Source organism: Lysobacter humi (ex Lee et al. 2017) (assembly GCF_054781815.1).
On the sequence record NZ_BAAGTR010000012.1, the window covers coordinates 223,337 to 280,627 of the forward strand.

Genomic DNA, 57,291 nt, shown 5'->3' on the forward strand with positions numbered 1-57,291 from the left:
GCATCGGCGAGCTTCGCCATGTGACGCGCATCGAGGCCGGCGCGCAGCGCGAGGTCCGTCGCGTCGACGAACGGGCGCTGCGCCCGCGCCGTGGCGATCCGCCGTGCCGCCGCCTCGTCGAAGCCCTTCACCATGCACAGGCCGAGCCGCACTGCGGGCTGCGGGCCGGGCCCCTCGAAGCGCGGCGGGCGTGCCCTGCCCTGCATCGGCTCCAGCGTGCAGTCCCAGTCGCTGTAGCGGACGTCGACCGGCCGCACGTCGACGCCGTGGCGGCGTACGTCCTGCACGATCTGGCTGGCGCCATAGAAGCCCATCGGTTGCGAGTTCAGCAGCGCCGCCGCGAACGCCGCCGGATGCCGGCACTTGAGGTAACTGCTCTGGTAGGCGAGCAGCGCGAAGCTCGCCGCATGCGATTCCGGAAAGCCGTAACTGCCGAAGCCCTTGAGCTGGTTGAACAGGTTCTCGGCGAACTCGAGCGTGCAGCCGCCGGCGACGAGGCCGTCCAGCAGACGACGCCGATGCGGCTCCATGTCGCCGTCGTGGCGCCAGGCCGCCATCGAGCGGCGCAGCGCGTCGGCGTCCGCGGCCGAATAGCCGCCGACGCTCATCGCGATCTCCATCACCTGCTCCTGGAACAGCGGCACGCCGAGCGTGCGCTCGAGCACGGCCTGCACGCCGGCCGTCGGATAGACGACGGCCTCCTCGCCGCAGCGGCGGCGCAGGTAGGGATGCACCATCTCGCCCTGGATCGGGCCCGGCCGCACGATCGCGACCTGGATCACGAGATCGTAATACCGCGCGGGCTTCAGGCGCGGCAGCATCGACATCTGCGCGCGCGATTCGATCTGGAAGACGCCGATCGTGTCGGCGCGCTGGATCATCGCGTAGGTGGGCGCATCGCCGTGCGGGATATCCTGCTGCGCGAGCTCGATGCCCTGCGTGCGCAGCAGGTCGAAGGTCCTGCGGATGCAGGTGAGCATGCCGAGCGCTAGGCAGTCGACCTTCATGATCGACAGGTATTCGAGATCGTCCTTGTCCCACTGGACCACGGTGCGGTCGTCCATCGCCGCGTTCTCCACCGGCACCAGCGTGGTGAGCGGACGCTGCGAGATCACGAAGCCGCCCGGGTGCTGCGACAGGTGCCGCGGAAAGCCGATCAGCAGCTTCGACAGCTCGACGAGCCGGCGCATGAGTGGGGATTGCGGATCGAAACCGCGCTCGGCGAGGAAGTCGTCGCCGGGTGCATCGCTGCTCCAGCGATCGAGCCCGCGGGTGATCTCCTCGACCTGGTCGACCGGCAGGCCGAGCGCCATCGCCACGTCGCGCACCGCACTGCGCGCGCGGTAGTGGATCACCACCGCGACGAGCGCGGCGCGATCGCGGCCGTAGTGCGAGAAGACGTGCTGCAGTACTTCCTCGCGGCGCTCGTGCTCGAAGTCGACGTCGATGTCGGGCGGCTCCTTGCGCGTCTCGGAGACGAAGCGCTCGAACAGCATGTGCGCCTCGCCCGGATGCAGCTCCGTGATGTCGAGCGCGTAGCAGACGACCGAATTGGCCGACGAGCCGCGGCCCTGGCAGAGGATCCCGCGCGACTTCGCGAACCGCACGATGTCGTGCACAGTGAGGAAGAACGGCGCATAGCCGAGCTGGCTGATGATCGCGAGCTCGCGGTCGATCATCGCGCGCACCTGGTCGAGTGCGATGTCGCGATGCGTCTCGGTGATGCGCCGCGTGGCCCACCGGCGCTCGATGCCGGCATGGGCGAGCTGCCGCAGGCGGACATCGGGCGGCAGGCCGTGCAGGGCCTCGTGCGGGTACTCGTACCTGAGCTCCTCCTTGAGGTCGAAGGCCGTGCAGCGCTCCGCGATCCGCACACTCTCGGCAAGCAGTGCGCCGGGATAGATCGCCGCGAGTGCGCGCCGCATCCGCAGGTGGCGCTCCCCGTTGGGGAACAGTGCATGGCCGGCCTGCGCGAGCGGCACGCGCAGGCGGATCGCGGTGAGCGTGTCCTGCAGGCCGCGGCGGCCGCGCGCGTGCATGTGCACGTCGCCGCTGGCCACGGCGGGCAGGCCGAGCGTGTCCGCCAGCGCCAGCAGCTCGTGCAGGCGGCCGTCGTCGTCGGGTCCGCGATGCAGCTCGACCGCGAGCCAGGTGCGCCCGGGAAACCGCGAGGCCAACCACTGCCCCTGCCCGGCATCGGGGTCGACGTCCGGCACCCACAGCGCGAGCAGGCCGTCGAGCGGGCGGTCGAAATCCTCGCGCAGGCTGCGATAGCCGCCCTTGGTGGCGCGGCGGCGTGCGCGCGTGATCAGGTCGCAGAGCGCGACGTAGCCCGCGAGGCTTTCGACCAGCAGCACGCACTTCGGGCCGCCCTCGATGCGGATCTCGCTGCCGACGACGAGCGGCACGCCGGCCGCCTTCGACGCACGCAGCGCGCGCACGATGCCGGCGAGCGTGCATTCATCGGTGATCGCCAGGGCCTCGTAGCCCTGCGACCTGGCGCGGACGAACAGTTCCTGCGCATACGACGCGCCCCGCAGGAAACTGAAGTTCGACAGGCAATGCAGCTCGGCATAGGCCGGCAGGACGTCAGGGTGTGCGGGCGCCGCTGCATCGTCGCGCGCCCGCGGAGCGGGTGCGGATACCCGCACCGGAAACGGGACGATGCTCATGGCCGCGTGGCGGACGACGCGCTTACCCGCATGCCGCCCCGATGGGTGCGCTGCCCTGCTGCGATGGAGGAGTCGTCGTGCGACCGACCTGCATCATGCGATCGGGCGCTTCGCATTCGGCGCACGGCCGATCGCATCGAGCAGTGATGCAGCCGGCCCGCGGAGCGTGCCGGCCTGTCCGCGCGCCGCCCCGTCGGCCCAGTAGAGGCCGCCCGCGCTGCCATCAGCCTGGCGCCACGGGATGCGACAGGCTCCGTAGGGCATGCCGCGCTCACGCGAACCACCCGTGCAGCATCACCGCCTCGCCCACGCCGGGCGGCGCGCCGCCGGCCTCGCAGTAGACCCATGCGCGCTGGCCGTCGCGCGTCTCGACGAGGTAGTAGTCGCGACGCACGTCATGGCCGTCCCACCAGCCGGCCTCGATGCGCTCGGGGCCGGCGAGCACGCGCACGCGGCGGTCGCGCCACGGGATCGCATGGCGCAGCAGCCAGCCCGGGCGCGGCAACGGCGGCAGCGGCATGGGGCGATCGGCGCCATCGGTCAGCGTGAATTCGGGGCGATGCTCGGCGCGCCAGCCCAGGCCCTGCACCGCGGTGTCGCCGAGCCGCGCACGCAGGCGCTCGCGCAGCTGCGGCCATGGCATCGCCTGCTGCGCACGGGTGTCGAAGAGATCGGCGGCGGCGGGCACGAAGGCCGGCAGGTCCTCGGCGACCAGGCGCATCGCACGCACGGGCGCCGGTACCTGCGCCTGCTCGAGGCGCCCGCGCGCGAGCTCGAACAGCATCGCCGCTTCGCGCTCGGCGGCGAGCAGGCCCACGCGCACATCCGTCGGCGGCGCGAACTCGTGCTCCAGGCGCAGCACGAAGCCGAGCACCCCGCCGTCGCGCGCGAGCAGGAAGGCGGCGAAGTCGCTGGTCAACCGGCGCAGCGGGAACAGCAGGCGCGTGCTCGATTCGACTTCCTGGTCGAACTCGATGCAGGCCTCGAAGCGGTCCGGCGGGCGGTAGAGCGGCAGCGGGGACTCGACCTCGCCATAGAGCCGATCGAGATGGTGCAGCACGTGCGGCGGGAAGCGCCGCGTGAGCGTGGCGCGCGGGAGCGCACGGATCTGTCGCAGGTCGCGCAGGCCCATGCGCCAAAGCGCCTCGGCCACCTCGCGCGGAAAGCCGGCCCGTTCGACGGGAATGCGCCCCAGCGCGTCGTGCAGCGCATGCGGCTCGATCGCGAGGCCGTCCTGCACGTGCGCGAGCGCATGCGCGGCATGCGGCTGCGGCGCGATCACCAGCCGATGCCGGATCCCGAGCTCGCGCAGGCCCTCGCGCAGCAGGCGCTCCAGCCGCGGCCACGGGCCGAACAGGCGCAGGCTGCGCGCGACCTCCAGCACCACCGCATGCGGCAGCGCGAGGCTCACCTGCGAGCTGTAGCCATAGGCCCAGGCGGCGACCAGCTCGCGCGCCTGCTCGGATGCCGCGGGATCGAACGGCTCGGCCGCGAAGCGCGCGCCGATCGCCTGCGCCTGCGCGAACGGCATGCCCGGCCGCAGGCCGAGTGCACGTGCCGACGGGCTGACCGCATGCAGCACGCGCCGCTGCACCGGCCCACCGAGCAGCGCGAACGGCGCATCGGGGTCGGGGCGTCGGCGCAGAGCGGCGTCGAGCGCGATCTGCGGCAGGAAGAGGCAGGCCCATTGCATCGCCTATCTCCACGGGAACGCGATGGGCCGCGGCGGGGCCAGTGCCCCGCGGCACTTGATGACGCGCAGCTGCCGCAGCGCACCGGGCTCGATCACCACGCGCAGCGCGGCCGGCGACGGATTGCGCGCGGCCGCCACGGGACGGATCGCGAAGGCATGCGTGCCGCCGGTCTCCGCCGCCACCTGCAGGCGCCGCAGCAGGCGGTCGTCGGTCGTGCGCGGCCAGCACAGCACCGCCGCGCACGTACCCGAGCGCATGCACTGCTCGGCCGCCCACAGTGCGTCCTTCAGGCTCGCCTCGATCACCTGCAGCATCGGCAGGTGCACGCCGGCGGCCTGCCACGCCGGCGCATACGGCAGGTACGGCGGCGCCACGAGCACGATGCGTCCGTCGCCCTCGCTCAGTCGCGCGAGCGCGGGCCAGAGCAGGTGCAGTTCGCCGACGCCATCGGCCGGCACCAGCAGCTCGGTCAGCGCCTGCGGCCAGCCGCCGGAAGGCAATGCCGCATCGAGCTCGTCCAGGCCGGTGGGACACGCCGGCTCCGGCGCGCTCGCCGGCATCGCGCGACCGCGCCAGACCTCGCGCGACGCCAGCACCTCGTCGAGCCGTACGACCGTGGCCACGTCATCGCTCCGGAGCGCACAGGCGCGGTCGAGGAATGGCGGGCAAGGAGTTCATTAGTAGTAATACTACTAACAAACATTTCCTGCGGAAGTGGTGAAACGACGAGCGGACGTCTCACCAGATGCGGAGACGTTTCGTGACAAGCGCTTGCGTCATCAAGCTCGTGCGAAATCGAATGCGAGGACGTCCGCGATCCGTGTCGTACCGAGCATCGCCATCAGCAGGCGGTCCACGCCGAGCGCGACGCCCGCGCACGCCGGGAAGCCCGCATCGAGCGCATCGAGCAGATGCCCGTCCATCGGCACCTCGCGATCTCCGCGCGATGCGCGAACCCCGCGATCCCGCTCGAAGCGCCCACGCTGCTCGCGCGCATCGGCGAGCTCGTGATAGCCGTTCGCGAGCTCCAGCGGACCGAGGTACAGCTCGAAACGCTCGGCCACCGGCGGATCGCCCTGCCGCACGCGCGCGAGCGCGCACTGCGAGGCCGGGTAATCGTGGACGACGGTCATCGCATCGGCTGCGAACGACGGCTGGATGCGATGCGTCATCAGCAGGTCGAGCCAGTCGTCGCGCGTCAGGCCCTCGGGGTCGATGTGCACGTCGCCCAGTGCGGACTGCAGCTCGTCGACCGGCGCACGATGGGCATCGACCCCGAGCACCTCTGCATAGAGGTCGGCGTACGTGACCTCGCGCATGGTCGCCCGACGACCGACCAGCGCGAGGCATTCGCCCACGAGCGCCGTCACCTCGCGTGCGAGCAGGCGGTGGTCGATGCCGAGCCGGTACCACTCGAGCATCGTGAACTCGGGATTGTGCCGCCCACCCGCCTCGCCGTCGCGGAAGACGCGGCCGAGCTCGTAGCAATCGCCCACGCCGTCTGCAAGCAGGCGCTTGAGCGGGAATTCGGGCGACGTGCGCAGCCAGCGCGTACGCGGCGCACCGTCGGTGCGGCCGCTGAACTCGAGCGAGAACGAGGCGATGTTCGGATCCGTGTTGCCGGCGCGCGAGAGCACGGGCGTCTCGACTTCGAGTACGCCGCGGTCGGCGAAGAAATTCCGGATCGTCGCGTTGACGCGTGCGCGCAGGCGCAGGGCCTCGAGCGTGGCGGACGGGCGCCAGTCGATCACCCCGCCCTGCTGGGCGCCGCTCATGCGTGCACGTCCGGGCTGCGCATCGCACCCCGCTGCGTGGCGCATCGCGACGCCGCATCCGCACGCTCGCCCTGCATCAGCACCCGCAGCGCAGGCTCAGCCCGCATGCGCATCCAGGAACGCGACCAGCCGCGCCTCGTCCCAGATCTCGATGCCGAGCTGCTGCGCCTTCTCGAGCTTCGATCCCGCCGCTTCGCCCGCGACCACGAAGCCCGTCTTCTTCGAGACGCTGCCCGCCACCTTCGCGCCCAGCGCTTCGAGGCGCTCGCCCGCCTGCTCGCGCGTCATCGACGACAGCGAGCCGGTGAGCACGACGGTGCGGCCGTCGAGCGGCAGGGCGGCGAGCGTCGCGGCATCCGGAATGCGCGAAAGCAGGTCGCGCTGCGCCTGCAACGACGCCTGCAGCAGCGCGGCATGTCCGTCGTCGCTACGCCAGTCGACGAACGATGACGCCACGGCCGACGGAACGCCTGCGGCCTCCAGCGATGCTGCATCGATCCCGACGAGCGTGTCCGCCCCGGTCGCCGCGGCGACCTGCTCCGCGCGGATGCGCGTCACCTTCGGAATCTCCAGGTCGACGAGCAGCGTCGCGACGTCCAGCCCTTCTCGCGCGCGCGGTGATGGCGTGCCGGCCTCCTCGGGTGCGACGCCGCGCTCGAGCAGCACGTCGATCACCCGCTGGTTCCCCGGCTGGTCGAAGAAGTGCCCAAGCGCGCGCGCCACTTCGCCGCCCACGTCCGGCACACGCTTGAACAGCGGCCACGGCAGGCGGCGTACGGTCTCCAGCGAGCCGAACCAGCCCGCAAGCGCCTTCGCCGTGCTCTCGCCCACGTGCTCGATGCCGAGCGCGAACAGGAAGCGCTCGAGCGTGGTGCGACGGCTGCGGTCGATCGAGGTGAGCAGGTTCTCCGCCCAGCGCGTGGCGACCTTGCCCTTGCCCTTCGGCGTGGCAGCCTCTTCCGGCATATCGGCTTCGCGCGCGTCCACGCGGCGCTTCATCTCCAGCAGGTGGTCGAGCGTGAGTGCGTAGAGGTCGCCGAGCTCGCGCACGTAGCCCAGGTCGCAGAGGTCCTCGATCAGACGATCGCCCAGGCCCTCGATGTCCATCGCGCGGCGCGAGGCGAAATGGCGCACGGCCTCCTTGCGCTGCGCCGGGCAGGCGAGCTCGCCCGAGCAGCGCCAGACGGCCTCGCCCTCCTCCCGCACGATCTCCGAGCCGCAGACGGGGCATGCCGCCGGCATCGTCCACGGCACCGCGCCCGCGGGCCGCTTCTCGGCGACGACGCGCACGATCTCGGGGATCACATCGCCGGCGCGGCGCACGATCACGGTATCGCCGATGCGTACGTCGAGGCGCGCGATCTGGTCGGCATTGTGGAGCGTCGCGTTCGTCACGGTGACACCGGCGACCTGCACCGGCTGCAGCCGGGCGACCGGGGTGGCCGCGCCGGTGCGGCCGATCTGGATGTCGATGCCGTCGAGCACCGTCATCTGTTCCTGCGCGGGGAACTTGTGTGCGATGGCCCAGCGCGGCGCGCGCGAGACGAAGCCCATCTCGCGCTGCGCGGCATAGTCGTCGAGCTTGTAGACGACGCCGTCGATGTCGAAGGGCAGATGCGCGCGGCGCGCACCGATGCCACGGTAGTAGCCCAGCAGGCCGTCGAGCCCGCGGACGACGGCATTCTCGGCACTGACCGGAAAGCCCCAGTCGCGCAGGCAGGCCAGCGTGGCCGAATGCGTGGCCGGCAGGTCCCCGCCCTCCACCGCGCCGACACCGTAGGCGAAGAACGACAGCGGCCGCTGCGCGGTGATGCGTGGATCGAGCTGGCGCAGCGAGCCGGCCGCGCCGTTGCGCGGATTGGCGAGCACCTTCGCGCCGTCGGCGAGCGCCCGGGCGTTGTAGGCCTCGAAGGCGGCGATCGGCATGAAGACCTCGCCGCGCACTTCGAGCACGCGCGGCCAGTTTTCGCCCCGCAGTTGCAGCGGCAGGCTGCGGATCGTTCGCACGTTCGCGGTGACGTCCTCGCCCGTGGCACCGTCGCCGCGCGTCGCGGCCACCGCGAGGCGGCCGTCCTCGTAGCGCAGGCTCACGGCCAGACCGTCGAGCTTGGGCTCGACGGAGAATGCGGGCTCCCGCGCGTCGAGCACGTCGACGATGCGGCGCACGAAGTCGGCGACCTCGTCGTCCTCGAAGGCGTTCGCGAGCGACAGCATCGGCACCGCATGCCGGACCGGCGCGAACGCCGAGGCCGGCGTCGCACCGACGCGCTGCGTGGGCGAGGTCTCGCTCGCGAGCTCGGGATGCGCCGCTTCAAGCGCCTCGAGCTCGCGCAGCAGGCGGTCGTACTCGGCGTCCGGAATCGACGGATCGTCGAGCACGTAGTAGCGGTGGTTCGCGTCCTCGACGAGGCGACGCAGTTCCTCGATGCGCGCAGCAGGTTCGGCCATGGCCGGTCAGCGTGCGCCCGTGGAGCGCTCGGCGAGCCAGCCGTGGATCGTCTCCGGAACGTCGCGCTGTGCACGTCCGGAGACATAGATGCCGATGTGGCCGCCGCGGAAGGAGTACTCGGTGTAGTCCTTCGTACCGACGAGTCCGCCGAGCGGGCGCGAGGCATCCGGCGGCACGAGGTGGTCCTGCGTGGCGTAGACGTTGAGCACGGGCATCGTGATGTGGCGCAGGTCGACGGTGTTCCCGCCGATGCGCACGCTGCCGTTAACCAGCCCGTTGTCCTGGTAGAACTGCTTGATGAACTCGCGGAAGGCTTCACCCGCGAGGTCCGGCGAATCGAAGATCCACGTCTCCATGCGCAGGAAGTCCTCGAGCGCGCGCTTATCGTCGAGGATGTCGACCAGCCCGACGTACTTCTGCACCAGCAGGCGCCAGGGCTTGAGCGTCAGGTAGCACCAGTTCATGACGTCCGCCGGCACGTTGCCCAGCGTGTCCACCATCAGGTCGACGTCGAGCGAGCGCGCCCAGCCGGCGAGCATGTTGTCCGGCGTGTGGAAATCGACCGGCGTCACCATAGTGACCAGGCCGTTGATCTTCTCGGGATGCAGCGCCGAATAGCACAGCGAGAACGCGCCGCCCTGGCAGATGCCGAGCAGGTTGATGGCATCGACGCCATGCGCGGCGCGCAGGTGGTCGACCGCGCCATCGAGGAAGCGGTCGATGTAGTCCTCGAGCGTGAGGTAGCGGTCCGAGCGGTCGGTATAGCCCCAGTCGATCAGGTAGACGTCCTGCCCGCGCTCGAGCAGGCCGCGCACGATCGACTTGTCGCTCTGCAGGTCGACCATGTACGGCCGGTTGACCAGCGCGTAGCAGATCAGCAGCGGCGGTCGGCCCGACACCGGCGCGCCGTCGCGGCGGAAGCGATACAGCGCGACCTTGCCATCGCGCCAGACCTCCTCCTTCTCCGTCGCGCCGTAGGCGACGGGATCGAGCGTGCGCAGCGTCTCCATGCCCGCCTGCATCTTCGAGCGGACCTGCATGGCCTCGCGCATCAGCGCGTCCATGGCGAAATTGACCGGGGAACCGGGAATCGTACTCATCCGCGTGCACCCTTCCTGCGGCTGGCGCCCTTGACCGGCGCGGGAGGCATGGGAGCCGAGGGAGGCTTGCGCGCCGGCTTCGGCGCGGCAGGCGCCGCGGTCTCATTTGCGGTCGCGGTCGCCGTCGCGGTCGTCGCAGGCCGGGTGGCGCCCGCAGCGCGCTCGACGTCGCGACGCAGGCGGCGAAGCTCGCGCTCGAGCTGCGCGATGCGCTTGTGCGCCGCGTCGACCTCCTCGCGGCCGGGGATGCCCCACTGCGCGCACATCAGCTCGACTTCCTTCTGCAGGCCGGCACGCACGCGCATCTGCGCATTGACGTAGTCGCCGAACGCCTTCTGGAAGCGCTCGCCGAGTGCAATATCGGCATAGGCGTCCTCCGCGGCGTCGATCCAGAGATCGAACAGCGCACGCGCGGACTCGACGGCCTTCCCCTCTTCCGCGCGCTTGGCCAGCAGCGATTCGAAGCGCTTGAACGCATCCTGCCCGGCTTCGCCGACGATCGCCTGGAAGGCCTGCGCGGCCTCCTGGAACTCGGCACCCGTGCGTGCGAGCGACTGCAAGCGCTCCTGGTGCTCGCGCGTGTAGCCGAAAGCCGGCATGTCGAGCGGGCCGCGGCTGCCCGGCGCAAAGCCGGTGAACGCCGGGGGCATGAAGGCCGCGCTGCCCGAGGCACCGAACGGGTTGTCACCGATCACCGCACGCCAGGCGCGCGCGACCTCCGCCGGCGCGGCGTCGCGGCCAACGAACTGCGAGGCGAGCTGGTGAATCTGGCCGAGCCACTGCGAGGCGAGCGCGGTGGGATCGGGCGACTGCGGCGCAGGCTGTGCGGCGGCCTGCCACCACGCGAACGGATCCGTCGCGGCGGGCCGTGGCGGCGGCGGCGCGAACGCCGCGAAAAACGGGTTCGCGGACGGGTCGAAGCCCGGCGTCGCGAACGGCGGGAAACCGAAGCCGGCGGCTCCGAACGGATGGGTCGGCATGCTGTCCTCCAGGTCGGCGCGATGATACCAACCACGCCGTAAAGCCCTAGGGCTTGGGGATGCGCAGCGTCTTGCTGATCATCAGCGAGCCGGACAGCGCGAACAGCAGCACCAGCGGATGCAGCTGCCACGGGCCGAGCTGCACCACGCCGAGCCATACGCGCTCGCCGATGGCGCCCTGCAGCGCCGCTACCGCGAGCACGACGACGAGCAGCAGGCTCGTCGGGATCGGCGTGCCCTCGAAGTACGGCACCTTGTCGCTGTCGCCCGCGAGCTGCTCGGCGGTGACGTTGTAGCGCGCCAGGCGGCTCACGCCGCAGACCACGAAATAGCTGAGCACGACCCAGTCCCAGCCGCCCTGCAGCCCGCAGGCGTACGCCAATGCGGCGGGGGCCACGCCGAAGGAGATCACATCGGCGAGCGAGTCGAGCTCGCGGCCCAACGTGGAGGCGGACTTCCGCCAGCGGGCTACGCGCCCGTCGAGCGCGTCGAAGATGAAGGCCAGCGGGATCAGCGCCATGCCGACGAGCAGGTCGCGCACCACCCCGTCCTGCAGGAAGCGCATCGCCGCAAAGACCGCGCCCGTGCCGCAGAAGGCGTTGGCGAGCGTGAACCAGTCCGCAAGATGGAAGTCGCGGATCATCGAGAAGTGACGCTTCATTCCGGCTCCGTCCGCAGCGATTTGCGGCAGCGTGCCAAACAAACCGTGAAGCAGGCAACACGGGTTCATGTATCGCACGCCTGAGCGCTGCACCGATGCCCCCGTCAGTGATGCTCGCCCCGTTTTGACGTGCCCCGGATCCCTAGAGTCGCCGGTCTGGAGGGGGGATCCAGAGGACATCATGAAACGTTCGATGCAGAGGATGCGCCTGGCGCGCGTCTCGCCCCGCACTGCGCGCTGGACCCCGTCCGGCAACGCCTCCCGCACCGCCCTCCTCGCGCGCTATGGCGCCATGGGCGGCCTGCGCCCGCAACCGTTCGTCCGCACCGCGGATGACGACGTCGTCACGACCGGAATGGCCGGCACCGCGCGCGTAAGCGCGGCGCAGCGCGTCACCCTCGCGCCGCCGCCGTTCGCGGTGCGCATGCTGCGCAACCTCAGCTTCGGCCCCACGCCCGCGGCGATCGCGGAGTTCAATGCGCTCGGGGCGAGCGACGCCGAGCGCCTCGCGAACTGGGTGGAGTGGCAGCTCGACTGGAGGAACGTGGACGACAGCGCGTTCGACGCGCGCGTCGCCGGCCTCGACTACACCACGCTCGCCAAGACCGTCCCGCAGCTCTGGGCGGACCACATCGCGCCGAATCCCGACTGGCTCGTGCGCCTGCGTCCGGGCTTCGAGATCCAGCGCCTGCAATGGCTGCGCGCGACGTACTCGCGCCGGCAACTACGCGAGATGGTGGTCGCCTTCTGGCACAACCATTTCAACGTGCTGGGGACGCACTGGTCTTCGGGCCCGCTCTTCGTGCATTACGACCGCGACGTCATCCGCCCGCACGCGACCGGCAATTTCCGCGCGATGCTCGAAGCAGTCGCGTCGAGCCCGTCGATGCTGTTCTACCTCAACAACAACACCAATACGCGCACCGGCCCGAACGAGAACTGGGCGCGCGAACTGATGGAGCTGCACACGCTCGGCGCGGCCAACTACCACGGCTTCGTCGATCCGGCGACGGTGCCGCGGGATCCCCGCGACGCGACCTACCCGGCCGGCTATACCGACATCGACGTCTACGAGGTCGCGCGCGCCTTCACCGGCTGGGCGCTGCGGGAAGGCCACTGGCAGTTCCCGAACGAGTACGACGGGACGTTCGTCTACCGCCCCACCTGGCACGACACGGGAGTCAAGACCGTGCTCGGCAAGGCGCTGCCGGCCGATCAGGCGCCCATGAAGGACGGCCGGGACGTGCTCGATCGGCTCGCCAGCCATCCGGCGACCGCGCACTTCATCTGCGGCAAGCTCATCCGCCGGTTCATCGGCGACACGCCGCCGCCCGCGCTCGTCGCGAGCGCGGCGGCGATCTTCCGGCAGAACTGGCAGGCGCCGGACCAGATCGAGCGCGTGCTGCGGCACGTGCTCACGTCGACCGCGATGTACAACGCCTGGGGCGGCAAGATCCGCCGCCCCTTCGACGCGATCGTGGGGGCAATGCGTGCCGCGGGCTCGACCTGGTCGCTGCGCATGGGTGCGGACGGAGACACCTCCAGCCACTTCACCTGGCTGGCCCGGCTTACCGGGCACGAGCCGTTCAACTGGTCGCCGCCCAACGGCTATCCGGATGTCGCTACCTACTGGTCGGGCACCGGTGCGTTCGCGATGACCTGGAAGATGCTCAACTGGATGACCGAAGCCAGCGATGGCGGCACGCCGATGCTGCCGATCCTCGCGCTCAGTCGCAGCGAGGTGTCGCGCTGGACGGCGAACGCACTCGTCGACCACTGGTGCGGCCGGCTGCTCGGCTACCTGCCCACCGCCGAACGCCGCCAGACCCTTGCGAAGTTCCTCGCCCAGAACGGCGATCCCGGCACCTACGTGATCGAGGACACCGACAGCTGGAACGGCGGCGACCTCAAAAGGCACTACAACCACCAACGGCTGCGGAGCATGGTCACGCTGATCCTGCTGTCGCCCGAATTCATGAGTCGCTGAGGGGCACATGCATACGCCACGAATCACGCGCCGCCAGTTCCTCAAGGGTTGCGGCGCGGCGGCCGCCGTCGGCGCCGTCGGTCCCCGCCTCGTCTTCGGTCCCGAAGCACACGCACAGAGCGCGACGCCGGGCGACACCGTCGTCATGCTGTTCCTGCGCGGGGGCATGGACGGCCTCAACCTCGTCGTGCCGATCGCGGGTGCGGACCGCGTCGCATACGAGCAGGCGCGCCCGAATCTCGCGATCGCCGCGAGCGGCGCCTACGGCGCGCCGCCCCTCACGCTCGCGGGCGAGGTGGCGTCGGGTTTCGGCCTGCACCCCTCGGCATCGGGGCTCCGCGACCTGTGGATCGCCGGACGCCTTGCGATCGTGCACGCCTGCGGCGTGCTCGGCTCGGCCTCGCGCAGCCATTTCGACGCGCAGCTCGCGATCGAGCGCGGCCTCGCGCAGGGAACGACGTCCGGCTGGCTGGGTCGCGCGATCGATACCGACACGACGCTCGCGGGCAGCGTGCTTCCCGCGCTCGCGGCAGGCGCCACGCAGCCGAGCTCGCTCGCGGGCTCGCCCTTGCCGATCGCGATGGACAATCCGGTCGATTTCACGCTCAACCACGGGGCCTGGGCCTGGCAGAAGACCGTCGCCGACTCGCCGGCAGGGCACGTCGGGCTCAACGAGACGCTCAACACGCTGTGGGGCGGCCCGACGGCGCTCGAGGCCGCGGGCGCTCGTGCCGACGGTGCGCTGCGGACGATCGCACGTCAGCCGTATTCCGCCGTGCCGGCCGGCTGGCCGACGTCGACAGTCGCGCGCCAGCTGTGGACGATCGCGCAGTCCATCAAGTTCGGCATGGGCCTGCGCTATGCGACGGTGGATCTGGGTGGCTGGGACACGCACGACGGCCAGGGCACCGCGGGTGCGGGTTACCACTACTACCAGAACAAGATCGCCGAACTGTCGGCCGCACTCGCCGCTTTCCAGGGCGAACTGGAGGCCAACGGGCTCGCCGGTCGCGTCACAACGGTCGTGCAGTCCGAGTTCGGTCGACGCATCAAGCAGAACTCGTCGGGCGGCACCGATCACGGCTATGGCAATCCGATGATCGTGATGGGCGGATCGGTCAACGGCCGACGCTTCTACGGCACGTGGCCGGGGCTCTCCGCGGCCACCATCGCGGCAGCGAATGGCGACCTGCCCGTCACCACCGACTACCGGCGCGTGATGTCGGAAATCCTCGTGCGCCGGCTGCGGCATCCGTCGATCACGACCGTCTTCCCGCAACTTGCCTATGCACCGCTCGGCTTGCTGCAGGGGAGCGATGCGATCACCGGTGCATCGCAGCCGATGATGGCGGCGGATCGCGCGAACGCGTCGCCGGCCCCGATGCAGACGGCCGAGGATCTGCGGCTCGAGCACCAGCTTCGCGCACGCGGCACCTTCGCCGATCGCATCGTCGAGCACCATCCCTGACGCCACCGGCAACGTTCGCGGTGCCGCTCGTCAGCAGCGGTACCACGGCGTGACCGGGGTCGCATTTCGACAGGGAAACCGGTGCCTATAGTCGCCGCCGGGGATCCACGGACGGTGACATGAAACGAACTGCACGATACGCGGCTTCGCGCGCGCTCTCGCCGGCGGAGCTGATCCGGCGCCGCTACGGCGCGGCCCTTTCCTCGCGCGCCAACCATCAAGTGCCTGCCGCGACGGCGCTGGCCACCGACGCGGTGGAGGCGCCGCCGGAGGTGTCGGGCACGCTCCCTCCGAGAGGCAGCGTGCCCGCGCCGCCCCGCGTGGTGGTTCCTCCGCCCGTCCCGGCGATCGCACCGCCGCGATTCGCGGTGCGCATGCTGCGCAGCCTGAGCTTCGGCCCGACGCCGGCGTCGATCGCGGAGTTCGAAGCGCTGTCCGTGAAGTCGCGCTCGCAGCTCGCCAACTGGGTCGAATGGCAGCTCGACTGGACGTCGATCGACGACAGTGCTCTCGACGCACGCTTCGCCGCCGCCGGCTACACCACCCTCGACAAGCCGCTCACGCAGCTCTGGGCCGACCATGTCGTGGCCAACCCGGCGTACGGAATCCGCATGCTGCCGGCCACCGAGGTGCAGCGCGCCACGTGGATGCGTGCGGTCCACTCGCGGCGGCAGCTGCGCGAGATGGTGGTCGCGTTCTGGCATGCGCATTTCAACGTCACCGCGAGCGATTTCTCGGCCGGGCCGGTCTTCGCGCACTACGATCGCGACGTGATCCGGCAGCACGCGATGGGCAATTTCCGCGCGATGCTCGAGGCGGTCGCGACGAGCCCGTCGATGCTGTACTACCTCGACAACTACATCAATTCGCGGTCCGGCCCGAACGAGAACTGGGCCCGCGAACTACTCGAGCTGCACACGCTCGGCGCGGGCAACTACTACGGCTTCACCGACCCGTTCCAGGTACCGCGCGATCCGGTCGATCCCGCGTATCCCGCCGGCTACACGGACATCGACGTCTACGAGACGGCATCCGCATTCACCGGCTGGACGCTCCGCAACGGCCACTGGGAACATCCGGCCGAAAACGACGGTACGTTCGTCTACCGGCAGTCGTGGCACGATGCCGGCCCGAAGTTCGTCCTCGGCCGCCTGCTCAATCCCGAGCAGCCGGACATGAAGGACGGCCGCGACATCCTCGATCGGCTGGCGAGCCATCCGGGCACCGCGCGCTTCATCTGCACGAAGCTCGCGCGGCGTTTCGTTAGCGATACCCCGCATCCGGGCCTTGTCGCGGGCGCCGCGGAGATCTTCCGCAAGTACTGGCAGGACCCGCGGCAGATCGAGCACGTGCTGCGCTACATGCTGACGTCGGACCACATGCAGTTCTCGTGGGGCCAGAAGGTGCGTCGCCCGTTCGACCTCGCCGTCGCGGCACTGCGCGCCGGCGGCAGCACGTGGTTCATGACGCCCGACGGTGCCCGGGCCAATGACTTCGTCTGGCGCTTCGGCAGCACCGGGCACGAGCCGTTCGCCTGGGCCGCGCCGAACGGGTATCCCGACGTGGCCGCCGCCTGGTCGGGCTCGAGCAACATTGCCATGACGTGGAAGTTCCTCAATTGGCTGGCTGAGACGAACGACAACGGCCTCGCGCTGTTGCCGATCCTCGAGCTGAGCCGGGCGAACGTTCCGGTCTGGACGGCGAACGCGCTGGTCGACTACTGGTGCCGTCGCCTGATCGGCGACCTTCCCACGGAGAGCCAGCGCCAGGTCCTCGTGCGCTTCATGGCGCAGAACGGCGATCCCGCGACCTACGTCATCGCCGACACCGACGCATGGGCCGGCACCGACCTCAAGCGCCATTACAACCGCGCGCGACTGAGGAGCATGGTCTCGCTGATCCTGCTGTCGCCCGAATTCATGAGCCGGTGAGGACGCCCCCATGAACACGCCCCGCATTACCCGGCGCCAGTTCCTCAAGGGCTGCTGCGTCGCCGCCTCCACCGCCGCGGCGGGACCGCGTCTCGTCTTCGGCGACGACGCACACGCCGCACCGAACGGCTACGACACGCTCGTCTTCATATTCCTCCGCGGTGGCATCGACGGCCTGAACCTGGTGCTCCCGGTCGACGGCAACGATCGCGGCCACTACGAGCAGGCACGCCCTACGCTCGCGATCCCCGCCAGCGGCACGTACGGCGCCCTCCCGCTCGCCACCAGCGGCACGGCAACCGGCTTCGGCCTGCATCCGTCCGCGACGGGGCTGCGTGACCTCTGGGCCTCGCGGAAGCTCGCCGTCGTCCATGCCTGCGGGCTGCTCACGGCAGTCACCCGCAGCCACTTCGACGCCCAGTTGCTGATCGACCAGGGTCTCTCGCGCGGCGGCTGGATGGCGCGTGCCATCGAGAGCCATCCGGGTGGCCTCAACGCGACGATGTCGGCGCTGGCGGCCGGGAGCCGCCAGCCGGCGAGCCTCAATGGCGCGACGCAGGCGATCACGATGGACACGCCCGCCGACTTCTCGCTCAACGCCGGCGCCTACGCATGGCAGCGCACGCGCTCCGATTCACCGGCCGGCCTCGTCGGGCTCAACGAGACCCTGCCGCAGCTCTGGGGCGGCACGACGGCGATGGAGCAGTCGGGCAAGCGCGCGCACCAGGCGCTGTCGGTGATCGCCTCGCAGCCCTATGGCGCGACGCCGGCCGGCTGGCCGACCGGCGCGTTCGCCCGCCAGTTGTGGACCGTGGCGCAGTCGATCAAGTTCGACCTCGGCCTGCGGTACGCCGCGATCGATCTCGGCGGCTGGGACACGCACGACGGTCAGGGGTCGGCCGGCGCCGGCTACCACTACTACCAGAACAAGATCGCGGAACTGTCGGCTGCACTGGCCGCCTTCCATGCCGAGCTCGACGTCGGCGGACAGGCGTCTCGCGTGACGGTCGTCGTGCAGTCCGAGTTCGGCCGGCGAGTGCGGGAGAACGCGGCGCGCGGCACGGACCACGGCTACGGCAACCCCGTGCTCGTGCTCGGTGGCGCGGTGAACGGTGGACGCTTCTACGGGCAGTGGCCGGGCCTCGCACCGGAAACGCTGTCGGCGACCTACGGCGACGTTCCGGTCACCACCGACTTCCGTCGCGTCCTGTCGGAGATCCTGGTGCGACGCATGGGCAATCCGAACCTGTCGACGGTGTTCCCGCAGTACGCCGGCTACGCGCCCATGGGGATCGTGCAGGGCATCGACGCACCGACGACGGGCGTGACGCCGATCGAGCCGACGTCGCCAGTGGTCATACCGGCCGACACGCAACAGACATCGGCGGACCTTGCCGTCGAGAGGCAGCTGCGCGCGCGCGGCGGTTCGCTCCGGGATCAGGTGCTGCGCCGCAATCTGTAGCGCGTCCACACGCGGACTGGAGCACGAGCGAGCTGGCGAATGCCTGCTCGTTCCGTGGTCGGGTGATGGGGCACGCCATCGGCCCGCGAGCGTCGAGAGGGCGTCGCAACGGCTGCGATCCGGGCCGCGCGTCCTGATCGAAAGACAGCGCGCCGCTTGTCGCCGCGTCCGCTCGCCATCCATCGCGCACCTAGGCCGAACCCAAATCCCGGCCACACAAACCACAAAAGAAGAGCGGGCCGAAGCCCGCTCTTCTCATTCCAGCGTCAGCCGACCGCTTACTCCGCGGCCACGCCCTCGCCTTCCTCGACGGCCTTCATCGACAGGCGGATACGGCCCTGCTTGTCGACCTCCAGCACCTTGACCTTGACCACATCGCCTTCCTTGAGCTTGTCGGACACCTTCTCGACGCGCTCGTTGGAGATCTGCGAGACGTGCACCAGACCGTCCTTGCCCGGCAGGATGGTCACGAACGCGCCAAAGTCCATGATCTTGGCGACCTTGCCCTCGTAGATGCGGCCCGGCTCGACGTCCGAGACGATCTGGTCGATGCGCGCCTTCGCGGCCTGCGCCGCGGCGGCGTTGACCGAGGCGATGACGATCGTGCCGTCGTCCTGGATGTCGATCTGCGTGCCGGTCTCCTTGGTGATCGACTGGATGGTCGCGCCACCCTTGCCGATGACTTCGCGGATCTTGTCCGGGTGGATCTTCATCGTGAGCAGGCGCGGCGCGTACTCGGACAGCTCGGTACGCGGCGACGTCAGCGCATGCGCCATCTCGCCGAGGATGTGCAGACGGCCCTGCTTCGCCTGCGCGAGCGCGACCTTCATGATCTCTTCGGTGATGCCCTGGATCTTGATGTCCATCTGCAGGGCGGTGATGCCCTCCGACGTACCGGCCACCTTGAAGTCCATGTCGCCGAGGTGATCCTCGTCACCGAGGATGTCGGACAGGACGACGAACTGCTCGCCCTCCTTCACCAGGCCCATCGCGATGCCGGCGACCGGCGCCTTGATCGGCACGCCGGCGTCCATCAGCGCGAGCGACGAGCCGCAGACCGAGGCCATCGACGACGAGCCGTTCGACTCGGTGATCTCCGACACGACGCGGATCGTGTACGGGAACTCCTCCATCGTCGGCATCACCGCGAGCACGCCGCGCTTGGCGAGGCGGCCGTGGCCGATCTCGCGACGCTTCGGGCCCATCATGCGGCCGGCTTCGCCGACCGAGTACGGCGGGAAGTTGTAGTGGAACAGGAAGTGTTCCTTGTACTCGCCCGAGACGGCATCGATGATCTGGCCGTCGCGCGCGGTGCCGAGGGTGGCGACCACGATCGCCTGCGTCTCGCCACGGGTGAACAGCGAGGAGCCGTGCGTACGCGGCAGCACGCCGACGCGCGAGGCGATCGGACGCACGGTGTCGAGCGCGCGGCCGTCGATGCGGACCTTCGTGTCGATGACCGAGCCGCGCATCGTCTGGTACTCAAGCTCACCGAACTCCTTCACGAGCTCGGCGGTCGACCAGCCGTTCGCCTCGATCTGGCCGGCGAGGGCTTCGATCACGTCCTTGCGCAGCGCGCCGATCGCGCTGCGGCGCTCGGCCTTGACGCGGATCTGGTAGGCCTGGGCGAGACGGTCGCCGATCGCGCTGCGGAGGGCGGCGATCATCGACTCGTTCTTCGCCGGCGCCTGCCAGTCCCACTTCGGGTTGCCGACTTCGGCGACGAGCTCGTTGATCGCGTTGATCGCGATCTGCATCTGCTGGTGGCCGAACATCACGGCGCCGAGCATCACGTCCTCGGACAGCACCTTGGCTTCGGACTCCACCATCAGCACCGCGTCCTTCGTACCGGCGACGACGAGCTCGAGCGCGGATTCCTTCAGCTGCGAGGCCGTCGGGTTCAGCACGTACTGGCCGCCGATGTAGCCGACCTTCGCGGCGCCGATCGGGCCCTGGAACGGGGCACCGGTGAGTGCGGTGGCCGCGGATGCGCCGAGGAGCGCCGGGATGTCACCGTCGATCTCGGGATTGAGCGACATCACCGTGGCGATGATCTGGACTTCGTTCTTGAACTCTTCCGGGAAGAGCGGACGGATCGGCCGGTCGATGAGGCGCGAGGTCAGCGTCTCCTTCTCCGTGGCGCGGCCTTCGCGCTTGAAGAAGCCGCCCGGGATGCGACCACCGGCGTAGAAACGCTCCATGTAGTCGACGGTGAGCGGGAAGAAGTCCTGGCCTTCACGTGCCGTCTTGGCCGCGACGGCCGAAACGAGCACCACGGTGTCGCCCATCGTCACGATGACGGCACCGCCCGCCTGGCGTGCGACTTCGCCGGTTTCGAGGGTGACCTGATGCGCGCCGTACTGGAAGGTCTTGGTAATTTTCGCCACGTTGTGTGATCCCTTGTGTCTCTAGATGCGTTCGCCCGGAGCCCCTGCCCCGGCCGGTGTAAACGTTGACTCCAAAAACAAACCGCGGCGCATCGCTGCGCCGCGGTCGGTGTGCGTCTTAGCGACGCAGGCCCAGCTTCTCGATCAGGGCCTTGTAGCGCTCGACGTCCTTGCGCTTCAGGTAGTCCAGCAGGCTGCGACGGCGGTTGACCATCTGCAGCAGGCCACGACGCGAGTGGTGGTCGTGCTTGTGCTGCTTGAAGTGCTCGGTGAGCTGCTCGATGCGGGCGGTCAGGAGGGCGACCTGGACTTCCGGGGAGCCGGTATCGCCCGTGCCGCGCGCGTGTTCGCCGATGACTTTTGCGGTGTCGATGGACATCTTTTTTCCTTGAGACGCGGAACCCGCAGGAACGTGGCGGCCGGTAACGATTCCGGCCGACGCACCGCATGGTCCGTCGGATGAGAGTGGGTATTGCCCGAAAAGGCGCGCGTATTGTAGCCGCGCGGGGGCCGGCCCAACAAGGCGAAGAGTCGCCGTCTGGCGGCGGGTGCTAAGCGGCGGCCCAGCTGAAAAGCCGCTGCGGCCGCAGCAGCTCGCCTTCACGCGAGGCGAGCCCGAGCAGGCGGCCGTCCTCGGCCTTCGCCACGATCGTCACGCCGCCGCGCAGGCCGTCACCTAGCGTGTCCAGCGGCACGGCCTGCCCGTGCCCGAAGCGGCGGGCCATTTCGGGCGGGAGCGTCGTGGACGGGAAGCCGGCGAGCCCCACCTCGATCGGCAGGATCCGCGCGTCGAGCGCGTCCGGCCGCTCCGAAAGCTCGTGCAGCGCGTCGAGCCCGAGCATGTCGGGGCTGCGGAACGGGTCGACCCACAGCCGGCGGAGCCGCGTGACGTGCGCGCCGCAACCGAGCGCCTCGCCGAGGTCGCGCACCAGGCTCCGGACGTAGGTGCCCGAGCCGCATTCGACGTGCAGCTCGATGTCGGTACCGTCGTAGGCGACCGCACGCAGGTCGTGCACCTCCACCTCGCGCTCCGGCGCTTGCACAGCCTCGCCCCGCCGGGCGCGAGCGTAGAGCGGCTCGCCGCCCTGCTTGAGGGCCGAATAGATGGGCGCGCGCTGGGTGATCCGCCCGCGCAGCGGCGCGAGGGCGGCCTCCAGCATGGCGGCATCGACTGCAGGAACCGGCCGCTCGCGCAGCGGCAGCCCGTCCGCGTCATCGGTATCGGTGGTGAGGCCGAGCCGCGCGGTGGTCGCATAGGCCTTCCGCGCGCCGAGCAGCAGCCCCGCGATCTTCGTGGCCTCGCCGAAGCAGATGGGCAGCAGGCCGGTCGCGAGCGGATCGAGGCTACCGGTATGACCGGCCTTCTCGGCCCGCAGCAGATGGCGGACGCGCTGCAGCGCCTGGTTCGAGCTCAGCCCGGCGGGCTTGTCGAGCAGCAGGATGCCGTCCAGGCGGCGGAAGCGGGTCTTCTCGCGCACGGCGTGGCCGGCAGGCTCACGCCTCGCCGTCGGTTCCGCCCGTCGCGTCGGCCTCGTCGCCGTCGGCCGGGCGGTCGCGCTGGAGCAGCTGCTCGATGCGCTCGCCGCGGTCGAGCGATGCGTCGTACGCGAAATGCAGCTCCGGCACGTGCCGCAGCTTCATCGCGCGGGCGAGCTCGTAACGGATGTCCTTGGCGGCCTCGCGCAGGCCCTTGACCGCCTCCGGCCCGCGCTCGCCCTGCAGCGCCGTCACGAAGACCTTCGCATGCGCCATGTCGCGCGTGATCTCGACGTCGGACACGCTGACGGACGGCAGCCCGAGGTCACGGACGGCCTGGTGCACGAGCGTGCCCAGCTCACGGCGGAGCTGGGCGGCGACGCGGTCGGTGCGATGGAAGGACTTGGACGGCATGGCTCAGAGCGTGCGCTGCACTTCGATGCGCTCGAAGCACTCGATCTTGTCGCCCGCCTTGACGTCGTTGTACGCCTTGACACCGATGCCGCACTCGGTGCCGTTGCGCACCTCGTCGACGTTCTCCTTGAAGCGACGCAGCGACTCCAGCTCGCCCTCGAAGATCACCGTGTCCTGGCGCAGCACGCGGATCGGCTTGCCGCGGCGGATGACGCCCTCGATGACGATCGAGCCCGCAACCGCGCCGAACTTCGAGGAGCGGAACACGTCGCGCACCTCGGCGGTGCCGATGATCTCCTCGCGGATCTCCTTGCCGAGCACGCCCGAGGCGATCTGCTTCACCTGGTCGATGACGTCATAGATGATCGAGAAGTAGCGCAGGTCGATGCCCTGGTTCTCGATGACCTTGCGCGCCGTCGCATCCGCACGGACGTTGAAGCCGATGATCGTGGCCTTCGACGTGCCGGCGAGCTGCGCGTCGGACTCGGTGATGCCGCCGACGCCGCCGCCGATCACGTTGATGCGGATCTGCTCGTTCGAGAGGCTGGTCAGCGCATCGCGCAGCGCCTGCACGGAGCCCTGCACGTCCGCCTTCACCACGAGGTTGAGCGTCTGCTGGCTGGCGCCCTCGCCCATCTGCGCGAGGATGTCCTCCATGCGGTTACCGCCCTGCGCGACCAGCCGCGACTCGCGGCGCTTGGTGTCGCGCTGCTGGGCGACATCCTTCGCCAGGCGCTCGTCCGCGACGACGACGAAGTCGTCGCCCGCATCCGGCACGCCCGACAGGCCGAGCACCTGCACCGGGATCGACGGGCCTGCCGAATCGACCTGGCGGCCGTTCTCGTCGAACAGCGCACGCACGCGGCCGTACTGCACGCCGCAGACGACGTAGTCGCCCTTGGCGAGCGCGCCCTGCTGGACGAGCACCGTGGCGACCGGGCCGCGGCCCTTGTCGAGCGCGGACTCGATGACCACGCCCGTGGCGCGGCCTTCCGGCACCGCGCGCAGCTCGAGCACCTCGGCCTGCAGCAGGAGCGAGTCGAGCAGGTCGTCGATGCCCTGGCCGGTCTTGGCCGAGAGCTCGACCATCTGCACGTCGCCGCCGAATTCCTCGGCGACGAGATCGTGCGCGAGCAGCTCGTTCTTGACGCGGCTCGGGTCGGCGTCCGACTTGTCGATCTTGTTGATCGCGACCACCACCGGCACGCCTGCGGCCTTCGCATGCTGGATCGCCTCGACCGTCTGCGGCATGACGCCGTCGTCGGCCGCGACCACGAGCACCACGATGTCGGTCAGCTTCGCGCCGCGCGCGCGCATCGCCGAGAACGCGGAGTGGCCCGGGGTATCGAGGAAACTGATGACGCCCTTCGGCGTCTCGACGTGGTACGCGCCGATATGCTGCGTGATTCCACCGGCCTCGCCCGAAGCGACGCGCGTGCGGCGGATGTGGTCGAGCAGCGACGTCTTGCCGTGGTCGACGTGGCCCATGATCGTGACGACCGGCGGACGCACCGCCTTCTCGCCCTGCCCTTCCTCGACGTGCGCGAGGAGCAGGTCCTCGGCGGTCGTCGCGTCGGCGCGCGTCGCGGTGTGGCCGAGCTCCTCGGTCACCAGCGCCGCGGTGTCGTGGTCGATCGTCTGATTGATGGTCGCCATCACGCCCATCTTGAAGAGCGCCTTGACGACGTCACCGCCCTTGAGCGCGAGCTTCTGCGCGAGGTCGGCGACGGTGATCGTCTCGCCAATCGCGACTTCGCGCTTGACCGGCGCGGTCGGGCGCATGAAGCCCGACCCCGTGCGGCTCTGGTCGGGCTGGCGACGGCCGGCCGGCTTCGGCTTGCCACGGCCGCCCGCGCCACGGCGCGCGCGATCGGCGGCGCTGAGGTGCATCTGGCCGGCGAAGCGGCTGGTGCGATCGTCGTCCTCGACCGTGGTCTGCATGACGTGCGAGCCACGGGTCTTGTGGGCCGGCGCATGCGCGGGTGCGCGGGCAGGCTCGGCGGCGCGCGGCGCGGGACGCCCATGGCCGTGCGCCGGCTTGCGCGCCTCGACCTCGGGCTCCGCTGCGGCCTTGGCGATCGCCTCGGCCTCGAGGCGAGCGCGCTCGGCAGCCGCCGCTTCCTCGCGTGCGCGCTGGATCTCCTCGGCACGCTTGCGATCCGATTCGGCGAGGCGCTGCTGCTCGTCGAGGTTGCGCTGGCGCGATTCCTCGAGCTTGCGCAGGATCTCCGCACGCTCGTCGGTCACGCCGCTCGTGCCGCCGTCGGCGTCCCGCACCAGCGTGACCTTCTTGCGGACGACGACGTCGACCGTCTGCTTCGCCTTGCCGCCGCCGACCGTGATCTCCTGCTTGCGGCTTCGGTTCAGCGTGATCTTCTTCGGTGCCTCGACCTCGGCCGCCGTGTCGGCCTTGCCGTGCGAGCGCTTGAGGAAGCCCAGCAGCTTCACTTTCTCGATGCTGGTCACGACCTGGTCGGGGCCGCTGAACTTCATGCCGGCTTCGGCAAGCTGTTCGAGCAGCTTTTCGACCGGCGTGTTGACCAGCTCGGCAAGCTTGCGAATCGTGGTTTGCTGCGACATTCGGAATCCGTGGTTTCGTGGCGCCGGCCGTGGCCCGCGCGGGATGGTGCGATTCTAGACCCCGGGGCCGTCAGGCCTCGCGTTCCAGCCGGGCGATCTCTTCCGCGCGGGCGGCCAGGATCAGCGCGGCCGCGCGCTCCTCGTCCAGCCCCTCGATGCCGAACTCGACGACCTCGTCGGCGCCGAGCTCCGAGAGCTCCTCGCTGGTGCGGATGCCGGCCGCGGCGAGCGCATGCGCCGTCGCCTCGTCCATGCCCTCGAGCGCGAGCAGGTCGTCGGACGGCTGCTGCCCTTCCAGCGACTCCTCCTCGGCGAGCGCGTCGTTGAGCAGCGAGTCGCGGGCACGCGAGCGGAGTTCCTCGACGATATCCTCGTCGAAGCCCTCGATCGCGAGCAGCTCGCCGACCGGCACGTAGGCGATTTCCTCGACGGTGTTGAAGCCTTCCGACACGAGGATGCCGGCGATCTCCTCGTCGACCTCCAGCTTGTCCTGGAACAGCTGGCGCGACGCGGCCTGCTCGGCCTCGCTCTTGGCCTGCACCTGGTCGGCGGTCATCACGTTGAGCTGCCAGCCCGTGAGGCGGCTGGCGAGCCGCACGTTCTGGCCACCCTTGCCGATCGCCTGCGCGAGGCGCTCCTCGGCGACCGCGAGGTCCATCGAGTGCTTGTCCTCGTCGACCACGATCGACTGCACCTCGGCCGGCGCCATCGCATTGATGACGAACTGCGCGGGGTTGTCCGACCACAGGATGATGTCGACGCGCTCGCCGTTGAGCTCGTTGCTCACGGCCTGCACGCGCGAGCCGCGCATGCCGATGCAGGCGCCGATCGGATCCGTGCGGTTGTCGTGTGCGAGCACCGCGATCTTGGCGCGGTCGCCCGGATCACGCGCGCAGGCGCGGATCGACACGAGGCCCTGGCTCACTTCAGGCACCTCGAGCTTGAACAGCTCCATCATGAATTCGGGCGCGGCGCGGCTGATGAAGATCTGCGGGCCGCGCGGCTCGGGGCGCACGTCGAACAGGAAACCGCGGATGCGGTCGCCGGTGCGGACCACGTCGCGCGGAATGCCCTTGTCCTTCGGAATGATCGCCTCGGCGTTGCCGCCGAGATCGACGTAGATGTTGCCGCGCTCCACGCGCTTGACGACGCCCGTGATCAGCTCGCCGACGCGATCCTTCCATGCGTCGATGACCTGCTGGCGCTCCGCCTCGCGCACCTTCTGCACGATGACCTGCTTCGCGGCCTGCGCGGCGATACGCCCGAACTCCGGGTTCTCGATCTGCTCCTCGATGAAGTCGCCGACCTCGACGCCGTCGACCTCGTCGATCGCGTCCATCAGGCGGATCTGGCGGTCGGGCGACTCCATCACGACGTCGTCGGCGACCACTTCCATGCGGCGGAAGGTCTCGTAGCTGCCGTCCTTGCGGTCGATCGCGACGCGCACGAGGACGTCCTCGTCCTGATAGCGCTTCTTCGCGGCGGACGCGAGCGCCGCCTCGATCGCCTCGAAGATCACGTCGCGCGGCACGCCCTTCTCGTTGGCGACCGCATCGACGACCAGCAACAGTTCCTTGCTCATTTCTGATTACTCCGCACGGGACGGCCGCCCGGCCGCCGGCTTAGGGTTGGACTGCTTTCCGGGCGCCTTGCCGGCCTTGCCGGGGCGACCCTTGGAATCCTTGGAAGGCGCATAGCCGAGGGCGACCCAATCGGGGACCAGGCGCGCCTTCTCGATGTTCTCGGCCGAAACGGCCATCTCCAGGGGTTGGCCGCCGAGGCCCTCGATCTCGAAGCGGACGCTGCCGCCTTCCACCGCGACGATGCGCCCCTGCAGGCGACGACGGCCGTCCTGCGGCAGCTTGAGCGTCACCTTCGCGGTTTCGCCGACGTAGCGCGCGAAGTGCTCGACGGTGAAGAGCGGACGATCGACGCCCGGCGACGACACCTCGAGCGTGTAGTTGCCGCTGATCGGATCCTCGACGTCGAGCAGCGCGGAAACCTCGCGGCTCACCGACTCGCAATCCTCGATCCCCACATGGCGGCCCTCTTCGCTGCCGGCCGGCACGTCGATGTACAGGCGCAGGACCGCGCCGCCGGGAGACGGCAGGTACTCGGTGCCGAGCAGCTCCAGACCCAGCGACTCGACGGTCGGGCCCAGCAGCCTCGCGATTTCGGTGGCTTTGTCGGCCATGCGTATCCACTCCATCCGGTCGATCGGCGAAACGTCGCCCCGGAAAACGACAAGGGGCCCATTGGGCCCCTTGTCCGGTACTGCTGGATGTCGGTCGATCGCGTGGAGCCGCGACCGTCGAGCCCAAGCATTCATTCGATCGCGATGCCGCCGACTATCGAATCAATGTGGTAGCGGGGGCAGGATTTGAACCTGCGACCTTCGGGTTATGAGCCCGACGAGCTGCCAGACTGCTCCACCCCGCATCAGGCCGAGAATTGTATGCCGGAGTTCACAGCAGCGCAAGCCTGAATACGCTGCCTCACGATCATTTTCAGCGCGGGATCAGGCGAAGGCCTGCTGGCACCACGCCATGATGGGGCTCCACGCGAGGCCGAGGGCCAGGAGTGCGAGTGCGTTGACGCCGAAGACCATCAGCATCGGGCGGCTCGCCGCAACGGCAGGCACGTCACCGTCCGGCTTGTCGAAGTACATCGCCTTGACGATGCGCAGGTAGTAGAACGCGCCCACCACGGCGAACACGACGCCGACCAGCGCGAGCCACAGCATTCCGCCGTCCACCGCCGCGCGGAGAACCGCGAGCTTCGCCCAGAAGCCGAGGAACGGCGGCAGGCCCGCCAGCGATGCCATGACGCACAGGACGAGGCCGGCGAGCCACGGGCTGCGCGCATTGAGACCGCGGTAATCGTCGACGCGGTCGGCCTCGAAGCCACGGGAGGACAGCACCACGATCGTGCCGAACGCCGCCACCGCCATCAGCGCATAGCTGATCGCATAGAACATCGCGGCCGCGAGGCCCTGGCTACCGCCGCCTGCGAGACCCATGAACAGGAAGCCGACGTGCGAGACCGTTGAATACGCGAGCATGCGCTTGAAGTTGCCCTGCAGCATCGCCGCGAGGTTGCCGATGGCGAGCGAAGCCACCGCGATTGCCGCGACCAGCAGGCGCCACTGGTCGCTCAGGTCGCCGGCGGCCACTTCGAACAGGCGATAGGCCATGCCGAAGCTCGCGAGCTTCGGTGCGGAACCGACGAACAGGGTGATCGGCGTCGGCGCGCCCGTGTAGACGTCCGGCAACCACATATGGAACGGCGCGCCGCCGAACTTGAAGGCGACGCCCGCGAGCATGAAGACCACGCCCGTAATGAGCAGCATGTCGTTCGATGCCGACACCGCCGCGGCGATGCCTTCGAGATCGAGCGTGCCGGTCGCGCCATAGACGAGCGACATGCCGTACAGCAGCAGGCCCGAGGCGAGCGAGCCGAGCACGAAATACTTGATCGCCGACTCGGAGGCGAGCGGGCTGTCGCGATCGATCGCCACCAGTGCATACGAGCACAGGGCGAGCATCTCGAGACCGAGATAGACCATCACGAGGCTGCCGGCGGCGACCAGCAGCATCATGCCGACGGTCGCGAACAGCACGAGCACCGCGATCTCGCCGCGATAGAGCCCCCGCGCGCGCAGGAACGGCCAGATGTAGAGCAGCGACAGCAGCGAGATGCCGAGGATCGACACCTGCAATACGTCGGTCGCGGTGTCGCGGACGAACATGCCGCTGAGCGTGCTTACCTCGCCACCCGGCTGGTTCAGCACGAGCACGGCGGTGACGAGCAGCGCGACCACCGCACCGGCATGCGTCACGATCCGGCGCCGCTCGTCGAGGAACAGGTCGAGCATCAGCAGGAAGAAGGCGGCGCCCGTCAGTACCATCTCCGGGAGGAGTGGCAGCAGGTCGGCGGCGGTCGGCGTGGTCAGGGACATGCGGAGCGGATTCCGTCGGCGTGCTTACAGCTTGGTCGCTTCGATCTGCGCGGCGAGCTGCGCGATCGAAGGCTGCATGAGGTCCGTCAGCGGCTTGGGCCAGAGGCCGAGCAGCAGGACGCCGGCAGCGAAGGCGGAGAGCACGAAGCCCTCGCGGCGGTTGATGTCGGTCAGCTCCGCCACGTGCGGATTGGTGATGTCGCCCCAGATCACGCGCTTGACGAGCCACAGCGTGTAACCCGCGCCGATGATCAGCGTGGTGGCGGCCGCGAACGCGAGCAGCGGATGGGCCTGGAAGCTCGCGAGGATCACCATGAACTCGCCGACGAAACCCGACGTGCCGGGCAGGCCCGAATTCGCCATCGCGAACAGCACCATGAACGCGGCGAACCACGGCATCACGTTCGCGACGCCGCCGTAGTCACGGATCATGCGCGAATGCAGGCGGTCGTAGAGCACGCCCACGCAGCTGAACATCGCGCCGGAAATGAATCCGTGGCTGATCATCTGCACCATCGCGCCCTGCAGGCCGAGCTGCGCGCCTGCGGCATTGCCGTGCTCACGCACCATCGCCAAGGCGATGAAGGTGCCGAGCGTGACGAAGCCCATGTGCGAGATCGACGAATAGGCGATCAGCTTCTTCATGTCGTCCTGCACGAGGGCGACGAGGCCCACGTACACGACGGCGATCAGGCTCAGCGTGATCGCGAGCCACGCCCATTCGGCGCTGGCGTCGGGAACGATCGGCAGCGTGAAGCGCAGGAAGCCGTAGCCGCCGATCTTCAGCATGATCGCGGCCAGCACGACGGAGCCGGCGGTCGGCGCCTCGACGTGCGCGTCCGGAAGCCAGGTATGGACCGGGAACATCGGCACCTTCACCGCGAACGCGATGAAGAAGGCGAAGAAGAGCCACGTCTGCTCGGTCATCGACAGCGGCGCGGCATAGAGATCCGCGAGCTGCCAGCTGCCCGTCTTGAGGTAGAGATAGACCAGCCCGACCAGCATGAAGAGCGAGCCGAGGAAGGTGTAGAGGAAGAACTTCACCGACGCGTAGACGCGGCGCGGGCCGCCCCAGACGCCGATGATGATGAACATCGGGATCAGCATGCCTTCGAAGAAGACATAGAACAGCATCGAGTCCAGCGCCGCGAAGACGCCGACCATCAGGCCCTCGAGGATGAGGAATGCCGCGTAGTACTGGCTGACGCGCTGGTCGATCGAGCCCCACGCGCCGATCAGCACGAGGACGGAGGTGAACGTCGTCAGACCGATGAGGGCCGCCGAGATGCCGTCCACGCCGAGGTGGTAGTGGATGTCGTAGGCCGCGATCCAGATGCGGTTCTCGACGAACTGCATGCCGGGGTTGGCAAGGTCGAAGCCGGTGAACAGCGGGATGCTCGCCAGCAGCGTTACGGCGGCGACGAGCACCGCGAACCAGCGCGCCGCGTTCGGGCGCGTGTTGCCGAAGGCGAGCGTGGCCGCGCCGCCGAGGATCGGCAGCCAGATCAGGAGGCTCAACAAGGGGAAGGTCCCGTTCAGGGGCTCGGGGCTCACGTCGCGGATCCTAGGTTCATTGCCAGCCGCGGATGAGGAAGGCCAGGAGCAGGATCAGGCCGACGATCATCGCGAACGCATAGTGGTAGAGGTAGCCGGACTGCAGGCGACGCGACATGCGCGCGACCAGCTCGACGAGGCGGGCGCTGCCGTTCACGGCGGCGCCGTCGATCACGGCGCTGTCGATCGCGCGCGACGCCCGACCAAGGCCGACGCCGCCGCCGGCGAAGCCGTCGATCCACAGGTGGTCGAAGCCGTACTTGTTCTCGAGCACGCGGATCGGCAGCGCGAACATCCGGCGCGCGCGGTCCGCGAGCTCGGGCTTCCACAGGTACATCACCGTGGCGAGCGCGAAGCCCGCGAAGGCGAGCCAGAAGCCCGGCGTCTGGAAGCCGTGGAGCGCGAGCGCAGTCGGGCCGTGCCAGAACTCGGACTTCACCTGCGCCATCGTGTCGCGCGCGGCGTCGAGGTCGATCGCGCCGAGGAAGAACGGGAGCTGCTGGTGGTGACCGGCCCAGTCCGTGCCGAAGAGCATCGGGCCGGCCGTGAAGTAACCGACGAGAATCGACGGGATCGCCAGCAGGATCAGCGGCAGGGTGACCACCCAGGGCGACTCGTGCGGCTCGACCGGGCCGTGGTGGCCGTGGTCGTCGTGATGGCCATGGCCGTCGTCGTGCAGCGGCTCGTGCAACGTCTGGCTGCCTTCGTGGTGCGCGTCGACATTGGCATGCGCGTCGGACGGCGCCGCGTCGCGGAACCGCTCCTTGCCATGGAACGTGAGGTACAGCAGCCGGAAGCTGTAGAACGCGGTGACGAACGCGCCGAGCAGAACGGCCCAGTAGGCGTAGTCCGCGATCCACGAAGGATTCCGCTCCGCGGCGACGTGGGCGGCTTCGATGATCATGTCCTTCGAGTAGAAGCCGCTGAAGAACGGCGTCGCGACGAGCGCGAGCGTGCCGATTAGGCTCGTCCAGTACGTGATGGGCATGTACTTGCGCAGGCCACCCATCTTCCGCATGTCCTGCTCGTGGTGCATGCCGATGATCACGCTGCCGGCGGCCAGGAACAGCAATGCCTTGAAGAAGGCGTGCGTCATCAAATGGAAGACGGCCGCGGAATAGGCCGAGGCACCGAGCGCGACCGTCATGTAGCCGAGCTGCGAGAGCGTCGAGTAGGCGACGACGCGCTTGATGTCGTTCTGCACGATGCCGATCAGGCCCGTCCAGAAGGCGGTGGTCGCGCCGACGAACAGGATGAAGTTCAGCGCCGTCTGGCTGAGCTCGAACAGCGGCGACATGCGGGCGACCATGAAGATGCCCGCGGTGACCATCGTCGCGGCATGGATCAGCGCCGAGATCGGGGTCGGGCCTTCCATGGAGTCCGGCAACCAGACGTGCAGCGGCACCTGCGCCGACTTGCCCATCGCGCCGATGAACAGGCAGATGCAGATCACGGTGATCGCCGGCCACGCGACGCCGTCGAAGACCGGGAGGGTCTGCTGCGCGATCTGGCCGGCGTGCGCGAACACCACGCCGTAGTCGAGCGAGCCCGTGGTGAGGAGGATGCCGGCGATGCCCAGCAGGAAGCCGAAGTCGCCCACGCGGTTGACGAGGAACGCCTTGAGGTTCGCGAACACCGCTGTCGGCTTCTTGAACCAGAAGCCGATCAGCAGGTACGAAACCAGGCCCACCGCTTCCCAGCCGAAAAACAGCTGCAGGAAGTTGTTGCTCATGACCAGCATGAGCATCGAGAACGTGAACAGCGAGATATAGCTGAAGAAGCGCTGGTAGCCGGCGTCCTCGTGCATGTAGCCGATCGTGTAGATGTGCACGAGCAGCGACACGAAGGTGACCACCACCATCATCATCGCGGTCAGCTTGTCGACCATGAAGCCGACGTGGGCCTGGATGCCGCCGATGTCGAACCAGGTGTAGAGGTTCTCGTTGAACGGCGGCGCGCCCTGCCCCACGAGCTGCCAGAGCACGTGGATCGACAGGGCACAGCTCGTCGCCACGCCGAGGATCGTCGCCCAGTGCGCGCCGGCGCGGCCGATCTTCCGGCCGAACAGGCCGGCCAGGATCGAGCCGATCAGCGGGGCGAGGACGATCGCCAGCAGGACGGACTTGGAAATGGCGTGCTCCACTCCGGGCATCGGATCAACCCTTCATCGAATCGATTTCGGCCACGTTGATCGTGCGCCGGTTGCGGAACAGGGTGACGAGGATCGCCAGGCCGATCGCGGCCTCGGCGGCCGCGACCGTGAGGATGAAGAACACGAAGACCTGCCCGGCCGCGTCGCCCAGATGGCGCGAGAAGCCGACGAAGTTGATGTTCACCGCGAGCAGCATCAGCTCGATCGACATCAGCAGAACGATGATGTTGCGGCGGTTGAGGAAGATCCCGGCCACGCTGATGCAGAAGATCACCGCACCCAGCGCGAGGTAATGGCCGAGGGTGACGCCCCCGTCGAAAAGATTCATGCCTCGCCTCCGGTGTTCTCCGCGGCGGGCGGCGCCGGGCGCACCGCGTCCATGCGCACCATGCGCAGGCGGTCGGACGCACGCACCCTCGCCTGCCAGGCCGGATCTTGCTGGCGCACGCCCTCGCGGTGGCGAAGCGTGAGCATGACGGCGGCGACGACCGCGATGGTCAGGATCACCGCGGCGACCTCGAACGGCAGCAGGAAGTCGGTGAAGAGCGTCCGCGCGAGCCAGACCGTGTTCGGCGTGCCATCGGTCGCGGCATTGTCCGCGAAGGGCGTCGCCATGTTGGCGCGCACGCCGATCAACGTGACGATCTCGACGAGCATGACGATCGCGACCGCGAGGCCCACGGGAAGGTACCGGGCGAAGCCCTTGCGCATGGGGCCGACGTCGATGTCGAGCATCATCACCACGAACAGGAACAGCACCATCACGGCGCCGACGTAGACGAGGATCAGCGCGATGCCGAGGAACTCGGCGCCCGCGACGATCCACGTGCACGAGACGGAGAAGAACGTGAGCACCAGCGCGAGCACGGCATGCACCGGGTTCCGCAGGCTGATCACGGCGATCGCCGACAGCGTGGCGACCGTCGCGAACAGGAGGAATGCGATCTGCGCGAAGTCCATGGCGTCCTCAGCGGTAACGGGCATCGAGCTGCCGGCGCTCGGCCAGCTCGGTCTCGAGGCGGTCGCCGATCGCCAGCAGCTGCGGCTTGGTGACGATATTCTGGCCGCGTGCGTCGAAGTGGTACTCGAGGATGTGCGTCTCGACGATCGAGTCGACCGGGCACGACTCCTCGCAAAAGCCGCAGTAGATGCACTTGAACAGGTCGATGTCGTAGCGCGTGGTGCGCCGCGTGCCGTCCTCGCGCTTCTCGGAATCGATCGTGATGGCGAGCGCCGGGCACACCGCCTCGCACAGCTTGCACGCGATGCAACGCTCCTCGCCGTTCGGGTAACGGCGCAGCGCGTGGATCCCGCGGAAGCGGTGCGACTGCGGGATCTTCTCCATCGGGTACATCACCGTGTACTTCGGCTTGAAGAGGTACTTCAGCGTCAGCCACAGGCCCTGGAAAAGCTCCAGCAGCAGCAGGCTCTTGAAATAGGACGTGATGCGGTTCATGGGGTCGTCGCGTCTCTCACTCGCCGGGCAGGAAGACGCCGAAATAGGCCATCAGGGCGGTGACGCAGATCCACGCGATCGTGAGCGGAATGAAGACCTTCCAGCCCAGGCGCATGATCTGGTCGTAGCGGTAACGCGGGAACGAGGCGCGGAACCAGATGAAGGCACTGGCGAAGAACGCGGCCTTGAGCAGGAGCCACGGCCAGCCGCCCATCCAGAGCCAGTTCACGAGCCAGTGGACGTCCCCGTCGTACAGGCCCTGGAAAGGGCTCAGCCAGCCGCCGAGGAAGAAGATCGAGGTCAGGAAGCTGACCAGGATCATGTTCGCGTATTCGGCGAGGAAGAAGAGCGCGAACTGCGAGCCCGAGTATTCGACCATGTGGCCGGCGACGATCTCCGACTCCCCCTCGACCACGTCGAACGGCGCGCGGTTCGTTTCGGCGACGCCCGAGATGAAGTAGACGACGAACAGCGGCAGCAGCGGCAGCCAGAACCACTCGAACAGACCGGCATTGCCCGCCTGCGCCTGCACGATCGCCGAGAGGTTGAGCGTGCCGGCGGCGATCAGCACCCCGACCATCGCGAAGCCCATCGCGATCTCGTAGGACACCACCTGCGCGGCGGCGCGCATCGCGCCGAGGAAGGCGTACTTCGAGTTCGATGCCCAGCCCGCGAGGATGGTGCCGTAGACGCCCAGCGACGTCATCGCGAGCAGGTACAACAGGCCCGCATTGACGTCGGCGAGCACCAGCTTCGTGTCGAACGGCACGACCGCCCACGCCGCGAATGCCGGTGCGAGCGCGAGAAGTGGCGCCAGCACGTACAGGAACTTCTCCGCCCGTGCGGGCTGGATCACTTCCTTGAACAGCAGTTTGAAGACGTCCGCGAAGGCCTGCAGGATGCCCATGCCGACGTACATCGGCCCGTGGCGCACGTGCATCCAGCCGATGAGCTTGCGCTCCCAGACAACGTAGAACGCCACGGCGATGATCACCGGCATCGCGATCGCCAGGACCTTCAGGACGATCCAGGCCACCACGCCCGCGGCACCGAAGCCGAGGAACCAGTCGCGCAGCGCGTCGATCGATTCACCGAGCATGCGTCAGGCCCTCCCCATCTCGACGCGGCCGGCGCCCAGCGGCGCGGTCGCGCCATGGCCGCCTTCGACATACACGGTGCCCACCGCGACCTTGCCGCTCACCTCGACCGGGAGCACCGCGCTGCCCTCACCGATGCGAAAGCGGGCCATCACGCCGCTCGTCAGGCCGGCGGCATCCGCATCCTGCGCTGCGATGAACGCGCGCGCGTCACGGTTGAGCGGATGCTGCTGGAGCGCGGGCGCCCGGCGCACCACGGCGTCGACACGGTAGATACCCGGACTGACGGCGAGCTCGAGGCCCGTGCCGCCGCGCGCGGGTACCGCGCCGGCCGCGATCTGCACGTCCCGCGGCGCGATCGTTGCGCGCGCGCCCGCGAAGTCGACGAACTCGAAGCCCGGCGCGCCGAGCTCGCCGGCGAGCGCACGGATGACACGCCAGCCCGGACGTGCCTCGTCCGGCAGCTTTCCACCGGCCACGGCACGCTGGTCGCGACCTTCGAGGTTCGTGAGGGTCGCGTCGACTTCAGGCAACGCGCCGATCGGCAGGATCACGTCCGCGACGGCACGCGTCGATTCGCAGGCGAAGTGGCTGAACGCGACGACCTGCGCGCCCGACAGTGCGGCGAGTGCCGTCGCGCTCGCGGCGAAATCCAGGCCCGGCTCGATGCCGTACAGAACGTATGCGGAACGCGCGTCGGCGAGCATGCCGAGCGCGTCGCGCGAGGCCGGCAGCACGCCATGGCGCGCGAGCCCGAGCGCGTTCGCGCCCTGCGGGATGCGGCACAGGCGCGCGCCCGTCGCATTGGCAAGGTCGCGCGCGGCCGCACGGATCGACGCGGCATTCGGGCCGTTCTCGGCGATGGCGCCGACCACGACGGCCGCGGACGTCGCACCCTGCAACGCCTCGCGCAGGCCCGGATCGGCGAGCGCGCCGGCGAGTGCGGACGGCGCGACGATCTGGCGACCCGCGACTTCGAAGGCGAAGTCGAAGTCGACGGGGTTGACGACGTAGACCTTGGCACCGCGCATCCAAGCGCGGCGGATGCGCGCATGCAGCAGAGGCAGCTCGTGGCGCAGGTTGGAGCCGATGATGACGACGGCGTCGGCCGTCGAGAAGTCGGCGACCGGCATCGCGAACGGCTCGGCGGCGACGCCGTCGGAGAGGTCGCTCTGGCCGATACGGTGATCGAGGTTGCCGGTGCCGAGCGCCTCGGCCAGGCGCGCGAGCAGCGCACCCTCCTCGTTCGACGTCGACGGATGCACGAGCATGCCGAGGCGGTCCGCACCGTTGTCGCGCAGGATCTGCGCGGCGCGTGCGAGCGCCTGCTCCCACGACGCCTCGCGCCACTCGCCGCCCTCCTTCACCATCGGGCGCGTCGCGCGGTCGGCCGCGTAGAGGCCCTGGTGCGAATAGCGGTCGCGGTCCGACAGCCAGCACTCGTTGACCGCGTCGTTGTCGCGCGGGACGGTGCGCAGCACTTCGCCGCGACGCACGTGCAGGAACAGGTTGCTGCCGAGCGCATCGTGGTAGCCGAGCGATTCGCGCGCGGTCAGCTCCCACGGGCGGGCGCGGAACTGGAAGACCTTGTTGGTCAGCGCGCCGACCGGGCAGACGTCGATGACGTTGCCCGAAAGCTCGGTCGTCAGCGGCTTGCCGTCATAGGTGCCGATCTGCAGGTTCTCGCCGCGGTACATGCCGCCGAGCTCGTACGTGCCGGCGACTTCCGCGGTGAAGCGCACACAGCGCGTGCACTGGATGCAGCGCGTCATCTCGGTGGCGACCAGCGGACCGATGTCCTCGTCGGGCACCGTGCGCTTGCGCTCGGAGAAACGGGAGATCGACCGGCCGTAGCCCATCGACAGATCCTGCAGCTCGCACTCGCCGCCCTGGTCGCAGATCGGGCAGTCGAGCGGATGGTTGATCAGCAGGAACTCCATCACGTTGCGCTGGCTCTTCAGCGCCTTCTCGCTGCGCGTGACGACCTTCATGCCGTCCATCACCGGCGTGGCACAGGCCGGCGCCGGCTTCGGCATCTTCTCGACTTCGACCAGGCACATGCGGCAGTTCGCCGCGACGCTGAGCTTGTCGTGGTAGCAGAAGCGCGGGATCGGGATGCCCGCCTTATCGGCGGCCTGGATGATCATCGAGCCCTTGGGCGCGGCCATCTCGACGCCGTCGATCGTGACGGTGACGTGGTCGGGCGGCAGGTTCGGATTCACGGGCTGGGCGCTCATGCGGCCACCTGCTGCGTCACGACGGTGCCCGCCGCCTCGTCGTCGACGAGGAAGCGCTTATTGACGATCGCGTACTCGAATTCATGCCAGAAATGTCTCAGGAAGCCCTGCACCGGCCACGCGGCGGCCTCGCCGAACGCGCAGATGGTGTGGCCCTCGATCTGGCCGGCGGCGGCGCGCAGCATGTGCAGGTCGTCGAGCGTCGCGGTCTTCTCGACGATGCGCGTGAGCATCCGGTACATCCAGCCGGTGCCTTCGCGGCACGGCGTGCACTGGCCGCACGACTCCTTGAAGTAGAAGCGCGCGATGCGCTGGCAGGCGCGCACCATGCACGTCGTGTCGTCCATCACGATGACCGCGCCCGAGCCGAGACCGGAGCCGGCCTTCTGGATCGAGTCGTAGTCCATCGTCAGCGACATCATCGTGTCGCCCGGCAGCACCGGCATCGACGAGCCACCCGGGATGACGCCCTTGAGCTTCCGGCCGCCGCGAACGCCGCCGGCCATCTGCAGCAGCTCGGAGAACGGGGTGCCCAGGCGGATCTCGAAATTGCCCGGGTTGGCCACATGACCGGACACGGAGAACACCTTCGGGCCGCCATTGTTCGGCTTGCCCAGCCCGGCGAACCATTCCGCGCCATTGCGGATGATCGCCGGCACCGAGGCGTAGGTCTCGGTGTTGTTGATGGTCGTCGGCTTGCCGTAGAGGCCGAAGTTCGCCGGGAACGGCGGCTTGTAGCGGGGCTGGCCCTTCTTGCCTTCCAGCGACTCCATCAGGGCGGTCTCTTCACCGCAGATGTAGGCGCCGGCACCGAGCGCGCCGTAGATGTTGACATCGACGCCGCTGCCCAGCACGTTCTTACCAAGAAGCCCGTTCTCGTAGGCCTCCTTCAGCGCCTGCTCGAAGTGCTCGAACGGCTCGTGGTGGAATTCGCCGCGCAGGTAGTTGTAGGCGGCAGTCGAACCCGTCGCGTAGCAGGCGATCGCCATGCCCTCGACGACCGCATGTGGATTGAAGCGCAGGATGTCGCGGTCCTTGGCCGTGCCCGGCTCGGACTCGTCCGAATTGCACAGGATGTACTTCTGGCCCGGGCCCTTCGGCATGAACGACCACTTCAGGCCCGTCGGGAAGCCCGCGCCGCCGCGGCCGCGCAGGCCCGAGGCCTTCACCATGTCGATGATCGCCGCCGGCTCGATCCTCTCGGTCAGGATCTTGCGCCACGCCGCGTAGCCGCCCGTCTTGAGATAGTTCTCGTACGACCACGGCGTGTCGAAGTGCAGCGTCGTGTAGACGACGTTGTGCTCCTGCGGCGCCGGGCCGACCGGGCCGTAGCCCTTGGAATAGTCGTGGTGGGAATGCGCCATGGCGCCGTTACTCCAGCCCGTCGAGAAGCGCGTCGACCTTCGCGGGGTCGAGCTTCTCGTGGTAATGCCCGTTGATGACGACGACCGGCGCCCCGCAGCAGGCGGCGAGGCATTCCTCTTCGCGCTTCAGGTAGACACGGCCGTCGGCCGTGGACTGGCCGAGCTTGCAGCCGAGCTTCCTTTCGGCGTGCTCGACGAGCTGCTCGGCGCCGTTGAGCCAGCAGCTGATGTTCGTGCAGAAGGCGACGTTGTGGCGGCCGACCTTCTCCGTCTCGAACATCGAGTAGAAGCTTGCGACCTCGTAGGCCCACACCGGTGGAATACCGATGTACTTGGCCACCGCGGCGATCAGCTCGTCCGACAGCCAGCCACCGTTCTGCTCCTGCACCGCATGCAGGCCCTGCAGCACCGCCGAGCGGCGGCGATCGGCCGGGAATTTCGACAGCCAGTGGTCGATGTGCGCGCGAGTGGCGTCCGTCAACGCGACCATCGGGTCGACGTTCTGGCAGGCCTCGAAATTGCCGGTCGCTTTCATTGCAGTCCGAATGCTCGCCGCGTCAGCGGTCGATCTCGCCGAAGACGATGTCGTAGGTGCCGATCATCGCGACCACGTCGGCCAGCATGTGGCCCTTGACGATCGCGTCCATCGACGAGAGGTGTGCGAAGCCCGGCGCGCGGACCTTCAGGCGGAACGGCTTGTTCGCGCCGTCCGAGATCAGGTACACGCCGAACTCGCCCTTCGGGGCTTCCACCGCCGCATAGGTCTCGCCCGGCGGCACGCAGTAGCCCTCGGAGAAGAGCTTGAAGTGATGGATGAGGGCTTCCATGTCGTCCTTCATCTCCTCGCGCTTGGGCGGGGCGACCTTGAAGTTGTCGACGATCACGGGGCCCGGGTTCGCCCGAAGCCACTTCACGCACTGCTGGATGATCTTGTTCGACTCGCGCATCTCCGCGACACGCACCAGGTAGCGGTCGTAGCAGTCACCGCCGGTGCCGATCGGGATGTCGAAGTCGACCTGATCGTAGCGCGCGTAGGGCTGCGTCTTGCGCAGGTCCCAAGCGACGCCCGAGCCGCGCAGCACCGGGCCGCTCATGCCCCAGGCATGCGCCTGCTCCGGCGAGATCACGCCGACGCCGACGGTGCGCTGCTTCCAGATGCGGTTCTCGGTGAGGAGCGTCTCGTACTCGTCGATACGCGTCGGGAAGTCGCGCGTGAACGCCTCGATGAAGTCGAGCACGGAGCCTTCGCGCGACTCGTTGAAGCGCTTGAGGTCCTTGCCCTTGCGCCATGGCGACTCGCGGTACTTCGACATGCGCTCCGGCAGGTCGCGGTACACGCCGCCGGGACGGTAATACGCGGCGTGCAGGCGCGCGCCCGACACCGCCTCGTACACGTCCATGAGCTCCTCGCGCTCGCGGAACGCATAGAGGAAGACCGCCATCGCGCCGAGGTCGAGCGCGTTCGAGCCGATCCACATCAGGTGGTTCTTGATGCGGGTGATCTCGTCGAACATCGTCCGGATCCACTGCGCGCGCTCCGGGGCCTCGATGCCCAGCAGCGTCTCGACGGCGCGCACGTAGGCGTGCTCGTTGCACATCATGGACACGTAGTCCAGCCGGTCCATGTACGGGACCGACTGGTTGAACGGCTTGGTCTCGGCGAGCTTCTCGGTGCCGCGATGAAGCAGCCCGATGTGCGGATCGGCGCGGCGCACGACTTCGCCGTCCATCTCGAGGATCAGGCGCAGCACGCCGTGAGCGGCCGGATGCTGTGGGCCGAAATTCAGCGAATAGTTGCGGATCTCGGGACCGCCGCCACCGGCGGGGGCACCCATGTCATCGGCGAGGCTCGGAGGGACGACGACGCTCATTTCCTGGACTCCGCACGCTGGGCGGCTTCGCCCTGCGACGTCTCGTAGCGCGCGTCGTCGCGGATCACGCGCGGCACGAGCACGCGCGGCTCGATGGTGACGGGCTGGTAGACCACGCGCCTGCGCTCGGCGTCATAGCGCACTTCGACATTGCCGATCAGCGGGAAATCCTTGCGGAACGGATGCCCGACGAAGCCGTAGTCGGTGAGGATGCGGCGCAGGTCCGGATGGTTGTCGAAAACGATGCCGTAGAGGTCGAACGCCTCGCGCTCGAACCAGTTGACCCCCGCCCAGACGTCGACGAGCGACGGCACCGAGGGCACGTCGTCGTCCGCGGCGAAGCAGCGGATGCGCACGCGCATGTTGTGCTGCACGGACAGCAGGTGCGCGACGACGGCGAAGCGGCGATCGGTCTCCAGCGCGGCGCCGTTCGGCTGCTCGCCCCAGAGGATCCGGCCGGTGCTCTTGCCCTCGACACCGCGCGAGAAACCTTCGTTCGAGACGGAGGTGTCCCACTCGTCGCTGCCGTAGCTGAGGTAGTCGACGCCGCAGAGGTCGACAAGCTGCTCGAAACCGAAGTCGTCGCGCAGCGCGAGGGCCGTTTCGAACCATGCCGCGGGCGAGATCTCGAGCGTCAGCTCGCCGCGCGGCTCGGCGACGCTCACCGCGGCCGCGGGAAAGCGCTCGCGCAGCGCCGCCGCGAGCGCGCGCGTCGAAGCGAACCCGGCGGCCATCAGCGGATACCCTGGCGAGCATCGCCGAAATTGGTGCCGCGGCGGATCTTCTTCTGGAGCTGCAGGATGCCGTAGGTCAGCGCTTCGGCGGTCGGCGGGCAGCCCGGCACGTAGATGTCGACGGGAACGATGCGGTCACAGCCGCGGACGACCGAATACGAGTAGTGGTAGTAGCCGCCGCCGTTCGCGCAGCTGCCCATCGAGATGACCCATTTCGGGTCCGGCATCTGGTCGTAGACGCGGCGCAGCGCCGGCGCCATCTTGTTGACCAAGGTACCGGCCACGATCATCACGTCCGACTGGCGCGGCGAAGGCCTGAACACGACGCCGTAGCGGTCGAGGTCGAGGCGCGATGCGCCCGCATGCATCATCTCGACCGCGCAGCACGCCAGACCGAAGGTCATCGGCCACATCGAACCGGTGCGTGCCCAGTTCCAGAGCGTGTCCAGGTTGGTCGTGACGAAGCCCTGCTGCATGACCGGGTTCTGGTCCTCCGGCAGCAGGATGTCATCCAGCCGCCCTTCGGGCAGCGGGTTGTGCATCAGGTTTGAGAATTTCTCGAGTGCGCTCATGGGCTCACTCCCACTCCAGGGCGCCCTTCTTCCACACGTAGGCGAATCCGATCACCAGCAGCGCGAGGAAGGTGCCCATCTCGATCAGGCCGAAGACCCCGAGCTCGCGGAAGACGAGCGCCCAGGGGAAGACGAACGCGATCTCCAAGTCGAAGACGATGAAGATGATCGCGATCAGGTAGTAGCGGACGTTGAACTGCATGCGCGCGTCTTCGAAAGCGTTGAAGCCGCTTTCGTACGGGAGCAGTTTTTCGGCATTCGGCGTCTTCGGCCCGAGTACGCGGCCGACGATGATGAGTGCGACGCCGATGCCACCGGCGACGATCAGGAACAGCAGGGTCGGCAGGTATTCGGCCAGCACTCGTGTTCTCTCGGTCTCGCGGGCATGCGTGCGCGTCGACCGCGGCGGCGCCTGCGCCGCCCCGCGCCCGTTGCACGGGGTCGGGGATGTTCCGGTGAATGGTGCCCAAGGGGGGACTCGAACCCCCACGACCTAAGTCGCTACCACCTCAAGGTAGTGCGTCTACCAATTCCGCCACCTGGGCAAAAGCTTGTCATCCGGGACGTTTCGGGCCAGTCATCCGCCCTGCTCCAGCGCTCCGTGCCAGAGCTTCACATTGTACCTGAATTCCGGGAATTAACCACCCGTCGACGGCGTTTGCGTCGTCGAAGGCGCAGCGGTCGGCGCGGCCGGAACCGCGGCGCCGGTCGGAGCCGGCGCGACCGGAACGGAAGTACCCGAGGCCGCGGGGGCGGCCGGGACCGAGGCACCGGACGATGCAGGCGCAGCCGGCACCGTGGAGGGTGCCGGAACAGCGCCCGTCGCGGGAGCGGCCGGCACTTCCGTCATGAGGCTCTCGGACTCCGTCCGCGTCGCACGCACGCCCTTGCTGGCCTGCCAAGCCATCAGCAGGGTGATGCCGAAGAAGGCGATGGCGAGCCACTTCGTCGCCTTCGTCAGGAAGTTCGCCGAGCCGCGTGCGCCGAACACCGTGCCCGACGCGCCGCCACCGAAGCCGGAACCGGCCTGGGCGCCTGCGCCGCGCTGCATGAGGATGAGCGCGATCATCGCGATCGCGAGCAGCACGTAGATGATGTTGAGGAACAGCATCGGACTATCCGTTAGGCCTGGCGGGCCGCGGCCCGGACGATGGCATTGAAGTCGGCCGCCACCAGCGAGGCGCCCCCGACGAGCCCGCCGTCGACGTCGGGCTGTGCGAACAGCTCGGCCGCGTTGTCGGGCTTGACGCTGCCGCCATAGAGGATCGGCAGCGAGCCGGCGATTCTAGCATCGTACTGGGCGATCTCACCACGGATGAAGGCGTGGACCTCCTGCGCCTGCTCCGGGCTGGCCGTGCGGCCGGTGCCGATCGCCCAGATCGGCTCGTAGGCGACGACGGCGCCGTCCAGGGCGGCCGCGCCATGCGCCTCGAGCAGCGGGGCCAGCTGCTGTTCGATGCGCCATTCCGTGCGGCCGTCCTCGCGGTCGTGCAGCGTCTCGCCGACGCAGAGCACCGGCACCAGGCCCGCCGCGCGCGCGGCCATGAACTTCGCGGCCACGATTTCGCTCGTCTCGTGGTGGTACTGCCGGCGCTCGGAATGACCCACCAGCCCGAAGCGCGCGCCGACGTCGACCAGCATCGCTGCCGACACTTCACCCGTGAACGCGCCCTTCCCGTTCGCGCTGACGTCCTGCGCGCCGAACTCGAGGCCGCGGTCGCCGTACCGGGACGCGAGGTCCGCCAGGTAGGGCACGGGCGGCAGGATCAGGCGCTCGACACCCGGCGGCGCGGTCTCGGCCGCGACCTCGTCGAGCAATGCGCAGGCGAAGGCGCGGTCCCCGTGCAGCTTCCAGTTCCCGGCGACGATTCGACGGCGCATTGCGGTCTCCGATGGCAAAGTCGCGGAAGTCTAGCCTTCGACAGGAACGACAGCCACGTGCCGAGCCTCGCCGGCCTGCCTCCGATCGAGAACCCGGCTGCACGCCTGCTCGTGCTGGGGAGCATGCCCGGCGCGGCGTCGCTCCGGTCGGGGCGCTATTACGGACATCCGCAGAACCTGTTCTGGGTCTTCATGGGCCGCCTGGTCGGTGCCGGGCCCTCCCTGCCCTACGCGCAGCGCATCGAGCGGCTGGTCGGCTCTGGCGTCGCCCTCTGGGACGTCATCGCCTCCTGCGAGCGCGAGGGGAGCCTGGACAGCGCGATCCGCGATGCGCGCGCGAATGATTTCGGCGACTTCTTCGCGAGGCATCCGCGTCTGCGACTGGTGGCCTTCAACGGAGCGGCCGCCGAGCAGACGTTCCTGCGCCATGTGCCGGCCACGACGATCCCCGCGGGCACGACGCTGCATCGGCTGCCGTCGACGAGCCCGGCGAACCGGCAGCTGGATACGGAATCGAAGTTCGCCGAGTGGCGAGCCGCGTTCGTGGAAGCAGGAATCCACCCGCTCGAAGCGGGCGCCTGAGACGACGACGGCGGCCGAAGCCGCCGTCGCACGGATGACGCAGCCCTTTACTTGAGCTTGATCTCGCGCAGCCGTTCTTCGAGATAGCCCTGTGCGGTGATCGGTTCCGGATAGCGGCTCGGATTGTCGGCCGTCACGCAGGACGGCAGCACGTCGATGACGAAATCCGGGTTGGGATGCAGGAAGAACGGCGTCGAATACCGCGGTTGCCGTGCCTTCTCGCCGGGCGGATTGACCACGCGGTGCGTTGTCGACGGATACACGTGGTTGGTCAGGCGCTGCAGCATGTCGCCGATGTTCACGACGATGGTGTCCGCCTGCGCCGTGAACGGCACCCACTCGCCCTTGCGCGATTTCACCTCGAGCCCTTCCGCGCTCGCGCCGACGAGAAGCGTGATGAGGTTGATGTCCTCGTGGGCGCCGGCGCGCTCGTTGGGCACGTCCGGCGTGGTGATCGGCGGGTAATGAATCGGGCGCAGGATCGAATTGCCCTCATTCGTCACGTTGACGAAGTAGTCGCCGGGCAGGCCGATGTGCAACGCGAGTGCGGAGAGCATGCGCGAGCCGAGCGCGTCGAGTTCGCAATACAGGCGGTAGCCGACGTCGCGGAACTCGCGGACTTCCTCCGGCCAGACGTTCGGCGGCATCACGTCGGCGTACTTCGAATCGCGCGCGATCTCGCGGCCGATGTGGAAGAACTCCTTGAGGTCGAAGTGCTGCGCGCCCTTCGCGGTCTCGATGCCGAACGGCGTGTAGCCGCGCGCGCCGCCGCCGCCCGGGATGTGGTACTTGCGCTTGACCTCGTCCGGCAGCGCGAAGAACTCCGCGAAGACGCGATATGCATCGTCGATCAGCCGCGCGTCGATGCCGTGGTTGCGGATGCCGGCGAAGCCCCATTCGCGGTAGGTTGCGCCGAGCTCGGCGACGAAGGCGTCGCGATCGGCCTGCGGTGCGTCGTCGGTGAAACGCTGGATGTCGAGGGTCGGAATCTGGCTCATGGGATCACGGTGCAGGAGGGCAGCCGGCAGGGTCGCCGGCGGACGACGCGGCCTTGACCGGCGTCAGGGCGGCGGCACGCACGGCCTCCGCGAGCGTATCGAGGGTGGACTGCACGAGCGCGGCGTCGTCGGCCTCCACCGTCACGCGGACGACCGGTTCCGTGCCCGAAGGCCGCAGGAAGGCTCGCCCCCGGCCCTGCACCGCCGCCTGCGCGGCCGCGAGCGCGCTTTTCACCGAGTCGGCGTCCGCGGGCTTCGCGCCCGCCCCGTAGCGGACGTTGATGGTCTTCTGTGGCACGCGATGCAGGCCGGCGAGCGCCTCGGAGAGGCTCACGCCGCATCGGCGCAGCACTTCGAGTACCTGCAGGGCGCTCACGATGCCGTCGCCGGTGCTCACGCGATCCAGGCACAGCAGGTGGCCGGACGCCTCGCCGCCCAGCACGCCGCCGTTCGCGATGAGCTGCTGGTGCACGTAGCGGTCGCCCACCTTCGCGCGCACGAACTCGATCCCGAGCGCGCCGAGGGCCTGCTCCAGGCCGAAGTTCGTCATCAGCGTGCCGACCACGGGGCCGCGCAGGCGGCCGGTCTTCTGCCAGTCGGTCGCGAGCACGTAGATCAGGTCATCGCCGTCGCGCACGTTGCCGTCGGCGTCGACGAACAGCACGCGGTCACCGTCGCCGTCGAAGGCGATGCCGAGGTCCGCGCCCGACTCGACCACCAGCTTGGCGAGGGCCTCCGGGTGCGTCGACCCGACGCCGTCGTTGATGTTCACGCCGTTCGGCTCGACGCCGATCGCGGTGATGCGCGCGCCGAGCTCGCGCAGCACCATCGGCGCGAGCTGGTACGTCGCGCCATTCGCGCAGTCCATGGCGATGCGCATGCCCCCGAGGTCGAAGCCGCGCGGGACGGACGTCTTGCAGGCCTCGATGTAGCGGCCCAGCGCGTCGCGGGTGCGCAGCGCCTTGCCGAGCTCGTCCGACGCCGCGGTGCGGAACGGCTCGTCCAAGGCCGCCTCGATCGCGAGCTCGGTCTCGTCGTCGAGCTTCTCGCCTTCGGCGGAGAAGAACTTGATGCCGTTGTCGTGGTGCGGATTGTGCGAGGCGGAGATCACGATGCCGCCGTCGGCGCGCAGCGAGCGCGTGAGGTGCGCGACGGCGGGCGTGGGCATCGGGCCCATCAGCTGCACGTCGACGCCGGCCGCGACCAGGCCCGCCTCGAGCGCGGCCTCGAACATGTAGTTCGAGATGCGGGTGTCCTTGCCGATGATCACGACGGGCTTGCGCCAGCCCGGCCCCCGCGCACGCAGCGCGTGGCCGTAGGCATTGCCCAGGCGCAGCACGAAGTCCGCCGAGATGGCGCCCTCGCCCACGCGGCCGCGGATGCCATCGGTGCCGAAGTAGCGGCGACTCACGCCTCGGCCTCCGCCTGCGGGGCGGGCTGCTTCATCATCAGCGCGAGCAGCGCGGCCAGGCGATCGCGCATCTGGCGGCGATCGCAGATGAGGTCGATCGCGCCATGCTCGACGAGGAACTCGGAGCGCTGGAAGCCCTCGGGGAGCTTCTCGCGCACCGTCTGCTCGATCACGCGCGGGCCGGCGAAGCCGATCAGGGCCTCGGGCTCGGCGATGTTGATGTCGCCGAGCATGGCGAACGAGGCCGAGACGCCGCCGGTGGTCGGATGCGTGAGCACCGAGACGTAGGGCAGGCCCGCGGCACGCAGGCGCCCGAGTGCCGCGGAGGTCTTCGCCATCTGCATGAGCGAGAACAGGCTCTCCTGCATCCGCGCGCCGCCCGAGGCCGAGAAGTTCACGAACGGGCAGCCGATCTCGAGCGCAGTCTCGGCCGCGCGCGCGAAGCGCTCGCCGACCACCGAGCCCATCGAGCCCCCCATGAAGGCGAAATCGAACGAGGCGGCGACGAGCGGGCGGCCGACGAGCGTGCCGCGCATCGCGATCAGCGCATCACGCTCGCCGGTGGACTTCTGCGCGGCACGGATGCGGTCGGCGTACTTCTTCTGGTCGCGGAAGCGCAGGACGTCGACCGGGCCGAGCTGGGCCGCGATCTCCTGCGTCGAGCCGGGGTCGAACAACGCGGCGAGCCGCGCGCGGGCCCGGATCGGACGATGGTGCGAGCACTTCGGGCAGACCTCGAGGTTCTCCTCGAGCTCGGTGCGGTAGAGCGCGGCGGCGCAGCGATCGCACTTTTCCCACAGCCCCTCGGGGACGCTGCGGCGGCGCGAGGCGCCCTCGGTGCGGATGCCCGAAGGCATGAGCTTCTTGAGCCAGGACATGCGGGAGGCTCCCCCTTTCGTTCATTTCGGCCGACGAACGGCCAGCACGGCAGTGTAGCGCAGCGGCCGGAGCCGCCGGACGGGCGTCAGGCGTCGAGCGCGGCGCGCAACGGCGCGAGGAAGCCGCGCGCGGCGGCGGACGGGTCTGCCGCCCCCGCGATCGCCGCGACGAGCGCGCTGCCGACCACGACGCCCTCGGCATCGACCGCCATCGCGGCCGCGCTGCGCGCGTCCTTGATGCCGAACCCTGCCACCACGGGCACGGGCGACGCCTCGCGGATGGCACGCAGGCGCTCGCCCGCGGCCCCGGTGTCGAGACCGTCGGCGCCGGTCACGCCCGCGAAGCTCACGTAGTACAGGTAGCCGCGCGCGAGCGTGCGCAGTCGCGCGATGCGTGTGTCGTCGGAGGTCGGCGACGCGAGAAGGATCAGCGCGACGCCGGCCGTGTCGAAGGCGTCGCGGAACTCGTCCGCCTCCTCCGGCGGCAGGTCGACGAGCAGGATGCCGTCGACGCCGGCGGCCGCCGCCTGCTGCGCGAAGCGGGACGCGCCGCGGATCTCGACCGGATTCAGGTAGCCCATCAGCACGACCGGCGTGCCTTCATCCGTCTCGCGGAACGACCGAACGCAGCCGAGCACGTAATCGATGCCGGCGCCACGCGCGAGTGCGCGCTCGGAGCTGCGCTGGATGACCGGGCCGTCCGCCATCGGATCCGAGAACGGCACGCCGAGCTCGAGCACGTCGGCGCCCGCCTCGACAAGCGCGTGGAGCACGGGGACGGTCGCCTCGAGCGAAGGATCGCCGGCGGTGACGAAGGGGACCAGCGCCTTGCGGCCGGACGCGCGCAGCTCGGCGAAACGACGATCGATACGGTTCATGGATCTCGCAGGTCGGCGCCGTGGCGCCGGATCAGAAGACGAGGCCGTCGCGGGCCGCGATGGTGTGCACGTCCTTGTCGCCACGCCCGGACAGGTTGCAGAGCACGAGCGCGTCGCGCGGCAGCTCGCGGGCGAGCTTGATCGCCTGCGCGATCGCATGGCTCGACTCGAGCGCCGGCAGGATGCCTTCCAGGCGCGTGAGCCGGTAGAAGGCGTCCATCGCTTCGGCGTCGGTGACGCCGACGTAATCCGCGCGCCCGGTGTCCTTGAGGAAGGCGTGCTCGGGGCCCACGCCCGGATAGTCGAGGCCCGCGGAGACGGAATGGGTCTCGATGATCTGGCCGTCGTCGTCGCAGATCACATAGGTGCGGTTGCCGTGCAGCACGCCCGGCCGGCCGGCGGCGAGCGACGCCGCATGGCGGCCCGTCTCGATGCCGTCGCCCGCGGCCTCCGCGCCGACGAGGCGCACGGCCGCATCGTTGAGGAAGGCGTGGAAGATGCCGATCGCATTGCTGCCACCGCCGACGCAGGCGGTGACCGCATCGGGAAGCCGCCCGTATTCGGCGAGCATCTGTGCCCTCGCCTCGCGGCCGACGATCGCGTTGAAGTCGCGCACCATGCGCGGATACGGATCGGGGCCGGCGACGGTGCCGATGATGTAGAACGTGTCGCGCACGTTCGTGACCCAGTCGCGCATCGCCTCGTTGAGCGCGTCCTTGAGCGTCGCCGAGCCGCTGGTCACCGGCACGACGGTCGCGCCGAGCAGCTTCATCCGGTAGACGTTGATCTTCTGGCGCTCGATGTCGGTCGCGCCCATGTAGACGACGCATTCGAGCCCAAGGCGGGCCGCCACGGTCGCGCTCGCCACGCCGTGCTGCCCGGCGCCGGTCTCCGCGATGATGCGTGTCTTGCCCATGCGGCTGGCGAGCAGCGCCTGGCCGATCGTGTTGTTGATCTTGTGCGCGCCGGTGTGGTTGAGGTCCTCGCGCTTGAGCAGGATGCGCGCGCCGCCGACCTCGCGGCTCAGCCGCTCGGCTTCGTAGATCGGGCTCGGGCGGCCGACGTAATGCGCGAGATCGTTGTCGAAGGCCTCGACGAACGCGGGGTCGATACGCGCGGCGTCGTAGGCCTCGGCGAGCTCCTGCAGCGGACCCATCAGGGTCTCGGCGACGAAGCGCCCGCCGAACCGGCCGAAGTGGCCGCGCGCGTCTGGGAAGGCGTGGAAATCGGAAGGCTGGGCGACGGCGGACATCGGGACCACTGGGGCGGGCCGCGGCGGTGCGGCCCGCCAGTTTAGGCGATCAGCAGACCGCTGCGGTGCTGTCAGTGTGGCAGTCCGCGCGCCGCACTTCCTCGACGAACCGGCGCATCTTGTCGCCGTCCTTGATGCCCGGTTCGGCCTCGATGCCGCTCGAGACGTCGACGGCCCAGGGCGTCGCCGTGGAGACCGCCTCGAAGACGTTCTCGGCCGTCAGGCCGCCGGCGAGTGCATAGGGTTTCTGCAGGTCCTTCGGGATCTTGGTCCAGTCGAACGTGCGGCCCGTGCCGCCGGCTCCACCGGGACGATGGCTGTCCAGCAGGAAGCCCGCGGCGCCGGGGAACCGCAGCTGCAGGTAGTGCGGCGCCATGATCTCGTCGCCCATCGGCACGGCCTTGAGGTACGGCAGGCCGAAGCTGCGGCAGAAGGCGTCGTCCTCGCTTCCGTGGAACTGCAGCAGGCTCGGGCGCACCTGGCGGACGACGTCGCGCACCTCCTCCAGCGAGTTGTCCTGGAACAAGGCGACCGCATCGACCAGCGGAGCGAGCGCCTGGCGCATCGCGCGGGCCTCCTCCGGCGCGATGCGGCGGCTGCTCCTGTGCGAGAACACGAAGCCGATGCCGTCCACGCCGAGCTCGCAGGCCAGGCGCACGTCGCCCGGCCGCGTGAAGCCACAGAATTTGATGCGGGTCCTGAAGAGCGTTCGGTTCACAGGGTGACCTCGGGGGGAAGGTTCCAGTCCGCCGGATAGCGCGGGCCGAGAAAGACCAGGCCGGCGGACGGCGCGGTCGGGCCGGCGCGCGTGCGATCGCGACCGGCAAGGAGTTCGGCGATCCACCCTTCGGGTTTCTCGCCACGGCCGACCATCAGCAGGCTACCGACGATATTCCGGACCATGTGATGGAGGAAAGCATTGGCCTGCACCTCCACCTCCACGACCTCGCCGGTGCGTCGCACGAGGATCTCCTGCATTTCGCGCCGTGCATGCGTCGCCTGGCAGTGCACGGTGCGGAATGCGGAGAAGTCGCGCTCGCCGAGAAGCGACTGTGCCGCCCGGTGCATCGCGGTGGCGTCAAGCGGCCTTCGCTCCCAGGCGAGCATCTGCCGTTGCAGCGCGGGGCGCACGGCGCGGTTGACGATCCGGTAGACGTAGCGGCGGGCGCGCGCCGAGAAGCGTGCATTGAAGTCACCGGCGACGGGCACGCACCAGCGGATGCAGACCTCCGGCGGCAGGCGCGTGGTGCCGCCGAGCATCCAGCTGCGCGCGTCGCGCGCGGTGGTCGCGTCGAAATGGATGACCTGGCAGGTGGCGTGGACGCCGGCGTCGGTGCGCCCCGAGCAGGTCACCTCGACCGGGTGCCCGGCGATGGACGACAGCGCGTCCTCCACGGTCGCCTGCAGCGTGGGCAGCGGCGTGGGCTCGGGCATGCCATGCGGGCTGAGCCGCTGCCAGCCGCTGAAGCCACCGCCGTCGTACTCGACGGCCGCGGCCCAGCGCCTGCGTGGAACCTCGGAGGGAGCGCAGTCCGGGGTTTCGGTCATCCGATGTCGCGCAGCATGCGCGTGGCGACCGTGCGCGCGGTCGCGTCCTTGCCGTCGGCGACCTCGCCCAGCAGCCGGCGCGCGTTGTCGGCGTCGCCGAGGTCGAGGTAGGCCTGCGCGAGTTCGAGGCGGTCGATGTCGGTCTGCGGCGCGGCCTCCGCCAGGTGATCGACCGAACCGACCGCAGGTGCGGCAGCCGAGGCGCCGGCGGGCGCGGCCCAGCGCGGCGTCTCCGTCACGGCGGGCGCGGCGGCGGGGACCGGCGCCGATGCGGGCGCGGCGGCGGCCGGCTTGCGCTGCCAGGACGGCACCGCCTCCGGTGCGGGGGCCTTGTCGCGCGTCGTGGCCATCGGCATTGCCTTGGAGCCGGTCGCGGCAGGCGCAGACGAATTGGCGAAGGCATCGGCGACGGACGGCCTCGGCTCGGTCGGCACAAATGCAGGCCGCAGGCGGGCGCGGCGGCGGTTCCAGGCTGCGGCGGCGAGGCCGAGCAGCACGAGCGCGCCACCGGCGATCCACGGCAGCGGCGACGAATAGCCGGGATCCGCGGGCGCCTGCGCGCCCTGCTTCTGCGCCGCCGCCATCTCGGCATCCTTGAGCGCGATCAGCTTCTGCTGGTCGGCCTGGAGCTTCTCGAGGTCGGCGACGCGGCTGCGGAGCTCCTGCAGCTCGGCATCGCGCGCGGCGAGCGTCTCCTTCGTCTGTTGCAGTTCCTGTCGAAGCATGTCGCCCTCGCCTCCGGCCGCGATGCCGGACTGTGTACCCGCCGCGGCTGCACGACCGGCGCCGGGCGGGAGGATTTCGAGCCGCCCGCGCGGCGCGGCGGCCGGTGCGGCGTCGGGTACCGCCGCTGCGACGGGTGCCTGCGGCTGCGTACGTGCCTCGCGCCAGCGTCGGGAATAGGTACGCACCAGCGTGGCGGCCTCGCGTGCTTCGACGGCCTCGAGCTCCGCGCTGGCCGGCACCCGGAGGACCGCACCGCGCCGCAGCTGGTTGATGTCGCCGCCGATGAAGGCCCCGGGATTCGCGCGCAGCAACCCGATCATCGTCTGCTCGGCCGTCGCGCCGTCGGGCGCGACCTGCGCGGCGATGCGGGAAAGCGTGTCGCCCTGGCGCACGCGGTAGTTCGCGGGCGATTCCGCCGAGGTCGCGGCGACCGGCGCCGCCGGCGTGGCCTCGGGGACCGGTGCAGGACGCGGCGCCTGCGGGGCCGGCACCACCACCGGTGGACGCTCGATCACCTGCGGCGTCGCGACCACCGGCGCCTGCACCGGTTCGACCGGCGCCGCGGCGACCGAGCCCGGCGTATCGACCACGGCCGAGTACTCGCGGACCAGACGCCCCTGCCCCCAGTCGACCTCGACCAGGAACGTGAGCACGGGCTCGGTGACCGGCTGCGAGGAGGTCACGCGGATGATCGGGCGGCCGGCGGCGTCCTTCGCCACCGTGAACTGCAGGTCCGCCACGACGCCGATCGGCGGCTCGAGCCCCACGCGCGTGAACGTCGACGGCGAGGCCAGCGAGGCCTGCAGCTCGACGAGCTCGTTCGGATCGCTCGTCACCACCGGGATGTCCGCCACGAGCGGCTCGCCCGGCGCGGAGCGCACCTGGATCTGCCCGAGCCCGAGCGCGGCCGCGGACCCGCTCGCCAGCGCGAGCGCCAGCAGGCAGGCGGTACGCGTCAATTGCCTCACAGGCCGTTCTCCCCGGGTTCCGCGCAGACTCTAGCCGCCGGCGTCACCCGCGGGCAATCGCCGATCATTCGGCGATCACGAGTTCGGCGAGCTGCACGGCGTTCAGCGCCGCGCCCTTGCGGATGTTATCGGCGACGACCCACAGGGCGAGGCCACGCGGATGCGAGATGTCCTCGCGCAGCCGGCCGACGTAGACAGGATCGCGGCCCGAGGCATGCGTGACGGGCGTCGGATAGCCACCCGGCACGCGCTCGTCGACGACCTCGACGCCCGGTGCCTGCTGCAGCAGCTCGCGGGCGCGCTCGACGGTGAGCTTCTGGCGGGTCTCGATGTGCACGGCCTCGGAGTGGCCGTAGAACACCGGCACGCGGACCACGGTCGCGTTCACCTGGATCGACTCGTCGCCGAGGATCTTGCGCGTCTCCCAGACGAGCTTCATCTCCTCGGTGGTGTAGCCGTTCTCGAGGAAGTCGCCGCCGTGCGGGATGACGTTGAAGGCGATCTGCACCGGATAGACCTCCGGCTGCGGATCCTGGAAGTTGAGCAGCCGCGCGGTCTGCTTGCCGAGCTCCTCCAGGGCGCGCCGGCCGGTGCCGGAGACCGACTGGTAGGTCGCGATGTTGATGCGCTCGATGCCGGCCTCACGATGCAGCGGCGCGAGCGCCGTCAGCAACTGCATGGTCGAGCAGTTCGGATTGGCGACGATCCCGCGCGGACGGTTCCGCAGCGCGTCGGGATTCACTTCGGCAACGACCAGCGGCACGTCCGTGTCGTGACGGAAGGCTGACGAGTTGTCGATCACCACCGCGCCTGCCGCGGCGAACTTCGGGGCGAACTCCTTCGAGACACCACCACCCGCGGAGAACAGGGCGATGTCGATCCCCGTCGGATCGAACGTGGCGAGATCCTCGACGGTGATCTGGCGCGCGCCGAAGTCGAGCTTGCCGCCCGCGGACCGCTCGCTCGCGAGCAGGTGGAGGCGGCCGATCGGGAAGCGGCGCTCGGCGAGCACCTTGAGCATCGCTTCGCCGACCGCACCGGTGGCGCCGACGACGGCGACGTTGACTGGCTTCTGGGACATGTCTGGATCCGGAAAAAGAGGGAGTTCGGGTCGGGCCGTCGCGGACTGCCGACTATGGCGGCGCCGCGCATCGCGCGGAAGAGCCGGCCGCACGGCCGGTGGATGCTTGCTGCGGCGCAGGCCGCGCGCGATCGCGCGTCGGACTGGCCGCTATCGTTTCGACGGCACGTCGCCGCACTGCGCGCGATGCCGCAGCGCCTGGTCCATCAGCACGAGCGCGACCATCGCCTCGCAGATCGGGGTGGCGCGGATGCCGACGCAGGGATCGTGGCGCCCGGTGGTGACGACCTCGACGGCCGCGCCGGTCGAATCGACGCTGTCCACGGGCAGGCGCAGGCTCGACGTCGGCTTGAACGCGACCGAACAGCGCAGCGGTTGCCCGGTCGAGATGCCGCCCAGGATGCCGCCGGCGTGGTTGCTGTCGAAGACCGGCGTGCCGTCCGGCCCGGGCCGCATCGCGTCGCGATGCGCGCTGCCGAGGCTCGACACGACATCGAACCCGTCGCCGATCTCCACGCCCTTGACCGCATTGATGCTCATCAGCGCCGCCGCGAGTTCGGCGTCGAGCTTGCCGTACACCGGCTCGCCCCAGCCGGCGGGCACGCCGTCGGCGACGACGTCGACGCGCGCGCCGACCGAGTCGCCGGACTTGCGCAGGGCGTCCATGTACGCCTCCAGCATCGGCACCTCGTCCGCACGCGGCCAGAAGAACGGATTCGATTCCACCGCCGACCAGTCGGGCCCCGCCGCGTCGCCCGGGCGTGCGCGGTGCTCGCCGATCGCCGACAGGTGCCCGCGCACGACCACGCCGCGCCCGGTGAGCCATTTCTTGGCGATCACGCCGGCGGCGACGCGCATCGTGGTCTCGCGCGCGCTCGAGCGGCCGCCGCCGCGCGGATCGCGCAGGCCGTACTTCGCCTGGTACGTGAAGTCGGCATGGCCCGGGCGGAACTGCTGCGCGATCGCGGCGTAGTCCTTGCTGCGCGCATCGGTGTTTCGCACCAGCAGCGCGATCGGCGTGCCGGTGGTGACCCCCTCGTACACGCCGCTGAGGATCTCGATGTCGTCCGCCTCGCGACGCTGCGACGTGTGGCGGCTGCGGCCGGTCGCACGGCGCTCGAGGTCGTGGCGGAAGTCGTCGGCCGCGATCGGCAGGCCCGGCGGGCAGCCGTCTACCACGCAGCCGATCGCGGGACCGTGGCTCTCGCCGAAGGTCGTCACGCGCAGCAGGTGGCCGAAGGTGTTCATGCGCCCGCGCTCAGCGCGCCGGCTCGCGGGCGTCGGCGAGCTCGCGGATGCGCTCGTGATGCGCGACGAGGTCCGCGCGCTCGACGACGAAGATCCCCATCTGGCCGACCTTGAACTCGACCCAGGCGAGGTGCAGCTCCGGCAGCAGCCGGCAGAGTGCCTCCTCGGCCTCGCCGACCTCGCAGATCAGCAGGCCGTCCTCGGTAAGGTGGTCCGGCGCGTCGCGCAGGATGCGCAGCGCGAGGTCGAGGCCGTCGTCGCCCGCGCGCAGGCCGAGCTCGGGCTCGTGCGAGTATTCGGGCGGCAGCGCGTCGGTCTCGTCGTGCGTGACGTAGGGCGGATTGGTGACGACCAGGTCGAACACCTGCCCCTGCAGCGCGGAGAACAGGTCGGACTTCACGAACTCGACGTTGCGAGCCAGCAGGCGCTCGCGGTTCTCGTGTGCCAGCGTGAGCGCGTCGTCGGAGATGTCGACGCCCACCACCTCCCAGTTCGGCTGGTAGTGGCCCATCGCGATCGCGATGCAGCCCGAGCCGGTGCACAGGTCCGCCGCGCGCTGCACGTAGCGCTCGCCGAGCCAGGGCTGGAACCCCGAAAGGATCAGTTCGGCGATCGGAGAGCGCGGTACGAGGGCGCGCCTGTCGCTCTTGAACGAGAGGCCCGCGAACCAGGCTTCACCCGTCAGGTAGGCTGCAGGTACGCGTTCTTCGATGCGGCGGCGGAACAGGGCGAGCACGCGCTCCATCTCCTCCTGCGTGACGCGCGAGGCGCCGTAGACCGGGCTCAGGTCGTGCGGCAGGTGCAGCGCATGCAGGACGAGCTGGGTCGCCTCGTCGAGCGCGTTGTCGTAGCTGTGGCCGAACGTGAGGCCCGCGGCATTGAACAGGCTGCCGCCGTGGCGGATGAGGTCGATGATCGAGACCTGCTGGAAGGTCGGGAGACCTGCGTTCATGGCCGGCGCTGCGTGGAAGGCCCGCGATTATAGCCGCGGGGCCGCGGGTTAGACTGGGCAGCCGCCTGCGTCAGGGTTCTATCGACATGTTCAACCGGACCACGCTCCTCGTGCTCGTCGCCGCCGTCGCGGGCGGCCTGGGCCTCGTGGCCGCGCGGAACGTCTTCGATCGACCCGCCGTGTCGACGAAGCCCGCGACCAAGGCCGTGCACCTGCTCGACCCGCCGCGTGAGATCCCCGCGTTCTCGCTGCGCCAGTCCGACGGCACGCAGCTGGTGCCCGGGGAGCTCAAGGGCCACTGGACGCTCGTCTTCCTCGGCTTCACGCACTGCCCCGACATCTGCCCGACCACGCTCGCCGAGCTGTCGAAGGCGCAGAAGCGCTGGGAGTCGATCCCGGAGGCGATGCGCCCCCGTGTGCTCTTCCTCTCGGTCGACCCCGAGCGCGATGCGCCGGACCGCATCGGCGAGTACGCGCATGCCTTCCATCGCGACACGATCGCCGCGACGGCCGACGTCCCGGCGCTCGAGCGCTTCACGCGCTCGATCAGCCTCGTCTTCGCGAAGTCACCGCCGGAGCCTGGCGCGCCTGCCGACGCCTACAGCATCGACCACAGCGCGACACTCGTCGCACTCGATCCCGAAGGCCGCATGGCCGGCATCATCCAGCCGCCGCTCGATCCCCTCGCGATCGCGGCCGACTTCACCGCACTGACCGCCGCCCGCCGATGAGCCTCGTCACCCGACTGACCTATGCCCTGCCCCATCGGCTGCTCTCGTCGATGGCGCGTGCGCTCGCCTACTCGAGCAATCCGCGTGTCAGCCGGTGGCTGATCGACACGGTGACGCGCAAGTTCG

At 69.4% G+C, this 57,291-nt stretch carries 50 protein-coding genes and 2 tRNA genes (2 of these 52 only partly in view); 7 read left to right on the forward strand and 45 right to left on the reverse strand.

Features of this window, described 5'->3' with window-relative positions; all coding sequences use genetic code 11:
- The 9 genes from ACYVJJ_RS12070 to pssA all read right to left on the reverse strand — a co-directional run.
- Positions 1-2,672 carry the 5' portion of an error-prone DNA polymerase gene (locus tag ACYVJJ_RS12070; protein WP_460833889.1) on the reverse strand. Its footprint begins 550 nt before the window's first position, so the window shows 2,672 of its 3,222 coding nt (coding positions 1-2,672); the start codon lies at positions 2,670-2,672; its stop codon lies beyond the left edge, outside the window.
- A gap of 93 nt (positions 2,673-2,765) precedes the next feature.
- Complete coding sequence (locus ACYVJJ_RS12075) at positions 2,766-2,936, reverse strand: hypothetical protein (protein ID WP_460833891.1); 171 nt, start codon at positions 2,934-2,936, stop codon at positions 2,766-2,768.
- A gap of 7 nt (positions 2,937-2,943) precedes the next feature.
- Complete coding sequence (locus ACYVJJ_RS12080; RefSeq protein ID WP_460833892.1) at positions 2,944-4,365, reverse strand: Y-family DNA polymerase; 1,422 nt, start codon at positions 4,363-4,365, stop codon at positions 2,944-2,946.
- A gap of 3 nt (positions 4,366-4,368) precedes the next feature.
- Complete coding sequence (gene imuA / locus ACYVJJ_RS12085; protein ID WP_460833894.1) at positions 4,369-4,989, reverse strand: translesion DNA synthesis-associated protein ImuA; 621 nt, start codon at positions 4,987-4,989, stop codon at positions 4,369-4,371.
- A gap of 156 nt (positions 4,990-5,145) precedes the next feature.
- Positions 5,146-6,141, reverse strand: a complete 996-nt coding sequence (gene epmA, locus ACYVJJ_RS12090) for an EF-P lysine aminoacylase EpmA (RefSeq protein WP_460833896.1) — start codon at positions 6,139-6,141, stop codon at positions 5,146-5,148.
- A gap of 96 nt (positions 6,142-6,237) precedes the next feature.
- The gene (gene ligA / locus ACYVJJ_RS12095) at positions 6,238-8,589 is read right to left on the reverse strand and encodes an NAD-dependent DNA ligase LigA (protein ID WP_460833897.1); all 2,352 of its coding nucleotides are present in this window, start codon (positions 8,587-8,589) and stop codon (positions 6,238-6,240) included.
- A gap of 6 nt (positions 8,590-8,595) precedes the next feature.
- Positions 8,596-9,690: a class III poly(R)-hydroxyalkanoic acid synthase subunit PhaC gene (phaC, locus tag ACYVJJ_RS12100; protein WP_460833899.1), complete on the reverse strand. Its 1,095-nt coding sequence runs from the start codon at positions 9,688-9,690 to the stop codon at positions 8,596-8,598.
- Positions 9,687-10,670: a class III poly(R)-hydroxyalkanoic acid synthase subunit PhaE gene (phaE, locus tag ACYVJJ_RS12105; RefSeq protein WP_460833900.1), complete on the reverse strand. Its 984-nt coding sequence runs from the start codon at positions 10,668-10,670 to the stop codon at positions 9,687-9,689. Before phaE ends, phaC begins: the two co-directional genes overlap by 4 nt.
- A gap of 46 nt (positions 10,671-10,716) precedes the next feature.
- Positions 10,717-11,331: a CDP-diacylglycerol--serine O-phosphatidyltransferase gene (pssA, locus tag ACYVJJ_RS12110; RefSeq protein WP_460833902.1), complete on the reverse strand. Its 615-nt coding sequence runs from the start codon at positions 11,329-11,331 to the stop codon at positions 10,717-10,719.
- 181 nt (positions 11,332-11,512) lie between these two features.
- Here pssA and ACYVJJ_RS12115 point away from each other — a divergent pair, with 181 nt between their 5' ends.
- From ACYVJJ_RS12115 to ACYVJJ_RS12130, 4 genes are all read left to right on the forward strand, one after another.
- Entirely contained in the window at positions 11,513-13,318 is a 1,806-nt protein-coding gene (locus tag ACYVJJ_RS12115; protein ID WP_460833903.1) for a DUF1800 domain-containing protein, read from the forward strand.
- A gap of 7 nt (positions 13,319-13,325) precedes the next feature.
- The gene (locus tag ACYVJJ_RS12120; protein ID WP_460833905.1) at positions 13,326-14,786 is read left to right on the forward strand and encodes a DUF1501 domain-containing protein; all 1,461 of its coding nucleotides are present in this window, start codon (positions 13,326-13,328) and stop codon (positions 14,784-14,786) included.
- Positions 14,787-14,905: 119 nt separating this feature from the next.
- Positions 14,906-16,717 (forward strand): DUF1800 domain-containing protein, encoded by a 1,812-nt coding sequence (locus tag ACYVJJ_RS12125; RefSeq protein ID WP_460833906.1) that lies wholly within the window; start codon positions 14,906-14,908, stop codon positions 16,715-16,717.
- A 10-nt stretch (positions 16,718-16,727) separates the two neighbouring features.
- Entirely contained in the window at positions 16,728-18,179 is a 1,452-nt protein-coding gene (locus ACYVJJ_RS12130; protein ID WP_460833908.1) for a DUF1501 domain-containing protein, read from the forward strand.
- Positions 18,180-18,457: 278 nt separating this feature from the next.
- On the opposite strand, the gene pnp is transcribed toward ACYVJJ_RS12130, so the two are convergent.
- From pnp to tpiA, 25 genes are all read right to left on the reverse strand, one after another.
- The gene (gene pnp / locus ACYVJJ_RS12135) at positions 18,458-20,566 is read right to left on the reverse strand and encodes a polyribonucleotide nucleotidyltransferase (RefSeq protein ID WP_460833909.1); all 2,109 of its coding nucleotides are present in this window, start codon (positions 20,564-20,566) and stop codon (positions 18,458-18,460) included.
- A gap of 118 nt (positions 20,567-20,684) precedes the next feature.
- On the reverse strand, positions 20,685-20,945 hold the full coding sequence (rpsO, locus tag ACYVJJ_RS12140; RefSeq protein ID WP_460833911.1) for a 30S ribosomal protein S15: 261 nt from the start codon (positions 20,943-20,945) through the stop codon (positions 20,685-20,687).
- A 172-nt stretch (positions 20,946-21,117) separates the two neighbouring features.
- Positions 21,118-22,044 (reverse strand): tRNA pseudouridine(55) synthase TruB, encoded by a 927-nt coding sequence (gene truB / locus ACYVJJ_RS12145; RefSeq protein ID WP_460833912.1) that lies wholly within the window; start codon positions 22,042-22,044, stop codon positions 21,118-21,120.
- Between the two features lie 16 nt (positions 22,045-22,060).
- A complete protein-coding gene (gene rbfA, locus ACYVJJ_RS12150; RefSeq protein WP_460833914.1) occupies positions 22,061-22,456 on the reverse strand; it encodes a 30S ribosome-binding factor RbfA in 396 nt (131 codons plus the stop codon).
- Between the two features lie 3 nt (positions 22,457-22,459).
- Positions 22,460-25,036 carry a translation initiation factor IF-2 gene (infB, locus tag ACYVJJ_RS12155; protein WP_460833915.1) on the reverse strand — a complete coding sequence of 859 codons (2,577 nt, stop codon included), beginning with the start codon at positions 25,034-25,036 and terminating at the stop codon, positions 22,460-22,462.
- A gap of 70 nt (positions 25,037-25,106) precedes the next feature.
- On the reverse strand, positions 25,107-26,618 hold the full coding sequence (gene nusA, locus ACYVJJ_RS12160; protein ID WP_460833917.1) for a transcription termination factor NusA: 1,512 nt from the start codon (positions 26,616-26,618) through the stop codon (positions 25,107-25,109).
- 6 nt (positions 26,619-26,624) lie between these two features.
- Positions 26,625-27,230, reverse strand: coding sequence for a ribosome maturation factor RimP (locus tag ACYVJJ_RS12165; protein WP_460833918.1), 606 nt, complete (start codon positions 27,228-27,230; stop codon positions 26,625-26,627).
- A gap of 168 nt (positions 27,231-27,398) precedes the next feature.
- Positions 27,399-27,475 (reverse strand) — tRNA-Met (locus tag ACYVJJ_RS12170).
- A gap of 79 nt (positions 27,476-27,554) precedes the next feature.
- Entirely contained in the window at positions 27,555-28,988 is a 1,434-nt protein-coding gene (nuoN, locus tag ACYVJJ_RS12175) for an NADH-quinone oxidoreductase subunit NuoN (RefSeq protein WP_460834674.1), read from the reverse strand.
- A 30-nt stretch (positions 28,989-29,018) separates the two neighbouring features.
- Complete coding sequence (locus ACYVJJ_RS12180; RefSeq protein WP_460834675.1) at positions 29,019-30,533, reverse strand: NADH-quinone oxidoreductase subunit M; 1,515 nt, start codon at positions 30,531-30,533, stop codon at positions 29,019-29,021.
- Between the two features lie 31 nt (positions 30,534-30,564).
- Positions 30,565-32,691 carry an NADH-quinone oxidoreductase subunit L gene (gene nuoL, locus ACYVJJ_RS12185; RefSeq protein ID WP_460833920.1) on the reverse strand — a complete coding sequence of 709 codons (2,127 nt, stop codon included), beginning with the start codon at positions 32,689-32,691 and terminating at the stop codon, positions 30,565-30,567.
- 13 nt (positions 32,692-32,704) lie between these two features.
- Entirely contained in the window at positions 32,705-33,028 is a 324-nt protein-coding gene (gene nuoK / locus ACYVJJ_RS12190) for an NADH-quinone oxidoreductase subunit NuoK (protein ID WP_460833922.1), read from the reverse strand.
- Positions 33,025-33,660 carry an NADH-quinone oxidoreductase subunit J gene (locus ACYVJJ_RS12195; RefSeq protein ID WP_460834677.1) on the reverse strand — a complete coding sequence of 212 codons (636 nt, stop codon included), beginning with the start codon at positions 33,658-33,660 and terminating at the stop codon, positions 33,025-33,027. Before ACYVJJ_RS12195 ends, nuoK begins: the two co-directional genes overlap by 4 nt.
- Positions 33,661-33,667: 7 nt before the next feature.
- Positions 33,668-34,156 (reverse strand): NADH-quinone oxidoreductase subunit NuoI, encoded by a 489-nt coding sequence (gene nuoI, locus ACYVJJ_RS12200; RefSeq protein ID WP_460833924.1) that lies wholly within the window; start codon positions 34,154-34,156, stop codon positions 33,668-33,670.
- A 16-nt stretch (positions 34,157-34,172) separates the two neighbouring features.
- Positions 34,173-35,255, reverse strand: a complete 1,083-nt coding sequence (gene nuoH / locus ACYVJJ_RS12205) for an NADH-quinone oxidoreductase subunit NuoH (protein WP_460833925.1) — start codon at positions 35,253-35,255, stop codon at positions 34,173-34,175.
- 3 nt (positions 35,256-35,258) lie between these two features.
- Complete coding sequence (gene nuoG, locus ACYVJJ_RS12210) at positions 35,259-37,490, reverse strand: NADH-quinone oxidoreductase subunit NuoG (RefSeq protein ID WP_460833927.1); 2,232 nt, start codon at positions 37,488-37,490, stop codon at positions 35,259-35,261.
- Complete coding sequence (gene nuoF, locus ACYVJJ_RS12215; RefSeq protein ID WP_460833929.1) at positions 37,487-38,854, reverse strand: NADH-quinone oxidoreductase subunit NuoF; 1,368 nt, start codon at positions 38,852-38,854, stop codon at positions 37,487-37,489. The genes nuoG and nuoF overlap by 4 nt, the downstream gene beginning before the upstream one ends.
- Positions 38,855-38,861: 7 nt before the next feature.
- Positions 38,862-39,389, reverse strand: coding sequence for an NADH-quinone oxidoreductase subunit NuoE (gene nuoE, locus ACYVJJ_RS12220; RefSeq protein WP_460833931.1), 528 nt, complete (start codon positions 39,387-39,389; stop codon positions 38,862-38,864).
- Between the two features lie 22 nt (positions 39,390-39,411).
- Complete coding sequence (locus ACYVJJ_RS12225) at positions 39,412-40,689, reverse strand: NADH-quinone oxidoreductase subunit D (protein WP_460834679.1); 1,278 nt, start codon at positions 40,687-40,689, stop codon at positions 39,412-39,414.
- A 32-nt stretch (positions 40,690-40,721) separates the two neighbouring features.
- Positions 40,722-41,459 carry an NADH-quinone oxidoreductase subunit C gene (locus ACYVJJ_RS12230; RefSeq protein WP_460833932.1) on the reverse strand — a complete coding sequence of 246 codons (738 nt, stop codon included), beginning with the start codon at positions 41,457-41,459 and terminating at the stop codon, positions 40,722-40,724.
- Complete coding sequence (locus tag ACYVJJ_RS12235) at positions 41,459-42,031, reverse strand: NuoB/complex I 20 kDa subunit family protein (RefSeq protein ID WP_460833934.1); 573 nt, start codon at positions 42,029-42,031, stop codon at positions 41,459-41,461. Before ACYVJJ_RS12235 ends, ACYVJJ_RS12230 begins: the two co-directional genes overlap by 1 nt.
- Positions 42,032-42,035: 4 nt before the next feature.
- On the reverse strand, positions 42,036-42,392 hold the full coding sequence (locus tag ACYVJJ_RS12240) for an NADH-quinone oxidoreductase subunit A (protein WP_460833936.1): 357 nt from the start codon (positions 42,390-42,392) through the stop codon (positions 42,036-42,038).
- A gap of 99 nt (positions 42,393-42,491) precedes the next feature.
- A tRNA-Leu gene (locus tag ACYVJJ_RS12245) sits at positions 42,492-42,576 on the reverse strand.
- Positions 42,577-42,668: 92 nt separating this feature from the next.
- A complete protein-coding gene (gene secG / locus ACYVJJ_RS12250; protein WP_460833938.1) occupies positions 42,669-43,142 on the reverse strand; it encodes a preprotein translocase subunit SecG in 474 nt (157 codons plus the stop codon).
- An 11-nt stretch (positions 43,143-43,153) separates the two neighbouring features.
- Complete coding sequence (gene tpiA, locus ACYVJJ_RS12255) at positions 43,154-43,912, reverse strand: triose-phosphate isomerase (protein WP_460833939.1); 759 nt, start codon at positions 43,910-43,912, stop codon at positions 43,154-43,156.
- Positions 43,913-43,969: 57 nt separating this feature from the next.
- Between tpiA and ACYVJJ_RS12260 the strand changes: the two genes are divergently transcribed.
- The gene (locus tag ACYVJJ_RS12260) at positions 43,970-44,494 is read left to right on the forward strand and encodes a DNA-deoxyinosine glycosylase (protein ID WP_460833940.1); all 525 of its coding nucleotides are present in this window, start codon (positions 43,970-43,972) and stop codon (positions 44,492-44,494) included.
- A 47-nt stretch (positions 44,495-44,541) separates the two neighbouring features.
- On the opposite strand, the gene ACYVJJ_RS12265 is transcribed toward ACYVJJ_RS12260, so the two are convergent.
- The 11 genes from ACYVJJ_RS12265 to prmB all read right to left on the reverse strand — a co-directional run bounded on the left by ACYVJJ_RS12265 (position 44,542) and on the right by prmB (position 56,434).
- A complete protein-coding gene (locus tag ACYVJJ_RS12265) occupies positions 44,542-45,492 on the reverse strand; it encodes an isopenicillin N synthase family dioxygenase (protein WP_460833942.1) in 951 nt (316 codons plus the stop codon).
- Between the two features lie 4 nt (positions 45,493-45,496).
- Positions 45,497-46,903, reverse strand: coding sequence for a phosphoglucosamine mutase (glmM, locus tag ACYVJJ_RS12270; protein WP_460833944.1), 1,407 nt, complete (start codon positions 46,901-46,903; stop codon positions 45,497-45,499).
- A complete protein-coding gene (gene accD / locus ACYVJJ_RS12275; RefSeq protein WP_460833946.1) occupies positions 46,900-47,781 on the reverse strand; it encodes an acetyl-CoA carboxylase, carboxyltransferase subunit beta in 882 nt (293 codons plus the stop codon). The genes glmM and accD overlap by 4 nt, the downstream gene beginning before the upstream one ends.
- A gap of 86 nt (positions 47,782-47,867) precedes the next feature.
- Entirely contained in the window at positions 47,868-48,659 is a 792-nt protein-coding gene (gene trpA, locus ACYVJJ_RS12280) for a tryptophan synthase subunit alpha (protein ID WP_460833948.1), read from the reverse strand.
- 31 nt (positions 48,660-48,690) lie between these two features.
- Positions 48,691-49,911 carry a tryptophan synthase subunit beta gene (trpB, locus tag ACYVJJ_RS12285; RefSeq protein ID WP_460833950.1) on the reverse strand — a complete coding sequence of 407 codons (1,221 nt, stop codon included), beginning with the start codon at positions 49,909-49,911 and terminating at the stop codon, positions 48,691-48,693.
- Between the two features lie 49 nt (positions 49,912-49,960).
- Entirely contained in the window at positions 49,961-50,629 is a 669-nt protein-coding gene (locus tag ACYVJJ_RS12290) for a phosphoribosylanthranilate isomerase (protein WP_460833952.1), read from the reverse strand.
- Positions 50,626-51,459 (reverse strand): tRNA pseudouridine(38-40) synthase TruA, encoded by an 834-nt coding sequence (truA, locus tag ACYVJJ_RS12295; RefSeq protein WP_460833953.1) that lies wholly within the window; start codon positions 51,457-51,459, stop codon positions 50,626-50,628. Before truA ends, ACYVJJ_RS12290 begins: the two co-directional genes overlap by 4 nt.
- Positions 51,456-53,144 carry a FimV/HubP family polar landmark protein gene (locus ACYVJJ_RS12300; RefSeq protein ID WP_460833955.1) on the reverse strand — a complete coding sequence of 563 codons (1,689 nt, stop codon included), beginning with the start codon at positions 53,142-53,144 and terminating at the stop codon, positions 51,456-51,458. Before ACYVJJ_RS12300 ends, truA begins: the two co-directional genes overlap by 4 nt.
- Positions 53,145-53,217: 73 nt before the next feature.
- The gene (locus ACYVJJ_RS12305) at positions 53,218-54,234 is read right to left on the reverse strand and encodes an aspartate-semialdehyde dehydrogenase (RefSeq protein WP_460833957.1); all 1,017 of its coding nucleotides are present in this window, start codon (positions 54,232-54,234) and stop codon (positions 53,218-53,220) included.
- A 150-nt stretch (positions 54,235-54,384) separates the two neighbouring features.
- Positions 54,385-55,482 carry a chorismate synthase gene (gene aroC / locus ACYVJJ_RS12310; protein ID WP_460833959.1) on the reverse strand — a complete coding sequence of 366 codons (1,098 nt, stop codon included), beginning with the start codon at positions 55,480-55,482 and terminating at the stop codon, positions 54,385-54,387.
- Positions 55,483-55,492: 10 nt separating this feature from the next.
- Positions 55,493-56,434, reverse strand: a complete 942-nt coding sequence (gene prmB, locus ACYVJJ_RS12315) for a 50S ribosomal protein L3 N(5)-glutamine methyltransferase (protein ID WP_460833961.1) — start codon at positions 56,432-56,434, stop codon at positions 55,493-55,495.
- A gap of 86 nt (positions 56,435-56,520) precedes the next feature.
- On the opposite strand from prmB, the gene ACYVJJ_RS12320 reads away from it, so the two are divergent.
- Together ACYVJJ_RS12320 and asd are read left to right on the forward strand one after the other, a co-directional pair.
- Positions 56,521-57,165: an SCO family protein gene (locus ACYVJJ_RS12320; RefSeq protein ID WP_460833963.1), complete on the forward strand. Its 645-nt coding sequence runs from the start codon at positions 56,521-56,523 to the stop codon at positions 57,163-57,165.
- A protein-coding gene (asd, locus tag ACYVJJ_RS12325) for an archaetidylserine decarboxylase (protein WP_460833965.1) crosses the window boundary here: on the forward strand, positions 57,162-57,291 show its 5' portion. 716 nt of this gene lie beyond the right edge of the window; only the first 130 of its 846 coding nucleotides appear in the window; its start codon is at positions 57,162-57,164; the stop codon falls past the right edge of the window. The genes ACYVJJ_RS12320 and asd overlap by 4 nt, the downstream gene beginning before the upstream one ends.

Excerpts from the sequence above, each read along its gene's own strand:
- ACYVJJ_RS12075 (WP_460833891.1), bottom strand. The coding sequence starts at position 2,936 with ATGCCCTACGGAGCCTGTCGCATCCCGTGGCGCCAGGCTGATGGCAGC.
- ACYVJJ_RS12080 (WP_460833892.1), bottom strand. The coding sequence starts at position 4,365 with ATGCAATGGGCCTGCCTCTTCCTGCCGCAGATCGCGCTCGACGCCGCT.
- epmA (WP_460833896.1), bottom strand. The coding sequence starts at position 6,141 with ATGAGCGGCGCCCAGCAGGGCGGGGTGATCGACTGGCGCCCGTCCGCC.
- ligA (WP_460833897.1), bottom strand. The coding sequence starts at position 8,589 with ATGGCCGAACCTGCTGCGCGCATCGAGGAACTGCGTCGCCTCGTCGAG.
- phaC (WP_460833899.1), bottom strand. The coding sequence starts at position 9,690 with ATGAGTACGATTCCCGGTTCCCCGGTCAATTTCGCCATGGACGCGCTG.
- phaE (WP_460833900.1), bottom strand. The coding sequence starts at position 10,670 with ATGCCGACCCATCCGTTCGGAGCCGCCGGCTTCGGTTTCCCGCCGTTC.
- pssA (WP_460833902.1), bottom strand. The coding sequence starts at position 11,331 with ATGAAGCGTCACTTCTCGATGATCCGCGACTTCCATCTTGCGGACTGG.
- ACYVJJ_RS12115 (WP_460833903.1), top strand. The coding sequence starts at position 11,513 with ATGAAACGTTCGATGCAGAGGATGCGCCTGGCGCGCGTCTCGCCCCGC.
- ACYVJJ_RS12120 (WP_460833905.1), top strand. The coding sequence starts at position 13,326 with ATGCATACGCCACGAATCACGCGCCGCCAGTTCCTCAAGGGTTGCGGC.
- ACYVJJ_RS12125 (WP_460833906.1), top strand. The coding sequence starts at position 14,906 with ATGAAACGAACTGCACGATACGCGGCTTCGCGCGCGCTCTCGCCGGCG.
- ACYVJJ_RS12130 (WP_460833908.1), top strand. The coding sequence starts at position 16,728 with ATGAACACGCCCCGCATTACCCGGCGCCAGTTCCTCAAGGGCTGCTGC.
- rpsO (WP_460833911.1), bottom strand. The coding sequence starts at position 20,945 with ATGTCCATCGACACCGCAAAAGTCATCGGCGAACACGCGCGCGGCACG.
- rbfA (WP_460833914.1), bottom strand. The coding sequence starts at position 22,456 with ATGCCGTCCAAGTCCTTCCATCGCACCGACCGCGTCGCCGCCCAGCTC.
- infB (WP_460833915.1), bottom strand. The coding sequence starts at position 25,036 with ATGTCGCAGCAAACCACGATTCGCAAGCTTGCCGAGCTGGTCAACACG.
- nusA (WP_460833917.1), bottom strand. The coding sequence starts at position 26,618 with ATGAGCAAGGAACTGTTGCTGGTCGTCGATGCGGTCGCCAACGAGAAG.
- ACYVJJ_RS12165 (WP_460833918.1), bottom strand. The coding sequence starts at position 27,230 with ATGGCCGACAAAGCCACCGAAATCGCGAGGCTGCTGGGCCCGACCGTC.
- nuoK (WP_460833922.1), bottom strand. The coding sequence starts at position 33,028 with ATGAATCTTTTCGACGGGGGCGTCACCCTCGGCCATTACCTCGCGCTG.
- ACYVJJ_RS12195 (WP_460834677.1), bottom strand. The coding sequence starts at position 33,660 with ATGGACTTCGCGCAGATCGCATTCCTCCTGTTCGCGACGGTCGCCACG.
- nuoI (WP_460833924.1), bottom strand. The coding sequence starts at position 34,156 with ATGAACCGCATCACGTCCTATTTCAAGAGCCTGCTGCTGCTGGAGCTT.
- nuoH (WP_460833925.1), bottom strand. The coding sequence starts at position 35,255 with ATGCTCGGTGAATCGATCGACGCGCTGCGCGACTGGTTCCTCGGCTTC.
- nuoG (WP_460833927.1), bottom strand. The coding sequence starts at position 37,490 with ATGAGCGCCCAGCCCGTGAATCCGAACCTGCCGCCCGACCACGTCACC.
- nuoF (WP_460833929.1), bottom strand. The coding sequence starts at position 38,854 with ATGGCGCATTCCCACCACGACTATTCCAAGGGCTACGGCCCGGTCGGC.
- nuoE (WP_460833931.1), bottom strand. The coding sequence starts at position 39,389 with ATGAAAGCGACCGGCAATTTCGAGGCCTGCCAGAACGTCGACCCGATG.
- ACYVJJ_RS12225 (WP_460834679.1), bottom strand. The coding sequence starts at position 40,689 with ATGGGTGCCCCCGCCGGTGGCGGCGGTCCCGAGATCCGCAACTATTCG.
- ACYVJJ_RS12230 (WP_460833932.1), bottom strand. The coding sequence starts at position 41,459 with ATGGCCGCCGGGTTCGCTTCGACGCGCGCGCTCGCGGCGGCGCTGCGC.
- ACYVJJ_RS12235 (WP_460833934.1), bottom strand. The coding sequence starts at position 42,031 with ATGAGCGCACTCGAGAAATTCTCAAACCTGATGCACAACCCGCTGCCC.
- secG (WP_460833938.1), bottom strand. The coding sequence starts at position 43,142 with ATGCTGTTCCTCAACATCATCTACGTGCTGCTCGCGATCGCGATGATC.
- tpiA (WP_460833939.1), bottom strand. The coding sequence starts at position 43,912 with ATGCGCCGTCGAATCGTCGCCGGGAACTGGAAGCTGCACGGGGACCGC.
- ACYVJJ_RS12265 (WP_460833942.1), bottom strand. The coding sequence starts at position 45,492 with ATGAGCCAGATTCCGACCCTCGACATCCAGCGTTTCACCGACGACGCA.
- accD (WP_460833946.1), bottom strand. The coding sequence starts at position 47,781 with ATGTCCTGGCTCAAGAAGCTCATGCCTTCGGGCATCCGCACCGAGGGC.
- trpA (WP_460833948.1), bottom strand. The coding sequence starts at position 48,659 with ATGAACCGTATCGATCGTCGTTTCGCCGAGCTGCGCGCGTCCGGCCGC.
- trpB (WP_460833950.1), bottom strand. The coding sequence starts at position 49,911 with ATGTCCGCCGTCGCCCAGCCTTCCGATTTCCACGCCTTCCCAGACGCG.
- truA (WP_460833953.1), bottom strand. The coding sequence starts at position 51,459 with ATGACCGAAACCCCGGACTGCGCTCCCTCCGAGGTTCCACGCAGGCGC.
- ACYVJJ_RS12305 (WP_460833957.1), bottom strand. The coding sequence starts at position 54,234 with ATGTCCCAGAAGCCAGTCAACGTCGCCGTCGTCGGCGCCACCGGTGCG.
- aroC (WP_460833959.1), bottom strand. The coding sequence starts at position 55,482 with ATGAACACCTTCGGCCACCTGCTGCGCGTGACGACCTTCGGCGAGAGC.
- prmB (WP_460833961.1), bottom strand. The coding sequence starts at position 56,434 with ATGAACGCAGGTCTCCCGACCTTCCAGCAGGTCTCGATCATCGACCTC.
- ACYVJJ_RS12320 (WP_460833963.1), top strand. The coding sequence starts at position 56,521 with ATGTTCAACCGGACCACGCTCCTCGTGCTCGTCGCCGCCGTCGCGGGC.